At 68.8% G+C, this 57,671-nt stretch carries 49 protein-coding genes, 3 tRNA genes and 1 pseudogene (2 of these 53 only partly in view); 37 read left to right on the forward strand and 16 right to left on the reverse strand.

The window, feature by feature from the left end:
* Positions 1-114: the start of a Dps family protein gene (locus tag ACT53O_RS06615; protein ID WP_476151615.1), read on the reverse strand. 372 nt of this gene lie to the left of the window's left edge; the window shows 114 of its 486 coding nt (coding positions 1-114); it begins with the start codon at positions 112-114; its stop codon lies beyond the left edge, outside the window.
* Positions 115-246: 132 nt separating this feature from the next.
* On the opposite strand from ACT53O_RS06615, the gene ACT53O_RS06620 reads away from it, so the two are divergent.
* Entirely contained in the window at positions 247-786 is a 540-nt protein-coding gene (locus tag ACT53O_RS06620; RefSeq protein WP_476151616.1) for a gamma carbonic anhydrase family protein, read from the forward strand.
* Positions 787-1,452: 666 nt separating this feature from the next.
* Here ACT53O_RS06620 and ACT53O_RS06625 read toward each other — a convergent pair.
* Both ACT53O_RS06625 and ACT53O_RS06630 read right to left on the reverse strand, forming a co-directional pair.
* Positions 1,453-1,881 (reverse strand): hypothetical protein, encoded by a 429-nt coding sequence (locus ACT53O_RS06625; RefSeq protein ID WP_476151617.1) that lies wholly within the window; start codon positions 1,879-1,881, stop codon positions 1,453-1,455.
* Between the two features lies 1 nt (position 1,882).
* Positions 1,883-1,956, reverse strand: a tRNA-Gly gene (locus ACT53O_RS06630).
* Between the two features lie 106 nt (positions 1,957-2,062).
* Between ACT53O_RS06630 and ACT53O_RS06635 the strand changes: the two genes are divergently transcribed.
* The 6 genes from ACT53O_RS06635 (at position 2,063) to ACT53O_RS06660 (ending at position 7,132) form a co-directional block, all read left to right on the forward strand.
* Positions 2,063-2,136, forward strand: a tRNA-Pro gene (locus ACT53O_RS06635).
* A gap of 71 nt (positions 2,137-2,207) precedes the next feature.
* Positions 2,208-3,707, forward strand: coding sequence for a trigger factor (gene tig / locus ACT53O_RS06640; RefSeq protein WP_476151618.1), 1,500 nt, complete (start codon positions 2,208-2,210; stop codon positions 3,705-3,707).
* Between the two features lie 171 nt (positions 3,708-3,878).
* Positions 3,879-4,463 carry an ATP-dependent Clp protease proteolytic subunit gene (locus ACT53O_RS06645; protein WP_016465111.1) on the forward strand — a complete coding sequence of 195 codons (585 nt, stop codon included), beginning with the start codon at positions 3,879-3,881 and terminating at the stop codon, positions 4,461-4,463.
* An 11-nt stretch (positions 4,464-4,474) separates the two neighbouring features.
* Positions 4,475-5,140 (forward strand): ATP-dependent Clp protease proteolytic subunit, encoded by a 666-nt coding sequence (locus tag ACT53O_RS06650; protein ID WP_016465112.1) that lies wholly within the window; start codon positions 4,475-4,477, stop codon positions 5,138-5,140.
* A 155-nt stretch (positions 5,141-5,295) separates the two neighbouring features.
* A complete protein-coding gene (gene clpX / locus ACT53O_RS06655; RefSeq protein ID WP_039416804.1) occupies positions 5,296-6,564 on the forward strand; it encodes an ATP-dependent Clp protease ATP-binding subunit ClpX in 1,269 nt (422 codons plus the stop codon).
* A gap of 52 nt (positions 6,565-6,616) precedes the next feature.
* Complete coding sequence (locus ACT53O_RS06660; RefSeq protein WP_036315398.1) at positions 6,617-7,132, forward strand: hypothetical protein; 516 nt, start codon at positions 6,617-6,619, stop codon at positions 7,130-7,132.
* 49 nt (positions 7,133-7,181) lie between these two features.
* On the opposite strand, the gene ACT53O_RS06665 is transcribed toward ACT53O_RS06660, so the two are convergent.
* Complete coding sequence (locus ACT53O_RS06665) at positions 7,182-9,239, reverse strand: M3 family metallopeptidase (RefSeq protein WP_476151619.1); 2,058 nt, start codon at positions 9,237-9,239, stop codon at positions 7,182-7,184.
* A 71-nt stretch (positions 9,240-9,310) separates the two neighbouring features.
* Here ACT53O_RS06665 and ACT53O_RS06670 point away from each other — a divergent pair, with 71 nt between their 5' ends.
* Genes ACT53O_RS06670 through ACT53O_RS06680 form a run of 3 tightly spaced genes read left to right on the forward strand, consistent with a single transcriptional unit; the run spans position 9,311 to position 11,846 of the window.
* Positions 9,311-9,931, forward strand: a complete 621-nt coding sequence (locus tag ACT53O_RS06670; RefSeq protein ID WP_036316170.1) for a winged helix-turn-helix domain-containing protein — start codon at positions 9,311-9,313, stop codon at positions 9,929-9,931.
* Positions 9,928-11,226 (forward strand): MFS transporter, encoded by a 1,299-nt coding sequence (locus tag ACT53O_RS06675; RefSeq protein WP_036316174.1) that lies wholly within the window; start codon positions 9,928-9,930, stop codon positions 11,224-11,226. The genes ACT53O_RS06670 and ACT53O_RS06675 overlap by 4 nt, the downstream gene beginning before the upstream one ends.
* A 47-nt stretch (positions 11,227-11,273) precedes the next feature.
* The gene (locus ACT53O_RS06680; protein WP_476151620.1) at positions 11,274-11,846 is read left to right on the forward strand and encodes a dihydrofolate reductase family protein; all 573 of its coding nucleotides are present in this window, start codon (positions 11,274-11,276) and stop codon (positions 11,844-11,846) included.
* 12 nt (positions 11,847-11,858) lie between these two features.
* Here ACT53O_RS06680 and ACT53O_RS06685 read toward each other — a convergent pair whose 3' ends face one another.
* A complete protein-coding gene (locus ACT53O_RS06685; protein WP_036285474.1) occupies positions 11,859-12,107 on the reverse strand; it encodes a hypothetical protein in 249 nt (82 codons plus the stop codon).
* A gap of 1 nt (position 12,108) precedes the next feature.
* Positions 12,109-14,691: a valine--tRNA ligase gene (valS, locus tag ACT53O_RS06690; protein WP_476151621.1), complete on the reverse strand. Its 2,583-nt coding sequence runs from the start codon at positions 14,689-14,691 to the stop codon at positions 12,109-12,111.
* 264 nt (positions 14,692-14,955) lie between these two features.
* Between valS and ACT53O_RS06695 the strand changes: the two genes are divergently transcribed.
* Entirely contained in the window at positions 14,956-15,783 is an 828-nt protein-coding gene (locus ACT53O_RS06695) for an endonuclease domain-containing protein (RefSeq protein ID WP_244295656.1), read from the forward strand.
* Between the two features lie 102 nt (positions 15,784-15,885).
* On the opposite strand, the gene ACT53O_RS06700 is transcribed toward ACT53O_RS06695, so the two are convergent.
* Complete coding sequence (locus ACT53O_RS06700; protein ID WP_476151622.1) at positions 15,886-16,455, reverse strand: GNAT family N-acetyltransferase; 570 nt, start codon at positions 16,453-16,455, stop codon at positions 15,886-15,888.
* Positions 16,452-17,129, reverse strand: coding sequence for a pentapeptide repeat-containing protein (locus ACT53O_RS06705; RefSeq protein WP_476151623.1), 678 nt, complete (start codon positions 17,127-17,129; stop codon positions 16,452-16,454). The genes ACT53O_RS06700 and ACT53O_RS06705 overlap by 4 nt, the downstream gene beginning before the upstream one ends.
* A gap of 243 nt (positions 17,130-17,372) precedes the next feature.
* Between ACT53O_RS06705 and ileS the strand changes: the two genes are divergently transcribed.
* The 4 genes from ileS to ndk are packed head-to-tail and all read left to right on the forward strand — an operon-like array spanning position 17,373 to position 22,951.
* The gene (gene ileS / locus ACT53O_RS06710) at positions 17,373-20,792 is read left to right on the forward strand and encodes an isoleucine--tRNA ligase (protein WP_476151624.1); all 3,420 of its coding nucleotides are present in this window, start codon (positions 17,373-17,375) and stop codon (positions 20,790-20,792) included.
* Entirely contained in the window at positions 20,789-22,141 is a 1,353-nt protein-coding gene (locus tag ACT53O_RS06715; protein ID WP_476151625.1) for a bifunctional folylpolyglutamate synthase/dihydrofolate synthase, read from the forward strand. The genes ileS and ACT53O_RS06715 overlap by 4 nt, the downstream gene beginning before the upstream one ends.
* Positions 22,129-22,536, forward strand: coding sequence for a DUF4233 domain-containing protein (locus ACT53O_RS06720; protein WP_476151626.1), 408 nt, complete (start codon positions 22,129-22,131; stop codon positions 22,534-22,536). The genes ACT53O_RS06715 and ACT53O_RS06720 overlap by 13 nt, the downstream gene beginning before the upstream one ends.
* 1 nt (position 22,537) lies before the next feature.
* Positions 22,538-22,951 carry a nucleoside-diphosphate kinase gene (ndk, locus tag ACT53O_RS06725; protein ID WP_005053482.1) on the forward strand — a complete coding sequence of 138 codons (414 nt, stop codon included), beginning with the start codon at positions 22,538-22,540 and terminating at the stop codon, positions 22,949-22,951.
* Between the two features lie 87 nt (positions 22,952-23,038).
* Here ndk and ACT53O_RS06730 read toward each other — a convergent pair whose 3' ends face one another.
* The gene (locus tag ACT53O_RS06730) at positions 23,039-23,653 is read right to left on the reverse strand and encodes a vitamin K epoxide reductase family protein (protein ID WP_476151627.1); all 615 of its coding nucleotides are present in this window, start codon (positions 23,651-23,653) and stop codon (positions 23,039-23,041) included.
* Between the two features lie 306 nt (positions 23,654-23,959).
* On the opposite strand from ACT53O_RS06730, the gene ACT53O_RS06735 reads away from it, so the two are divergent.
* Positions 23,960-26,365 carry an Rne/Rng family ribonuclease gene (locus ACT53O_RS06735; protein WP_476151628.1) on the forward strand — a complete coding sequence of 802 codons (2,406 nt, stop codon included), beginning with the start codon at positions 23,960-23,962 and terminating at the stop codon, positions 26,363-26,365.
* Positions 26,366-26,389: 24 nt separating this feature from the next.
* Here ACT53O_RS06735 and ACT53O_RS06740 read toward each other — a convergent pair whose 3' ends face one another.
* Positions 26,390-26,662 (reverse strand): DUF4031 domain-containing protein, encoded by a 273-nt coding sequence (locus ACT53O_RS06740; protein WP_036318562.1) that lies wholly within the window; start codon positions 26,660-26,662, stop codon positions 26,390-26,392.
* Positions 26,663-26,854: 192 nt separating this feature from the next.
* Here ACT53O_RS06740 and rplU point away from each other — a divergent pair, with 192 nt between their 5' ends.
* The 11 genes from rplU (at position 26,855) to nagE (ending at position 35,670) form a co-directional block, all read left to right on the forward strand.
* Positions 26,855-27,163 carry a 50S ribosomal protein L21 gene (gene rplU, locus ACT53O_RS06745; RefSeq protein ID WP_005053490.1) on the forward strand — a complete coding sequence of 103 codons (309 nt, stop codon included), beginning with the start codon at positions 26,855-26,857 and terminating at the stop codon, positions 27,161-27,163.
* An 18-nt stretch (positions 27,164-27,181) separates the two neighbouring features.
* Positions 27,182-27,439 carry a 50S ribosomal protein L27 gene (rpmA, locus tag ACT53O_RS06750; RefSeq protein WP_023950785.1) on the forward strand — a complete coding sequence of 86 codons (258 nt, stop codon included), beginning with the start codon at positions 27,182-27,184 and terminating at the stop codon, positions 27,437-27,439.
* Between the two features lie 108 nt (positions 27,440-27,547).
* Positions 27,548-29,068: a GTPase ObgE gene (gene obgE / locus ACT53O_RS06755; protein ID WP_476151629.1), complete on the forward strand. Its 1,521-nt coding sequence runs from the start codon at positions 27,548-27,550 to the stop codon at positions 29,066-29,068.
* A complete protein-coding gene (proB, locus tag ACT53O_RS06760; RefSeq protein ID WP_036318567.1) occupies positions 29,065-29,898 on the forward strand; it encodes a glutamate 5-kinase in 834 nt (277 codons plus the stop codon). The genes obgE and proB overlap by 4 nt, the downstream gene beginning before the upstream one ends.
* Before the next feature lie 49 nt (positions 29,899-29,947).
* A complete protein-coding gene (locus tag ACT53O_RS06765) occupies positions 29,948-31,219 on the forward strand; it encodes a glutamate-5-semialdehyde dehydrogenase (protein ID WP_294978138.1) in 1,272 nt (423 codons plus the stop codon).
* Between the two features lie 40 nt (positions 31,220-31,259).
* Entirely contained in the window at positions 31,260-31,487 is a 228-nt protein-coding gene (locus ACT53O_RS06770; protein WP_039416779.1) for a hypothetical protein, read from the forward strand.
* A gap of 9 nt (positions 31,488-31,496) precedes the next feature.
* Positions 31,497-32,099: a nicotinate-nucleotide adenylyltransferase gene (gene nadD, locus ACT53O_RS06775; RefSeq protein ID WP_039416777.1), complete on the forward strand. Its 603-nt coding sequence runs from the start codon at positions 31,497-31,499 to the stop codon at positions 32,097-32,099.
* Positions 32,096-33,010 carry a hypothetical protein gene (locus ACT53O_RS06780; protein WP_476151630.1) on the forward strand — a complete coding sequence of 305 codons (915 nt, stop codon included), beginning with the start codon at positions 32,096-32,098 and terminating at the stop codon, positions 33,008-33,010. Before nadD ends, ACT53O_RS06780 begins: the two co-directional genes overlap by 4 nt.
* Entirely contained in the window at positions 33,007-33,384 is a 378-nt protein-coding gene (gene rsfS, locus ACT53O_RS06785; protein WP_135949191.1) for a ribosome silencing factor, read from the forward strand. Before ACT53O_RS06780 ends, rsfS begins: the two co-directional genes overlap by 4 nt.
* Before the next feature lie 72 nt (positions 33,385-33,456).
* Positions 33,457-33,532 (forward strand) — tRNA-Ala (locus tag ACT53O_RS06790).
* A 158-nt stretch (positions 33,533-33,690) separates the two neighbouring features.
* Complete coding sequence (gene nagE, locus ACT53O_RS06795) at positions 33,691-35,670, forward strand: N-acetylglucosamine-specific PTS transporter subunit IIBC (RefSeq protein ID WP_036320903.1); 1,980 nt, start codon at positions 33,691-33,693, stop codon at positions 35,668-35,670.
* A gap of 59 nt (positions 35,671-35,729) precedes the next feature.
* On the opposite strand, the gene ACT53O_RS06800 is transcribed toward nagE, so the two are convergent.
* From ACT53O_RS06800 to ACT53O_RS06810, 3 genes are read right to left on the reverse strand one after another with little or no spacing between them, the layout of a single operon-like run.
* Positions 35,730-36,440, reverse strand: a complete 711-nt coding sequence (locus ACT53O_RS06800; protein WP_476151631.1) for an SOS response-associated peptidase — start codon at positions 36,438-36,440, stop codon at positions 35,730-35,732.
* A 9-nt stretch (positions 36,441-36,449) separates the two neighbouring features.
* Positions 36,450-37,511: an App1 family protein gene (locus ACT53O_RS06805; RefSeq protein ID WP_039415894.1), complete on the reverse strand. Its 1,062-nt coding sequence runs from the start codon at positions 37,509-37,511 to the stop codon at positions 36,450-36,452.
* A gap of 4 nt (positions 37,512-37,515) precedes the next feature.
* Entirely contained in the window at positions 37,516-38,199 is a 684-nt protein-coding gene (locus ACT53O_RS06810) for a DedA family protein (protein ID WP_294978147.1), read from the reverse strand.
* Between the two features lie 82 nt (positions 38,200-38,281).
* Between ACT53O_RS06810 and ACT53O_RS06815 the strand changes: the two genes are divergently transcribed.
* From ACT53O_RS06815 to holA, 6 genes and pseudogenes are all read left to right on the forward strand, one after another.
* Positions 38,282-39,604 carry an anthranilate synthase component I family protein gene (locus tag ACT53O_RS06815; protein WP_476151632.1) on the forward strand — a complete coding sequence of 441 codons (1,323 nt, stop codon included), beginning with the start codon at positions 38,282-38,284 and terminating at the stop codon, positions 39,602-39,604.
* Between the two features lie 70 nt (positions 39,605-39,674).
* Positions 39,675-42,257 carry a leucine--tRNA ligase gene (leuS, locus tag ACT53O_RS06820; RefSeq protein ID WP_135949774.1) on the forward strand — a complete coding sequence of 861 codons (2,583 nt, stop codon included), beginning with the start codon at positions 39,675-39,677 and terminating at the stop codon, positions 42,255-42,257.
* 84 nt (positions 42,258-42,341) lie between these two features.
* Positions 42,342-42,956 (forward strand): ComEA family DNA-binding protein, encoded by a 615-nt coding sequence (locus ACT53O_RS06825; protein WP_476151966.1) that lies wholly within the window; start codon positions 42,342-42,344, stop codon positions 42,954-42,956.
* Positions 42,957-43,588: 632 nt separating this feature from the next.
* Positions 43,589-44,452 (forward strand): annotated as a pseudogene (locus tag ACT53O_RS06830) (ComEC/Rec2 family competence protein); the annotation flags it as partial.
* Positions 44,453-44,593: 141 nt separating this feature from the next.
* Positions 44,594-45,319, forward strand: coding sequence for a ComEC/Rec2 family competence protein (locus ACT53O_RS06835; RefSeq protein ID WP_476151968.1), 726 nt, complete (start codon positions 44,594-44,596; stop codon positions 45,317-45,319).
* 48 nt (positions 45,320-45,367) lie between these two features.
* The gene (gene holA / locus ACT53O_RS06840; RefSeq protein ID WP_036315495.1) at positions 45,368-46,414 is read left to right on the forward strand and encodes a DNA polymerase III subunit delta; all 1,047 of its coding nucleotides are present in this window, start codon (positions 45,368-45,370) and stop codon (positions 46,412-46,414) included.
* A 68-nt stretch (positions 46,415-46,482) separates the two neighbouring features.
* Here the strand turns inward: holA and rpsT are convergent, their stop codons facing one another.
* Entirely contained in the window at positions 46,483-46,743 is a 261-nt protein-coding gene (gene rpsT, locus ACT53O_RS06845; RefSeq protein ID WP_036285140.1) for a 30S ribosomal protein S20, read from the reverse strand.
* 238 nt (positions 46,744-46,981) lie between these two features.
* Between rpsT and ACT53O_RS06850 the strand changes: the two genes are divergently transcribed.
* Entirely contained in the window at positions 46,982-48,277 is a 1,296-nt protein-coding gene (locus tag ACT53O_RS06850; RefSeq protein WP_476151633.1) for an MFS transporter, read from the forward strand.
* Here ACT53O_RS06850 and ACT53O_RS06855 read toward each other — a convergent pair.
* Together ACT53O_RS06855 and ACT53O_RS06860 are read right to left on the reverse strand one after the other, a co-directional pair.
* Positions 48,207-48,950 carry an alpha/beta fold hydrolase gene (locus ACT53O_RS06855; protein WP_112931463.1) on the reverse strand — a complete coding sequence of 248 codons (744 nt, stop codon included), beginning with the start codon at positions 48,948-48,950 and terminating at the stop codon, positions 48,207-48,209. The two genes, ACT53O_RS06850 and ACT53O_RS06855, sit on opposite strands and share 71 nt — an antisense overlap.
* 121 nt (positions 48,951-49,071) lie before the next feature.
* On the reverse strand, positions 49,072-53,820 hold the full coding sequence (locus ACT53O_RS06860; RefSeq protein ID WP_476151634.1) for an ExeM/NucH family extracellular endonuclease: 4,749 nt from the start codon (positions 53,818-53,820) through the stop codon (positions 49,072-49,074).
* Positions 53,821-54,126: 306 nt separating this feature from the next.
* Between ACT53O_RS06860 and lepA the strand changes: the two genes are divergently transcribed.
* The 3 genes in view from lepA to hemW are tightly spaced (at most 28 nt apart) and all read left to right on the forward strand, a layout consistent with a single transcriptional unit that may run on beyond the window.
* Positions 54,127-55,977, forward strand: coding sequence for a translation elongation factor 4 (lepA, locus tag ACT53O_RS06865; RefSeq protein WP_135949780.1), 1,851 nt, complete (start codon positions 54,127-54,129; stop codon positions 55,975-55,977).
* A 28-nt stretch (positions 55,978-56,005) separates the two neighbouring features.
* Positions 56,006-56,656, forward strand: a complete 651-nt coding sequence (locus tag ACT53O_RS06870; RefSeq protein WP_135949781.1) for a DUF1990 family protein — start codon at positions 56,006-56,008, stop codon at positions 56,654-56,656.
* A protein-coding gene (gene hemW / locus ACT53O_RS06875) for a radical SAM family heme chaperone HemW (protein ID WP_476151635.1) crosses the window boundary here: on the forward strand, positions 56,656-57,671 show its 5' portion. Its footprint extends 202 nt past the window's final position; 1,016 of the gene's 1,218 nt are visible here — the first part of the coding sequence; it begins with the start codon at positions 56,656-56,658; the stop codon falls past the right edge of the window. The genes ACT53O_RS06870 and hemW overlap by 1 nt, the downstream gene beginning before the upstream one ends.

A 57,671-nucleotide genomic window follows, 5' to 3' on the forward strand; every position in this document is an offset into this window, starting at 1 on the left:
GCCGTTGACGGCGAGAGCCTGCAGTCCGAGAACCACGGGCGTCAGGAACTGGGCGGTGCCGGCGGCCGCCTCGGGGCCGGCAGCGGTCATGGAAATGTTCTGCGTCTTGGTCATGATCTCGTCTCCATTCGTCGTGGGTCTCCCACGTTGATGACAACGCTAGCGAGCGCCTCGCATTCCGCAAGGAAGAGAAGGCTGGGCTTACGGACGGGCCGTGAATTTGATACGGAGACTATCGTCGGCCTCATGACGATCGCCGAAGACGCCTCGATTCTGTCCATCCCTGCCGGTCGGCCGGTGCTGCACGAGACCGCGTTCGTCGCCTCGGGCGCGCGTGTCGTCGGTGACGTCACTCTCGAAGAGGGCGCGAGTGTCTGGTACAACGCCGTCGTGCGCGGCGACAGCGCGTCGATCGCTCTGGGAGCCGGAAGCAACCTGCAGGACAACGTCTCGGTGCACGTGGATGCCGATCACCCCGTGATCATCGGGCGGAACGTGTCGGTCGGTCACAATGCGGTCGTCCACGGATGCACGATCGGCGACGGCTCACTGATCGGGATGGGCAGCGTGGTTCTCTCTGGCGCGGTCATCGGTTCGGGATGCCTCATCGCCGGGGGAGCGGTGGTGCTGGAGGGGACCGTCATTCCGGATGGATCGCTGGTGGCCGGTGTCCCCGCCAAGGTGCGCCGCGAGCTCACCGCCGAAGAGAAGGCCGGTATCCTCCGCAACGCCCGGATCTATCGGGCGCACTCGACCGCGCACGCGACGGCATCCGACGGGCGCTGATCTTGCCGCATTCGAGTTTCGTCGAGGAGTTGGCGCGGTTGCTGCCGGCTCCGGCCCCAGGTACGGCGTGCACCTTCATCGCCATCGACGGTGTAGACGGCGCCGGCAAGACCACGCTCGCGGACAACCTCGCGGAGATCATGCGACCGGCGAGAGCGGTCGTAAGGATCTCCATCGATGGGTTCCATCGGCCACGCGCAGCGCGACATGCGCGTGGTCGCGACTCACCCGAAGGCTTCTGGCTCGATTCCTACGACTACGCTGCCTTTTGGCGTGAGGTCGTCGTGCCGTTCCGCTCGGGGACGGGCACCTATCTAGCCGCGGTCCACGACGTCGACAGCGACGCGCTTCTGTCCGCTCCTCGGCTTCCGGTGATCGCCGGCGCAACGGTGATCGTCGACGGTATCTTCCTCCACCGTGACGAGCTGCGCGACGTCTGGGATACGACTGTCTTTCTCGACGTCCCGGCCACGGAGTCAGTGCGGCGGCTCGCCCTCCGCGACGGCTCCTCGCCGGATCCCCTGGACACCAGTCAGCGACGGTATGTCGAGGGTCAACGTCTCTACCTCACGTCGTGCTCGCCTCGCGAGCGTGCATCCATCCTGGTCGACTACTCCGACATCGGTGCGGCGTCGATCGTTCGTGGATCCCGCGGTGCTGACCGGGTCAGGCCGCTGACGTCGAGAAGGGCCAGTGCTCCGGATAAGTCAGCGGAACGGCGACGATCTGCACATCGCCCGCGTAGGTGACACGTCCAGGTGACGTCGTCCGCAGCTCGACCCAGGCCACGTCATAGCGATCGAGGAGAGTCAGGTACTCGGCCGCGAAGTCGATGAGGTCGGTCGCGGAAGCGCTATACCACGAACGCGCACCTGGGTTGACGACGGGGTCGTAGCAGTCTGGAACAAGCGCTGTCGGGTCGGGGTAGAGCTCGTGGGCGCGACGATTCGACGCGCTCACCCACGCGGTGTCGCGCGGCGACAGCCGTCGCTGTTCGCGCAGCCCGTTCGCGAGCGCGAACAGACCCGGGAACCTGCCGTGGCGGTTCGGGACGGCACTTTGGAAACGCCGGAAAGCAGGCCCCTCGATGCTCATGTGGAGGGGATGACGGGAATCGAACCCGCACCATCAGTTTGGAAGACTGAGGCTCTACCATTGAGCTACATCCCCGAGGCCGCTTGCGAGCGGCATCCCGAAGAGTCTACAAGGTCTTGTCGGCTAGACTGACCAACGGCCGTTATTCGGCGCACGCGACCTGAAAAGGTGAGTGCGCGCCCGGGGCGTAGCTCAGCTTGGTAGAGCGCCCGCTTTGGGAGCGGGAGGCCGCAGGTTCAAATCCTGTCGCCCCGACACGAACGACCCCCAGACCTAAGAAACCACGGACGCGCACGTGTGCGTCCGGACACGAGGAGAACACAGGCATGGTCACCAGCACCGTCGAGAAGCTCAGCCCCACGCGGGTCAAGCTGCACATCACGGTCACCCCGGACGAGCTCAAGCCGAGCATCTCGCACGCGTACGAGCACATCGCCCAGGACATCCAGATCCCCGGTTTCCGCAAGGGCAAGGTTCCCGCCCCGATCATCGACCAGCGCGTCGGCCGTGGTGCCGTCATCGAGCACGCGGTCAGCGAGGGACTGGATGCCTTCTACCGCGAAGCCGTCACCGCCAACGAGGTGCGCATCGTCGGCCGTCCGTCGGCCGAGGTCATCGAATGGCCCAGCGACAAGGACTTCTCCGGTGACCTCAAGGTCGAGGTCGAGGTGGACGTGCGTCCCGAGTTCGATCTGCCGGCCCTCGACGATGTCACCGTCGAGATCGACGCCGTCGAGACCGACGCGGCCGCCGTCGATGCGGAGCTCGACCGCCTGCGCGGCCGTTTCGGCACGCTGGTGACCGTCGACCGTCCCGCAGCCAAGGGCGACTTCGTCGAGCTGAACCTCGTCGCAACGATCGACGGCGCGGAGATCGACCGCGCAGAGGGCGTGTCGTACGAGGTCGGCTCGGGCGAGCTGCTCGAGGGCATCGACGAGGCCGTCGAGTCGCTCACCGCCGGTGAGGACACGACGTTCCGCAGCTCCCTCGTCGGCGGCGACCACGCCGGCCAGGAGGCGGAGGTCTCGGTGACCGTCACCGCCGTCAAGGAGCGCGAGCTGCCCGAGGCCGATGACGACTTCGCGCAGATGGCCAGCGAGTTCGACACCATCGCAGAGCTGCGCGAGAGCCTCGCCGAGCGTGTCTCGGAGCAGTCGGTGTACCTCCAGGGCGCTGCGGCGCGCGACAAGCTCATCGAGGCGCTGCTCGCCAAGGTCGAGATCCCGGTGCCGGCGCAGCTGGTCGAGGACGAGGTGCACACGCACCTCGAGGGCGAGGGCCGCCTGGAGGACGACGAGCACCGTGCCGAGGTCACCGAGGCCAGCGAGAAGCAGTTCCGCACGCAGATGATCCTCGACAAGCTTGCCGAGGCTCACGACGTGCAGGTCTCGCAGGAGGAGCTGACGCAGTACCTCATCCAGTCGGCCGCGCAGTACGGTATGGCCCCCCAGGAGTTCGTCGACGCTCTTCAGCAGGGTGGGCAGCTGCCCGCCATGGTCGGCGAGGTCGCCCGCAACAAGGCCCTCGCGATCGCCCTCGGCAAGGTGTCGGTCGTCGACACCAACGGCAAGGCGGTCGACCTGACCGGCTTCGTCGTCGAGGATGAGGCAGAGGCCGAGGCCGAGGCCGAGGTCGTCGCGGAGGCGGAGGAGATCGCCGATGAGGCGGCCGCCGCAGAGGCGAAGCCGGCGAAGAAGGCGCCCGCGCGCAAGCCCGCGGCCAAGAAGGCCGACGCGGATGCCGCCGAGGAGCCGGCCGCGAAGAAGCCCGCCGGCAAGAAGCCCGCCGCCAAGAAGGCGCCGGCGAAGAAGGCCGACGCGGAGTAAGTCGCCCGGGATCGTTCCCCCTGAAGGGCCGGATGCTGCGGCATCCGGCCCTTCGGCGTCGTCCGGGCGGCGCACGCGACACGAGGCTCCGCCGACGGCGAACACGGGCGAGGCGGCCTGCCTGCGCAGATAGATTCAATGGCGTACGGAAACCCGGAATCAGGAGTATCCATGGCTGAACCACTTGTCGCTACGAGCGTCTTCGACAGACTGCTGAGAGACCGCATCATCTGGCTGGGGTCGGAGGTGCGCGACGAGAACGCGAACGAGATCTGCGCCAAGATCCTGCTTCTCGCGGCCGAAGACAGCGAGAAGGACATCTACCTCTACATCAACTCGCCCGGCGGCTCGATCACGGCGGGCATGGCGATCTACGACACGATGCAGTTCGTCCCGAACGACATCGTCACCGTCGGCATCGGCATGGCCGCCTCGATGGGACAGCTGCTGCTCACCGCCGGCACCAAGGGCAAGCGCTACATCACGCCGAACGCCCGCGTGCTGCTGCACCAGCCGCACGGCGGCTTCGGCGGCACGGCGAGCGACATCCAGACGCAGGCACAGCTCATCCTCGACATGAAGAAGCGTCTCGCCGAGATCACCGCCGCCCAGACCGGCAAGTCGGTCGAGCAGATCAACGCCGACGGTGACCGCGATCGGTGGTTCTCCGCCGAGGAGGCCCTGGCGTACGGCTTCGTCGACCACATCCGCGAGTCGGCCACCGATGTCATCGGCGGCGGCGGCACCAAGAACTGAAGGAACTGAGAATGAACATGCCCACCGCCGGCATCCCGCAGGGCTTCCAGATGCCCTCCAGCCGCTACATCCTGCCGCAGTTCGAGGAGCGCACCGCCTACGGCTACAAGCGTCAGGATCCGTACAACAAGCTGTTCGAGGATCGGATCATCTTCCTCGGCGTCCAGGTCGACGACGCGTCGGCCGACGATGTCATGGCGCAGCTGCTTGTGCTCGAGTCTCAGGACCCGGACCGCGACATCATCATGTACATCAACTCGCCGGGCGGCTCCTTCACCGCGATGACCGCCATCTACGACACGATGCAGTTCGTGTCTCCGGAGATCCAGACGGTCGTCCTGGGGCAGGCAGCCTCCGCCGCCTCCGTGCTGCTCGCTGCCGGGGCCCCGGGCAAGCGGCTGGCACTGCCCAATGCCCGAATCCTGATGCACCAGCCCGCCGTCGGCGAGTCGGGACACGGTCAGGCATCGGACATCGAGATCCAGGCCGCCGAGATCATGCGCATGCGCACATGGCTGGAGGAGACGATGGCGCGCCACACCAACCGCACGCAGGAGCAGGTGCACAAGGACATCGACCGCGACAAGATCCTGTCGGCCTCCGAAGCGCTCGAGTACGGCGTCGTCGACCAGGTGCTGACCTCGCGCAAGCGCGTTCCGGCTGCGCTCACCTCCTGACCGCGCACCACCCGACACAGGCCCCGCCGTCGCTTCGACCGCGGGGCCTCGTCAGGTGCGCAGAGTTTCACAACCGTGTCGCAATCCGGCGAGATGTCGGTCGCAGCGGTTAGGCTCGAATCGCATCCCTGAGAGTTTTCTGGAGGAGGAGCACCATGGCTCGCATCGGTGAGAGCGCCGACCTGTTCAAATGCTCCTTCTGCGGCAAGAGCCAGAAGCAGGTGCAGCAGTTGATCGCCGGTCCCGGCGTCTACATCTGCGACGAATGCGTCGAGCTGTGCAACGAGATCATCGAAGAACGCATGGCCGAGTCTTCGGACGGTGTCGTCAGCGACTTCGACCTCCCCAAGCCTCGCGAGATCTTCTCGTTCCTCGAGGAGTACGTCGTCGGTCAGGAACCGGCGAAGAGGGCTCTCGCCGTCGCCGTCTACAACCACTACAAGCGTGTGCGCGCCCACGGCACCCTGCAGTCGGCCGAGCAACGTGCCGACGAGGTGGAGATCGCGAAGAGCAACATCCTCCTGCTCGGTCCCACCGGCTGCGGAAAGACCTACCTCGCCCAGACGCTCGCAAAGCGCCTCAACGTGCCCTTCGCCGTTGCGGATGCGACCGCACTGACCGAGGCCGGCTACGTCGGCGAAGACGTCGAGAACATCCTGCTGAAGCTCCTGCAGGCCGCAGACTTCGATGTGAAGCGCGCCGAGACCGGCATCATCTACATCGATGAGGTCGACAAGATCGCGCGCAAGGCCGAGAACCCCTCGATCACCCGCGATGTGTCAGGCGAAGGCGTTCAGCAGGCGCTCCTGAAGATCCTGGAGGGGACGGTCGCGTCCGTGCCTCCGCAAGGCGGTCGTAAGCACCCGCACCAGGAGTTCATCCAGATCGACACCACCAACGTCCTGTTCATCGTCGCGGGGGCCTTCGCCGGTCTCGAGGACATCATCTCGGCGCGTGTCGGCAAGCACGGCATCGGGTTCGGGGCACCCCTGCACCGAAAGTCGGAAGATCTGAACCTCTTCGGCGAGGTGCAGCCCGAAGACCTTCACAAGTTCGGCCTGATCCCCGAGTTCATCGGTCGACTGCCCGTCGTGACCTCCGTGGCGCCGCTCGACCAGGCCGCGCTCATCGAGATCCTCACCGGGCCGAAGAACGCGTTCGTGAAGCAGTATCAGCGCATGTTCGAACTCGACGGTGCAGAGCTGGAGTTCGAGGACGATGCGCTTCGCGCGATCGCCGACCTCGCCGTGGCGCGCAAGACCGGCGCGCGCGGCCTACGCGCCATCCTCGAGGACGTCCTCGGTCCCATCATGTTCGACATTCCCTCCACCGACGACGTCGCCAAGGTCATCGTGACCCGCGCAGCCGTGACTGAAGGAGCTCCGCCGACCCTCGTGCTGGAGCACAAGCGCAAGAGCGCCTGACGCGGTGTCAGCGCCGAACACGTCACCCGAGCAGCCCTCCAAGGCCGTTCGCGTGCTCCGCGTCACCGTCGCGATCGTGATGGCCACCCTCATCCTCGTCGGTGTCGGAGCCGTCACCTTCATGCACGCCTTCGGCCCGCGCGACGGAGAATCGATCGCGCATGCGCGCGTCGACATGGCGGCACGCGAGCTGCAACGGCGGGTGAACCAGCCGGGCCCGGGTGTGGATGCACAGACGCTCGCCGCCGCCGAGTTCATCGGGACGGTCGGGGGAGCAGACGTCCACGCGTATTCGTGGCGCGGGTCGACGTCCGATCCCGACGGGGCACGCATCGACGTCCGCCTGCGCGTGAGCGTCCAACCGCAACCGTCCCGCGAACTCTTCCAGCCCGGTGTCGCCGCAGGAAGCGCCACGGAGTGCTTCCGGTTCCACGTGCGGCAGGGTCGCTCGTCCTATCGGCCGATCGAATGCCCCGCCTCGATTCCGTCCTCGACGCCGACCCTCCCCGCGTCCGCGGCCCCCTCGCCGTCAGCGACGCCCCTTCCGATTCCCTCGGCGACACCCTGAGCGAGGCAGCGGGCGGTGGCGCCATCGCACACCGCCTCCCGCCCGCTCGTCAGCTTCCGAGTCCTCGCCGCACCAGCAGAGGCGCGATGTCGGCATCCCGCCCGCGGAAGTCACGGTACGCCTCCAACGGGTCCTTCGAGCCGCCCACTCCGAGCACGCGGTCGCGGAAGCGATCGCCACCGGCGCGGGTCAGGCCCCCGTTCTCCGCGAACCACTCGACCGTGTCGGCGTCGAGCACTTCGCTCCAGATGTACGAGTAGTAGCCCGCGCTGTAGCCGCCCGAGAACACGTGAGCGAAGTAGGTGGACGAGTACCGCGTCGGCACGACCGGATTGTGCAGACCGATGTCCGCCAGCGCCGCTGCCTCGAACGCGGCGACGTCCGTCACCGCACCGGCCTCCTCGACGTTCACGCCGTGCCATGCCTGGTCGAGCCACGCCGCGGCCAGGTACTCACTCGTGGCGAACCCCTGGTTGAAGGCTTCGGAGGCGTGCAGGCGGGCGACGACGTCGGCGGGCAACGGCTCGCCGGTGTCGATGTGCCGAGCATACGAGGAGAGCACCTCCGGCCAGAGGATCCACATCTCGTTCACCTGACTCGGGAACTCCACGAAGTCGCGGAAGACCGCGGTGCCGGCGAAGTGCGGGAAGGTCACCGTCGCGAACAGACCGTGCAGCGCGTGCCCGAACTCGTGGAACATCGTCGTGACCTCGTCGAGCGTCAGGAGCGTCGGCTTGCCGGCCGCCGGCTTGGGCACGTTGAGGTTGTTCACGACGATCGAACGCGTACCGCGCAGGTGCGACTGCGTCACGATGGAGTTCATCCATGCCCCGCCGCGCTTGGTGTCGCGCGTGTAGAGGTCGAAGAGGAACAGGCCGAGCGCGGATCCGTCGGCGTTGTGCACTTCGAAGACGCGCACGTCGGGGTGGTAGGCGGGAAGATCGGGACGTTCGGTGAACGTGATGCCGTACAGCGAGGTCGCGGCGAAGAAGACCCCGTCGACGAGCACCCGCTCCGCCTCGAACCAGGGCCGCAGTGCCGTGCGATCCACGGCATACTCCGCTTCGCGCACACGCTCGGTATAGAACGCCCAGTCGTGCGCTTCGAGCGGAAACGACTCGGGCTCAGCGTCCACCATCGCCTGCAGCGCCGCCTGCTCCGCACGCGCGTTGGCCGCCGCCGGTGCAGCGAGCTGCCGCAACAGCGCACGGACGGCCTCGGGAGAGCCGGCCGTCTCGTCGCTGGTCACATAGGCGGCGTGGTTCTCGTATCCGAGGAGCGCAGCCCGCTGCGCACGCAGGCGCACGATCTGACGCAGCACGTCGCGATTGTCGTTCGCGTTGCCGCGCGAGCCACGCGATCGCGAGGCCGCGAGCAGACGTCGGCGGCTCTCGCGGCGCGTGAGGCTCGACAGGTACGGATGCCCGGTGAAGAGCGTGAGCGTCACGACGTAGCGCCCCTCGAGTCCGCGGTCCGCGGCATTCTGCGCGGCGGCCGACAACTCACCGTCCGTCAGGCCGTCGAGCTCGTCCGCGGAGTCGAAGACGACGGCGAGGTCGTTCGTGTCCGCGAGCAGATTCTTCTCGAACGTCGTCGTGAGCACCGACAGCCGCTGGTTGAGATCCGTGAGCTGCTGCTTCTCGGCATCGTCGAGCCCCGCGCCGGCATGAGCCATCTCGCGGAATCGACGTTCGACCAGATAGCGCTCCTCTGCGCTCAGCGCATGTTCGTCGCGACTGTCGAAAACGGCCCGTACTCTCGCGAAGAGCGCGCCGTCCAATTGCACGGCATCGTGATGGGCGGCCATCAGCGGCGCGAGCGTCTCTTCGATCTCCTGGATCTCGGGCGTCGCGTCGGCGGAGGAGACCGTGTAGAAGGTGCGCGCCACCTGGCCCAAGAGCTCTCCGGCGCGCTCCAACGCGACGATCGTGTTCTCGAAGGTGGGGGCGGACTCGTCAGCGACGATGGCATCGATCTCGCTGCGGTGCCGCGCGAACCCCTCCATGAACGCGGGGAGATAGTGCGCCGGGTCGATCGACGAGTAGTCGGGGAGGCCGTAGGGCAGTGAAGAGGGTGCCAGCAGAGGATTGGAGTCGACGTCGATCATCCCTCCAGCGTAGGCCGGAAATCTCCAAAGATCTGGTTGCAAAGGATTCTTTGCAAGAGTAGCTTTGCATCATGACCCCCGATGATGCACCCGACGGATCCGTAACGGGACGCGCCGAAGAGCGCCGACTCGACGCCGGAGCGCTGCGCGCCCTCGCCCACCCGCTGCGGATCGAGATCTTCGACATCCTCAACCAGTACGGCCCGCAGACGGCCAGTTCCTTGGCGGCGATGACGGGGGAGTCGTCCGGGGCAACCAGCTACCACCTGCGCGCACTCGCGAAGCACGACCTCATCCGAGAGATCAGTGACCGCGGCACGGGACGCGAGCGCTGGTGGGAGCGGCCCCGCGGCGGCATCTCCTTCACCAACCCCGAGGCGATGAAGACGCCCGCAGGCAAGGCGGCCACGCAACTCGTCATGAGCGAGTTCCTCACGCGGCGTCACCAGCAGTTGATGCGCTACGTGACCGAGAGCTTGGCCTCTCCCGACGGCCTCGACGAAGCCAACGCGATGGTCGCCACCTCGACGTTGCGACTCACGCCGGCACAGACGGAGGCGCTCATCACCGAGATGCACGAGCTCGTGCTGCGCTACGGCGACCTCTACCGCGATCAGACCGGCGAGGACCTCCATCCCATCAGCATCCGCACCGACGTTTTCCCGCTCCCCGAAGACGGACTCAGCTCATGACGACTCCCGCCACTCACGAGGATGCCGGGGCACCGGCGTCCTCGCCGCTGCCAGCCGCCCACCGGGCCCCGCTCGGGCGGGGTTTTCGCACGCTGTGGTCGGCGGCGGTCTTCAGCAACCTCGCCGACGGTGTCGGACGCACCGCGGTGCCCCTGATCGCCATCACGCTGAGCTCCGACCCGCTGGTGATCTCGGTGCTGTCGGCACTGGCGTTCGTGCCGTGGTTGATTTTCGGCTTGCCCGCGGGGATGATCGTCGACCGCCTGGATCGGCGCTACGTCATGGCGTTGGCGAACGTGATCCGGGGAAGCGTGGCGCTGTGGCTCGCCGTCCTCGGTGCCTCCGGCAGCCTGAGCCTCTGGGCGCTGTTCGTCGGCACGCTGGTGTTCGGCCTGGGCGAGACGCTGTTCGACAACGCCACGAATGCGGTCATCCCCGGCGTGGTCGAGCGTGATCAGCTCGATCGCGCGAACGGGTGGATCCAGGCTGCTCAGGTGACCGTCGACAGTTTCATCGCCACCCCGATCTCCGGCATCCTGTTCGCCGTCTCCCTCGCCCTGCCGCTCTGGATCGGTTCGGCGGGGTACCTTGTCCCGGTCGTCCTCGCTCTGCTGCTTCCCCTTTCGGCGGCTCGGCCGCTTCGCGCGCCGGCCGATCCCGACGACGCCGCTCTGCCTGCTGCGCGGCGCTCGGGGGCGCGGGAGGCGCTCTCCTACCTGTGGCATCACCGCTATCTGCGCACGATGGTCGTGTTCACCTCGTTCACCGGAAGCGCGCTGGCTTTTGCGCAGGCGGTCATCGTCCTCTTCTTCGTCGACGCGCTGGCCGTCCCGGCCGCTGCCATCGGGTTCGTCACCGCCGGTCTCGGGGTAGGCGCCCTGTGCGGATCGCTGCTCGCGCCGCGTCTGGTGGCTCGATGGGGGCGGGGCCCGGTGATGTTCGCAGCAATCCTCAGCGGAGGTGTCGCGATGCTTCTCACCGGCATCGCACCGTCGGTCTGGACGGCCATCCTCGCCTTCGCAACCGCCGCGTGCGCGGTGTCGATCTGGAACGTGCCGTGGGGCAGCCTGCGTCAGCAGATCATCCCGCCCGACATGTTCGGCCGCGTGCTCGGCATCACGCGCACCCTCACCTGGGGGCTGTTCCCGATCGCCACGATCCTCGGCGGCCTCGTCGCGCGGATCGATCTGCGCCTGCCCTTCCTCATCGGTGGCGCCGCGACGGCGATCGTCGCTCTCCTCGGCATGCGACTGCTCATCGCGGGGACGCGAGAGGCGGGAGCGGAGATCGCTTGACGGCGCTCGAGGCGGCGATGTCGGAGCAGACCCCTACTGTCGTCGGCATGGGGCGAATCATCTTCGACACCGCCGTTTCGCTCGACGGCTTCATCGCCGATACGGACGGCTCACTCGAGTGGCTCTTCGCTGCGGCCGGCGGGACCGACCCCGATCCAGACCTGCTTCCCTCGAACGCCGGCGCTCTGGTGGAGGGGGCGACGACGTACGAGTGGGTACTCGCGGCGGAGGATCTGCTCGTGCGCCCCGAGCGCTGGCGAGAGCTCTATGGCGACACGCCCACGTTCGTCTTCACCACGCGCGCGCTGCCGATTCCCGCGGGCGCCGATGTCACCTTCGTCTCCGGTGCGGTCGCTGCGGCGCTGCCGCGGATCCGCGCGTCGGCAGGAGACCGTGACATCTGGGTCGTGGGGGGCGGAGACCTGGCGGGTCAGTTCTTCGACGCGGGTGCCCTCGACGAGATCGCCGTGTCGGTCGCGCCCGTCACGCTCGGCGCAGGGGCGCCGCTGCTGGCCCGGCGCATCGAAGCAGAGCGCCTCTCCTTGCGCTCTGCTCACGCGGCTGGGCCCTTCGCCCGGCTCGTCTACGACGTCGTGCCGCCGACGCCGTCCTTCACCTAGGAGCGCCCGTTCTCAGCCGAACTCATCCTCGTCGTCGTGCCGCACGAGCACCTCACCGGATGCCGTGGCCTCCACGATCACGCCGGTGTCCAACTCGGCGATCGGGCGCCCCTCCAAGAAGGTCAGCGTCCAGCGAGGGCGCGGCTGGCCGAGGTCGTCGCCGGGAAGCGCGCGATCGACAGCGTGGATCTGCGGTCGCAGGACGGCAGGAACGGCCGCCGGCGGCTCGTCGCCGCTGGTCCAGCGTGTCCCGAGTTGCATCTCACGCCTCCGGAGCGAGCTCGACGGCCTGGACGACCAGGCCTTCCACGCCACCGACCAGCTCCAGCTCGGCGATGCGCCCGACAGCCTTGAGGTCGCCCTCTGCGAGACGGAGGGCGGCGATGGTCACGTCGTCACCCCCGAGCACGAGGCGCGCCACCGGCGTCTTCTGAGACGCCTTGGCCTCGGTCTTGGCACGGCGGATGCCGATGAGCGCAGCGCTGGCCGCCGCGAGCACGCCCGGGTCACCGGGTGCGCCGCCGTCGACAGGCTCAGGCCAGGACGCGGTGTGCACCGAGCCGTCCTCGAACCATGACCAGGCTTCCTCCGTCGCGAACGCGAGCACGGGGGCGAGGAGACGCAGCAACGTCGACAGCGCCGTGCGCAGCGCCAGGGCGGCAGAAGCCTGACCGACGTCGGTCTGGTTGTAGGCGCGCTCCTTGACCAGTTCGAGATAGTCGTCGCAGAAGGTCCAGAAGAACGCCTCGGTGATCTCCAGGGCGCGTGCGTGGTCGTACGCCTCGAAGGCGGCCGTCGCGTCGCGCACGACGCGGTCCAGGGTCGCGAGCATCGCGGCGTCCAAGGCGTGCGTCACCTCGGCACCCGCGGGAACCGGGAACGACAGCACGAACTTGGCGGCGTTGAGCACCTTGATCGCCAGTCGTCGCCCGATCTTCACCTGGGTCGGGTTCTGGGGATCGAAGGCCGCGTCGGCGCCCAGACGGCTGGAGGCGGCCCAATAGCGCACCGCGTCGGTGCCGTGCTGGTCGAGGATGTCGGCAGGCGTGACCACGTTGCCCTTGGACTTCGACATCTTCTTGCGATCGGGATCGACGATGAAGCCGCTGATGGCGGCATCCGACCACGGAGCCCGATCGTCCTCGAGAGCCGAACGCACCATCGTCGAGAACAGCCACGTGCGGATGATGTCCTGTCCCTGCGGACGCAGGTCGAACGGTGCGACGACATTCCAGAGCTCGTCGTCGCGCTGCCACCCGCCGGCCAGCTGGGGAGTCAGCGAAGACGTCGCCCACGTGTCGAAGATGTCCTTCTCTCCCTCGAAGCCGCCGGGCACGCCCCGCTGCGACTCGTCATACCCGGGGGCCGCGTCGGTCGTCGGATCCACCGGCAGCGACGCGGCATCCGCCGCGATCACAGCGCCGTCGATCCTCTCGCCGTTCTCGTCGAGCGGGTACCAGACGGGGATGGGCACACCGAAGAAGCGCTGACGGCTGATGAGCCAGTCACCGGTGAGGCCGTTGGTCCAGTTCTCGTAGCGCACGCGCATGAAGTCCGGATGCCACTGCATGCCCTGACCGAGTGCGATGAGCTTCTCGCGGAACGCCTCGTCGCGGGCGCCGTTGCGCAGGTACCACTGGCGCGTCGAGACGATCTCCAGCGCACGGTCGCCCTTCTCGTAGAACTTCACCGGGTGGCTGAACGGCTTCGACACCTGCAGCAGCTCACCCGATGCCTCGAGCAGTTCGACCATCTTCTTCTTGGCACTGAAGACCGTGAGCCCGGCCAACTCGGCATAGGCGGCCTTCGCGGACGCAGTCGTCAGAGCTTCGGGGGCGTCGGGCAGGATGCGACCGTCCTGACCGAGGATCGTGCGGTTGGGCAGGTCGAGCTCACGCCACCAGACGATGTCGGTGACATCGCCGAACGTACACACCATCGCGATGCCCGACCCCTTGTCCTGCTGGGCGAGGGGATGCGCGAGAACGGGCACCTCCACGCCGAAGACCGGAGTACGCACCGTCTGGCCGAAGTACGGCTGGTACCGCTCATCGCCGGGATTGGCCACGAGAGCCACGCAGGCCGCGAGCAGCTCGGGACGGGTCGTCTCGATGTGGATGTCGCCCGAGCCGTCGCTCTTGTGGAAGGCGAGACGGTGGTACGAGGCCTGTTGCTCGCGATCCTCGAGCTCGGCCTGGGCGATGGCGGAGCGGAAGTCGATGTCCCACAGCGTCGGGGCGAGCGCTTGGTAGGCCTCGCCCCGCTGGAGGTTGCGCAGGAAGGCGAGCTGGCTCGTTCGGATGGTGTCGTCGGAGATCGTGCGGTACGTCTGCGTCCAGTCGACCGAAAGTCCGAGCTGACGGAAGACAGCCTCGAACGCCTTCTCGTCTTCGAGCGTCAGCTCCTCGCACAACTCGATGAAGTTGCGGCGGCTGATGGGCACCTGATCGGCGGGCTTCAAGCTCTTCGCGTCGCCGCGGAACGGGGGAGTGAAAGAGGGGTCGTACGACAACGACGTGTCGCAGCGCACTCCGTAGAAGTTCTGCACGCGACGCTCGGTGGGCAACCCGTTGTCGTCCCATCCCATGGGGTAGAACACCGTCTTGCCACGCATCCGCTCGAAGCGCACCTTCACGTCGGTGTGGGTGTAGCTGAAGACGTGGCCGATGTGCAGCGAACCCGACGCGGTGGGCGGGGGCGTGTCGACCGAGAACACACCCGCGCGTCCCTTCGCCTTCGCGGCGTCGCGATCGAACAAGTAGGTTCCGGCCGCACTCCACGCGGCATCCCACTTCTGCTCGAGGCCTTCCAGGGCGGGCTTGTCGGGAATCTGCGCGTCGGACATGGGTCTCCTCGAGCGATATGTGCGGCACTGTGTGAGCGTGCCTGAGTGTGGAATGTGCCCCACAGTCTACCCGGCTCGCGCCGCTGAGTTCCGAGGAGCTGGCGAATGCCGAGGAGCCGCCGGCCGCACTCGCTCCTCAGTTCGCGACATCTCCTCGGCATCCGGCGCACCGCCTCTTCCTCCCCAGCCCGCGCGGATCGCCCGCGACATCCACAGGACGGAGATCTCCGACCACGGCACCGGCAGAACAGCGACCCTGATCCCGTGTCGATCGAAGACGAGGTGCGCGGTGCCGGCGGGATCGTGCGCGTGCGCCGACTGCGCGAGCGCGGATGGAGCGAGCGCAGTGTGCGGGCAGCGGTCGACCTGCAACGGTTGCAGCGACCGCGAAAGGGCTGGGTGGCCGTCCCCGACGCCGATCCGCACCTCGTGGCTGCGGCCCGCGCGGGAGTCGTCGTTTCGTGTGTGACCCAGGCCGAGAGGCTCGGTCTCTGGGTGCTCGACCGCAGCCAGCGACCCCACGTCGCCGCACCACCGCGCTCGGGTGGGGTCCGCGCCGCGCGGGCGCACGTGCACTGGGCGGAGCCGATCGTTCCGCGGCATCCCGACGCCCTCGTCGACGAGATCGAGAACGTGCTGGCGCTGGTCGCTCAGTGCCTCGCCTTCGAGGAGGCACTGATCGTGTGGGAGTCCGCCCTCGACAAGAAGCTCGTCCGCCTGGAAGAGCTGCACCGCCTGCCGTTCCACGGCGCAGCCCGCCGGCTTCGGGAGCGTGCGAGCCCCTATTCGGGTTCGGGGTTGGAGACGATCTTCGTGTCGCGTCTGGGCTGGCTCGGTGTGCCGATCGTGCCGCAGGTGTGGATCGCGGGCCACCGTGTCGACTTCTTGATCGGAGCGCGCCTGGTCATCCAGATCGACGGCGCCACGCACGTCGGCGCGCAACGCACGAGCGACATCGCGCATGACGCCGAACTCATGCTTCTCGGCTATCACGTCATCCGCGTCGGCTACAGCCAGGTCGTCCACCGCTGGCACGAAGTGCAGGCCCTGATCATGCGCGCCGTCGCGCAGGGGCTGCACCTCGAGCGGTGAGAGGCATCACGACCGGGGGCCAGGCCACGCGGCGGATGCCGAGGAGACGGCGGATGCCGAGGAGATGGCGGATGCCGAGGAGATGGCGACCGCATCCGCTCCTCAGCTCGCGGCCTCTCCTCGCGAACCGATCGACGGCGAGCCGGCGCGGCGGGCCCACGCGTCACGGTCGACGGCGAAGGCGAGGTGTGGCGTGTCGACGCCGCGGTAGTGGGTGGTGAAGGTGCGGCGCACCGTCATGCCGAGTCGGATCGCGACGTTCATCGAGGCCACGTTCGTCGAGCGGATCTTCGCGTACAGCTCGTCGATCCCCAGCGTCGAGAACGCCCAGTCACGACACCCGGCGGCGGCCTCCACGGCGTACCCGTGACCCCAGTGAGCGCGCTGGAACAGGTAGCCGACCTCGACGATCTCGTCGTCATCGATCTGCTGCCGCGTGATGCCGCACTGCCCGATCATCCTGCCCGTCCCGCTGTGCACGACCGCCCACAGCCCGAAACCGTCGTCCTGGTACCGCTGCTGCATGCGACGCAGCCACGCCGACGATTCCGCATCGCTGAACGCGCCGTTGTACGCCGTCATCGCCTCCGGGTCGTGGAGGATCGCGCGCAGGTCCGGCAGATCCTCGTCGGTCATCTCGCGCAGCCGCAGCCGCGCCGTCGCGATGTTCACGCGACGATCCGGATGCCGAGAGCCTGCGCGAACGCGGGGGCGTGAAGCTCAGCCTGTCGGGGCTGGAGCCAGGCACCGGTGAGCGCACGAACATCGGTGAATGCCAGCGCTTCGAGCCCGCGCAGATCCACATCGTCGCCTCGCATTCCACGCGTGTCGACCTCGTCGACGCGGCATCCTTCGAAGGCGACCCGCGCGAGTCGCGCCTCAGGCAGATCGATCGAGCCGAAGCTGCAGTCGACGAAGAGCACGTCGGTGAGCTCGGCGGACGGCAGCGAGAGGTAGTCGATGTGCGCCCCGCGCACCACGACGCTGTCCCACCGCACCCGCAGCCCGTCGAGCGTCGCGATGCGCCCGCCGGTCAGCTCGACATTGCGCCAGCTTCCGTCACGCGCGACCAGCGCCATCGCGCGGAGCTGGTCGACCGCGACGTCGACGAACGTGGCGCCCGTGGCGTCGACGTGACCGGCGGCCGGTCCGGAAGCCGCATCCACCCGAGACTCGACGAGACGGCAGTGCGCGGCATCCACCTCGCCGCCCACGCCGTCGACGAGAACGCCGAGCAGATCGGCCCGGCTGCGCAGCGCGCTGACCGCGTCGAGGTCGGGGGGAACGTCGGGGGCGCTGATTCGCGGAGGCCGGGGACCGAGAGAACCGGAGGAGCGGGCAGCCATCCCTCGAGCCTACGCGCCCGGTATGATGGTCTGATCAGCACCGATCCGGCCATCACCGGGGAGCTCGCGGAAGAACGCCCAGGGAACCCCCGGGGTCACTAGAACCGCGCGGGGCAGGCCCGTCACAGCCGTCGCATGAGTGGCCGACGATGGGTGTCGGCAAGCGGGGTGGTACCGCGGTCGCACGATCGTCCTCGCAGGAAGACTGCACGAATCCGATGCACGAGCACCTGCTGGAGTGACATGAGCTACCCCCGTCCCTCGACGAACCCCGCCGCCGGCGTCACGAGCGCTTTCGGTCCCGCCGCCGACGTGTCTCCGAGCCCCCGCTTTCCCGCCATCGAGCGCGACGTGCTCGACTTCTGGACGCGCGACGACACGTTCCGCGCCTCGATCGCGCAGCGCGACGGCGCCGAGGAGTGGGTCTTCTACGACGGCCCGCCGTTCGCCAACGGTCTGCCGCACTACGGACACCTGCTGACCGGCTACGCGAAGGACCTCTTCCCGCGCTTCCAGACGATGCGGGGCAAGAAAGTCGACCGCGTCTTCGGCTGGGACACGCACGGACTTCCGGCGGAGCTGGAGGCCATGAAACAGCTCGGCATCACCGAGAAGAGCGAGATCGAGCAGATGGGGATCGCTTCCTTCAACGCGAAGGCCCGCGAGTCGGTGCTCGAGTACACCCAGCAGTGGGAGGACTACGTCACTCGACAGGCCCGGTGGGTCGACTTCGAACGCGGGTACAAGACCCTCGACACCGGCTACATGGAGTCGGTGCTGTGGGCGTTCAAGGAGCTCTGGGACAAGGGCCTCGCCTACGAGGGGCACCGCGTGCTGCCCTACTGCTGGCGGGATGAGACTCCTTTGTCGAACCACGAACTGCGCATGGACGACGACGTCTACAAGATGCGGCAGGACCCCTCGGTCACCGTCACGTTCCCGCTCGTCGGCGTGAAGGCGGAGAGCCTGGGGCTCACCGGTGTCCGTGCCCTCGCGTGGACGACCACGCCCTGGACGCTGCCGACCAACCTCGCCCTCGCGGTCGGTCCCGACATCGAGTACGTCGTCGTGCCCGGTGGGCCGAACGGAGCGGCGGATGTCCCGGCATCCGGCGACGACGAGGGCGCGGCGGCACATCGCTACCTGCTCGCTTCCGATCTGCTCGGCGGTTATGCGAAGGATCTCGGATACGAGAACGCGGCCGAGGCGGCCGAAGCCGTGGAACGGACCATTCTCGGCAGCGAGCTCGCGGACGTGCATTACGACCGGCTCTTCGACTATTACGCGGATGCCGAGGTGTGGGGAACCTCGTCGGCCTGGCGCATCCTCGTCGACGATTACGTCAGCACGACCGACGGCACCGGCATCGTGCACCAGGCACCGGCGTTCGGTGAGGACGACCAGCGGATCACCGAGGCGGCCGGCATCCCGCTGATCATGAGCCTCGACGACGGCGGGCGCTTTCTCCCGCAGGTCGGCGATGTCGCGGGCGAACTGTGGATGGACGCCAACCGCCCGCTCATCCGCCTGCTGCGCGCCGAGGGCCGCCTGCTGCGCGAGGCGTCTTACGAGCACTCGTATCCGCACTGCTGGCGCTGCCGCAACCCTCTGATCTACAAGGCCGTCTCCAGCTGGTTCGTCCGCGTCACGGCGATCAAGGACCGTCTGATCGAACTGAACGAACAGATCACCTGGGCGCCGGAGAACGTCAAGCACGGCCAGTTCGGCAAGTGGCTCGAAGGCGCCCGCGACTGGTCCATCAGCCGCAACCGCTTCTGGGGCTCGCCGATCCCGGTCTGGCGCAGTGACAACCCGGAGTACCCGCGCGTGGACGTGTACGGGTCGCTCGCCGACCTGGAGCGCGACTTCGGCCGGCTCCCGCGCAATGCCGCCGGCGACATCGATCTGCACCGTCCCTTCATCGACGAGCTGACGCGCCCGAACCCGGACGATCCGACGGGGGCGAGCACGATGCGGCGCATCGAGGACGTCTTCGACGTCTGGTTCGACTCGGGGTCGATGCCCTATGCCCAGGTGCACTACCCGTTCGAGAACCGGGAGTGGTTCGACGAGCACGCACCGGCCGACTTCATCGTGGAGTACATCGGCCAGACGCGCGGCTGGTTCTACGTCATGCACGTCCTGTCCGGTGCCCTGTTCGACCGGCCCGCCTTCACGGGCGTCGCCTGCCACGGCATCGTGCTCGGAAGCGACGGGCAGAAGATGAGCAAGTCGCTGCGCAACTATCCGGATGTCAGCGAGGTGTTCGACCGCGACGGCTCCGATGCCATGCGCTGGTTCCTCATGGCGTCCTCGGTGCTGCGCGGCGGCAACCTCATCGTCACCGAGGAGGGGATCCGCGCCGGAGTGCGCGAGTTCCTGCTGCCGTTGTGGAACACGTGGTACTTCTTCGCGACGTACGCCAACGCCGCCGCCCCCGGGGGCTACCAGGCGACGTGGCGCACCGACTCGACGAACGTGCTCGACCGCTACATCCTCGCGCTGACCGGAGACCTCGTGCGCGGCGTCGCCGCCGACCTGGAGCAGCTGGATTCGACGACCGCCGCGGCCACGCTCCGCGACTTCGCCGAGGCGCTGACCAACTGGTACGTCCGCCGATCGCGCGACCGCTTCTGGGTGGGGGTGACCGACGACCCGGCAACCACCGACGCGTTCGACACGCTCTACACGGTGCTCGAGACGTTGACGCGCGTCGCCGCGCCGCTGATCCCGCTGATCTCCGAGCGCGTGTGGCAGGGCCTGACCGGTGGTCGCAGCGTGCACCTGGAGGACTGGCCCGACGCCGACGCGTTCCCGACGGCATCCGACATCCGCACCGCGATGGACGCCGTCCGTGAGGTCTCGAGCGTCGCGAACGCCCTCCGCAAGAAGGAGGGCAAGCGCGTGCGCCTGCCCCTGCCGCGGCTCACGGTCGTGGTGCCGGATGCCGAGGCGCTCGCACAGTTCGAGGACATTCTGCGCGACGAGCTCAACGTGAAGGCCGTCGAGCTCGTCGAGCTCGAGGCGAGCACGGCGGTCGATTACGGCATCACGCACCGCCTGTCGGTCAATGCCCGCGCCGCCGGTCCCCGCCTGGGCAAGCAGGTGCAGCAGGTGATCGCCGCCGCCCGCGCAGGGGAGTGGACGGACGCCGACGGCTCTGTCGTCGTCGGCGGGATCGCCCTGGAGCCGGGGGAGTACGACCTCGTGCTCGAGACCGCCGGACGCCCCGACGGCGAGGCGCTCGCGGTGCTGACGGGTGCGGGAGACCGCCAGGGCGGCTTCGTCCTGCTCGACACCACCACGACGCCCGAGCTCGAAGCCGAGGGGCTCGCGCGCGACATCATCCGCGCCGTGCAGGACACCCGCAAGGCCGCCGGCTTCGACGTGAGCGACCGCATCCGCCTGCAGCTGCTGTTCTCCGCATCGGAGGATGCCGCGGCCGTCGCGGCCGCCTTCGCCACCGCGGACGTCGCGGGCGAGACACTCGCCCTCGACTACGCGGTCGTCTCACCCGAAGGCACCGCGCTCGTCGGAGAGGGATCGGTGTTGGCTGCCGCCGAGACGATCGACGCCGATCACACGGCGGTGGTCGCCGCCGGCGCGTACGCCAACACCGGCGACGTCACCGTTGCCGTGACCCGGATCGGAGCGTCCTCGTGAACGACCGCCAGCGCGCCGACGCCGTCTACCGCGCCCTGTTGACCCGCCAGGGCGAGCAATGGGTGCAGCCCCGCGTCGAACGCACCCGCCGCGTGCTGGAACTGCTCGACGACCCGCAGCGGACGTATCGCGTCGTGCATGTGACCGGGACGAACGGGAAGACCTCGACCAGCCGCATCATCGAATCGATCGTGCGCGCCCACGGGTTGCGCACGGGGCTGTTCACGAGTCCTCACCTCGAACGCTTCACCGAGCGGATCATGATCGACGGGGAACCGATCGACGACGGCCTCATCGCCGACGCCTGGGACGAGATCGCCCCGATCGTCGACCTCGTCGATGCCGAGCTCGCGGCATCCGGCGATGCAGCTCTCACCTTCTTCGAGCTGCTCACGATGCTCGCCTTCGTGGCATTCGCCGACGCCCCGGTGGACGTCGCGGTCATCGAGGTCGGGATGGGCGGAAGCTGGGACTCGACGAATACGGCCGACGGGGACGTCGCAGTGATCGCACCGATCGATCTCGACCACGCCGACAAGCTCGGCCACACGATCGCCGAGATCGCCGCCGTCAAGGCCGGAATCATCAAGACCGGTGCCTCCGCGGTGTCGGCGCAGCAGCAGCCATCGGCCCTGAGCGTCCTCACCGCGGCCGCGGCTGCACGGGGCGCGTCCCTCGCCGTGGAGGGAACCGCCTTCGGTCTGACGAGCCAGGCCCTCGCCGTCGGGGGCCAGCAGCTGAGCGTGCGTGGCCTCGCGGCGACATACGACGATCTCTACCTGCCCCTCTATGGCGCCCACCAGGGTCACAACGCCGCCCTGGCGATCGCGGCCGTCGAGTCGCTCATCGGCGCCGGAACGCAGCCCATCGCACCCGACGTGCTCGCCGACGGCCTCGCACAGGTGACCTCGCCCGGACGCCTCCAGCTGATCGGGGTCGCGCCCACCGTGCTCATCGACAGCGCGCACAACCCGCACGGCGCACGCGCCCTCGTGGCCGCACTGGGCGACTCGTTCGACTTCGACGAATGGGGCGTCGTTCTGGGTGCCTTCGCCGACAAGGACACGGCGGGGATCGTGGCCGCTCTCGCCCCGGCGGCGACCCAGGTGTTCGTGACGGCGCCGGACTCCGATCGGGCAGCCGACCCCGACGCGCTGGCCGACCTGGTCGAAGCTGCGGGAGTTCCCGTCACCGTGCACCGCGACCTCTCCGACGCGGCCGAAGCCGCGCGCGAGTGGGCGGCGGGCTCGAACCGACGCGCGGTCGTCATCGCGGGCAGCGTCGTGCTGGCGGGCGAGGCCCTGCAACTCGCTGCCGACGGTGACTGGAAGTCGGGGTGGAGCGCGTGAGCGGGCGCGTGCGACGCGCGCGCGGCGCGGAAGAGTCGCTCGCGCAGGTCGTGCTCGGATTCGAGTCGATCATCGTCTTCCTCGGCGGCCTGGCGATCTATGGCTTGAACGCGCTTCCCGACGGCATCCCCTCATGGTGGGGGATCGTCGCCGGCTCCGTCCTCGCGGCACTCATGGTCGTCACCACCGGCCTGACCCGCTCACGTGTGGGCATCCTGCTCGGCTGGCTCTGGCAGGTCGTCGTCGTGCTCGGCGGACTGATCGTGCCCGCACTCGTCCTCGTCGGAGTGATTTTCGGGGGCATGTACGCGTATGCGACCATCAAGGGCAGAGCGCTCGACCGCCGCAACGCGGTGCGCGCAGGCGCTTCCCCGCACGTCACGAACGGAGACTGAAATGCCCACCGAAGAGACCCTCGTCCTCGTCAAGCCTGACGGCGTGGCGCGCGGCCTGACCGGAGCGATCCTCGCGCGCATCGAGGCCAAAGGCTACGCCCTGGTCGACATCAAGCTGGTCGAGCCCGACCGTGACGTCCTCGAGCAGCACTACGCCGAGCACGCGGGGAAGCCCTTCTACGAGCCGCTTCTCGAGTTCATGCTCTCAGGGCCGTCTGTTGCGATCCGTCTCGCCGGCAACCGCGTTATCGAGGGCTTCCGTTCACTCGCCGGCACGACCGATCCCACGACCGCGGCACCCGGCACGATCCGAGGAGACTTCGGCCGAGACTGGGGCCTGAAGGTTCAGCAGAACCTCGTCCACGGCAGCGACAGCCCCGAGTCGGCCGCACGTGAACTGGCGATCTGGTTCTGATCCCACCCTGCGCGATCCGGTGCCCTTCCGTCCCTGAGACGGGAGGGCACCGGCCGTTCGAGCGCCGGGCGCCGGCGACGCGGAGTCTCAGAAGATGACGTCGAGCAGCTGCGGGACGGCGTCCAGACGCAGCTGCGCCAGGAGGAGGACGACCCCGTACGACACGAATGCCATGAGCGGAACCCATGCGGCCAGCGCCGCACCGACGGCGCGCACGCGCGGCTGCGAGGAGACCACGCCCGAGCGCAACAGATGGACGGCCACGGCGTAGAAGGTCGGGATCGTGACGATCCACGTGACCATGCACCACGGGCAGAGAGTTCCGAGGAAGAAGATGCTCTGCGTGATCAGCCAGATCACGAAGCCGAAGGCGAAGGTGATGCCGGCGAAGAAGGTGATCCAGAACCACCGAGCAAAACGCGCTCCGGCGAGAACAGCCATCCCCACCACGATCGGCGCCATCCACCCGGTGAGGCCCAGGATGGGATTGGGGAAGCCGAAGACGCTCCCCTGGGCGGAGTCGAGGTTCGCACTGCACTGCACGACGACACTGAAGTCGCACGAGGCCGCTGCGGTCGATCCGGCGGCTTTGTCGAACTTCTCCAACGTCAGGGCGAACGCCGCGATCCAGCCGATCACCCCGGCGATCACGAGCCAGATGGCGAGGATCTTGGGGCGTGCATCGACGGTCTGCGCGGACATGCTGGCGATTATCGCATCCACACGCATGGTCCTCGCTGAGAGGTCGGGCGAGGGCCGGATGATGCTCCGAGCGTCGCTCTGCTCAATCTTCGCCGGATGATGCGATAATGGACGCCGATGCATTGCGGCCGCGCCGCACTCCGCATCACCGAAGACTTCGGGCGATGAATGCCCTTGGCAGCACGAGTCCCGCCGACGAGCGGGTGAGGCTGCAGACCGAGTGAGTATGCGGTTCCCCAGCATCGGGTGACGCCGCCAGAGTTCACCCGACGGCACGCGGAGCCGGCGGCGAGGAGTAAGCCAGAGATGGCCGATGAGAACAACGATCAGTCCACAGCCCCTGCCGACGAGGTCCTGACCCCGCCGCTTCTCGTCTCCGAAGGCGACGTCGCGTCGACGGACGCAGACACGCCTGACGCCGAGACCGGCGCCGAGGCGGAGCCCGAGTCGACGGCGCCGGTGACGCCCGAGCAGGCTGCGGATGTGCAGCCGGTCGCGGAGGCCCCGCGCGTCGAGACCGCCACCGCGGACAGCACCGCCACCGACACCGCCGAGCCCGAGACGGAAGAGGCCGGCGCGGCCGACACCGCCGAGCCCGAGACGGAAGAGGCCGTCACGGCCGTGAGCCTCGGACTTCTGCCCGCGGACTTCGTCTCCGCCGTCTCCACGAAGCTGGTCTTCTACGCTCCGACCATCGTGCCGCTTCCCGCGCGTCCCGGCGTCCGCCTGGATCCCCGAGACGATCGCGACGAGGGCGCGTCCGATTCGGGCACGAGCGCGCGCCGGCGCAACCGTCGACGTGGCGGCGGATCGTCGGCCAACGATGATGACGCCCCGCGAGAGCAGAGCCAGCCTCGCCGGCGCGCCGTGGAGTTGATCACCGAGCCGCAGCGGATCAAGGGATCGACGCGCCTCGAGGCCAAGAAGCAGCGTCGCCGCGACGGCCGCGAGGCCGGACGCCGCCGCACCGTCGTCACGGAGGCCGAGTTCCTCGCCCGCCGCGAGGCCGTGGACCGCGACATGATCGTGCGCTCGAAGAACGGTCGCATCCAGATCGCGGTTCTCGAAGACAACGTGCTGGTCGAGCATTACGTCGCTCGCAGCCAGGAGTCCTCGCTCATCGGCAACGTCTATCTCGGCCGCGTGCAGAACGTCCTGCCGAGCATGGAGGCGGCCTTCGTCGACATCGGCCGGGGCCGCAACGCCGTGCTCTACTCCGGAGAGGTCGACTGGGATGCCGTGGAGACGGGCAACCAGCCGCGGCGAATCGAGCTGGCGCTCAAGAGCGGCGACCGCGTTCTCGTCCAGGTCACGAAGGACCCCGTCGGCCACAAGGGCGCGCGCCTGACGAGTCAGATCTCGCTGCCGGGCCGTTACCTCGTGTACGTGCCGGGCGGCGCCATGAACGGCATCTCGCGAAAGCTCCCCGACACCGAGCGCGCGCGCCTCAAGCGCATCCTCAAGGAGGTGCTGCCGGAATCCAGCGGCGTCATCGTGCGCACGGCCGCTGAGGGCGCTACGGAAGAGCAGCTCACGCGCGATGTGCAGCGGCTCACCGCACAGTGGGAGCACATCTCGTCGCAGGTCGAGAAGATCGGCGCCCCTGCGCTCCTTCACTCCGAGCCCGACCTGCTCGTGAAGATCGTCCGCGATGTCTTCAACGAAGACTTCTCCAAGATGCTCATCCAGGGCGAGGACGCTTACCAGACGATCACGGCCTATCTGGCCGGCGTCGCGCCGGACCTTCTCGAGCGCGTGGAGAAGTACGAAGACGACCAGGACCCGTTCGACCGCTTCCGCGTGACGGAGCAGATCGAGAAGGCGCTGGACCGGAAGGTCTGGCTGCCGTCGGGCGGCTCGCTCGTCATCGATCGCACGGAGGCCATGACGGTGGTCGACGTCAACACCGGCAAGTTCGTCGGCTCCGGAGGCAACCTGGAGGAGACGGTCACCAAGAACAACCTCGAGGCCGCCGAGGAGATCGTCCGCCAGCTCCGACTGCGCGACATCGGCGGCATCATCGTCGTCGACTTCATCGACATGGTGCTCGAGTCCAACCGCGATCTCGTGCTGCGACGCCTCGTCGAGTGCCTCAGCCGCGATCGCACCAAGCATCAGGTCGCCGAGGTGACCTCGCTCGGCCTCGTGCAGATGACCCGCAAGAAGCTGGGACTGGGACTGCTCGAGACCTTCAGCGAGGCGTGCGAAGTCTGCGCGGGCCGTGGCGTGATCGTGCACCACGACCCGGTCGTCAAGCACCGCGGTGCGCCGGCGCCCGCATCCAACGGCGGACGTCGGTCGCGCCAGAACTCCTCGCCCGCCACCTCCGCCGGCAACGGCTCCGTGAGTGGGGGGACGCACGTGATCACCGAGAGCGCGAAGTCGGCGCTCGCCCAGATCGCGGCGTCCACCATCCACACCGCAACCGAGGATGCACAGGAAGCCTCCGAGGTCGCCGAGGTGACGCTGCCCGACGTCCAGCCGGAGGTCGCGCCCGAGCGCGCGAAGCGCCCGCGCAAGAAGCGCGAGTCGGCTCCTCGCTCGTCGTCCACCGAGCGGAGTGAGAAGGAGATCCTTCTCGACTCGGTTCTGAGCGCTCTGCCGGAGCCGAAGGCGCCCGGCCAGGGGCGGGGACGTCGTCGCGTGACCACCGCGGCGCTGACCGGCACCCCGGTCGCGGCGACGCCGAGCGCCGAATCCGCTGCGGAGTGACGTTCGCGCGTCGCGGGGGCGCTCTCAGCCCTCGCGACGCTCGCGCGCGGTGATGCGCAGACCCGAGGCGATCAGGCGTTTGACGAGTTCGCGGCCGCTGACGTGCTCGGCTCCGGCAGCGATCAGACGCGGCAGCGCGTCTTCCGGGACGTCGTAGTGGTCGCGATCGAATCCGCGCCGAGGGATGCCGTTCGCGGCGGCGAAGGCGTGCAGCTCATCGAGGTCGCTGTCGCTGACCAGATGCGCCCACATCCGCCCGTGGGCGGGCCAGCGCGGGTCATCGATGAGGATCGCCATCCCCGCAGTCTAGGTCGACGCGCGACACGCCTCGCTTCGCTTTTGCCGATGGCCTCGGCATCCGGTAAGGTAGACCCTTGGTGCGTCGAGTTTCGCCTCCGCACTGGATATTTGGGTACACCCTCAGGGGACGTACTCGTCCCATGAAGACAGCCGGGGCCGTTGGCTCCGCAGAAGAAAAACAGGTGTGAAGTGGTTTACGCAGTTGTGCGCGCCGGTGGCCGTCAGGAGAAGGTGGAGGTCGGCACGATCGTCGTCCTCGACCGTCAGCAGGCCAAGATCGGCGACAAGCTCGAGCTGCCCGCGGTGCTGCTCGTCGATGGTGACGCCGTGACGACCGACGCCGACAAGCTCGCGAAGGTGACCGTGACCGCCGAGGTCCTCGGCGAGGAGCGCGGCCCGAAGATCGTGATCCAGAAGTTCAAGAACAAGACCGGCTACAAGAAGCGCCAGGGCCACCGTCAGGACCTCACGCGCGTCAAGATCACCGGCATCAAGTAAGCGGAAGAGGCACACGAGATGGCACACAAGAAGGGCGCAAGCTCTACCCGTAACGGTCGTGACTCCAACGCCCAGCGACTGGGCGTGAAGCGTTTCGGCGGCCAGGCCGTCAACGCGGGCGAGATCCTCGTTCGCCAGCGCGGAACGCACTTCCACCCGGGCGCCAACGTCGGTCGCGGCGGAGACGACACGCTGTTCGCCCTCGCCGCCGGTGCGGTCGAGTTCGGCACCAAGGGCGGCCGGAAGGTCGTCAACATCGTCGCCGCCGCGGAGTGACCGCGCGTTCGACCACGAACATCATGAGGTGAGGGGCGGGCTTCGGCTCGCCCCTCCTTCGTTAGATCCCCTTTTCCCCTTTCCCACCTTCCCCGTCAGGAGACCGACATGGTGACCTTCGTCGATCGAGTGACGCTCCATCTGCGCGCCGGCAAGGGCGGCAACGGCTGTGTGTCCGTGCGCCGCGAGAAGTTCAAGCCGCTCGCCGGTCCCGATGGTGGCAACGGGGGACACGGCGGCGATATCGTCCTCGTCGCCGACCCGCAGGTGACGACGTTGCTGTCGTACCACCACTCGCCGCACCGCGCTGCCGGAAACGGCGGTTTCGGCATGGGCGACAACCGCTCCGGCGCCGCGGGGGAGAGTCTCGAGCTCGCCGTTCCGGTCGGCACGGTGGTGAAGGATGCCGAGGGGGAGACGCTCGCGGATCTCGTCGTCCCCGGCACCCGCTTCGTGGTCGCCCCCGGCGGTCAGGGCGGGCTCGGCAATGCCGCTCTTGCGAACCCCAAGCGCAAAGCGCCCGGCTTCGCACTGCTCGGTACGCCCGGGTGGGAGGGTGACGTCCTCCTCGAGTTGAAGACGGTCGCCGATGTCGCCCTCGTCGGCTTCCCCTCCGCCGGCAAGTCCAGCCTCATCGCGGCGATCTCCGCGGCACGCCCCAAGATCGCCGACTACCCGTTCACGACGCTGCATCCGAACCTGGGCGTCGTGCAGGCCGGCGACACGCGCTTCACCGTGGCCGACGTACCCGGACTCATCGAGGGCGCGAGCGAGGGCAAGGGGCTGGGACTCGAGTTCCTGCGCCATGTCGAGCGCTGCACCGCACTCGTGCACGTCCTCGACTGCGCGACCCTGGAACCCGGTCGTGACCCGCTGAGCGATCTCGACGTGATCCGCGAGGAACTCGCGAACTACTCGGTTCCCGAAGGACAGACGCCGCTGCTCGATCGCCCGCAGCTCGTGGCTCTGAACAAGGTCGACGTGCCCGAGGCCAAGGATCTCGCCGACTTGGTGCGCCCCGATCTGGAAGAGCGCGGCTACCGGGTGTTCGAGATCTCGACGGTCAGCCACGAAGGTCTGCGACAGCTGACGTTCGCGCTGGGCGACATCATCGCGCAGCATCGGGTGCAGGTGGCCGAGTCTCCCGCAGCGGAGCGCATCGTGATCCGCCCCAAGGGCGCGCAGAAGGACTTCGAGATCCGCGTCGAGGGCGGGACCTACGGAAACGTCTATCGCATCCTCGGCGACAAGCCGCTGCGTTGGGTACAGCAGACAGATTTCCAGAACGAAGAAGCGGTCGGCTTCCTCGCAGATCGCCTCGAAAAGCTGGGCGTCGAAGACGAGCTGTTCCGCGTGGGAGCGGTCGCGGGCTCGACGGTCGTGATCGGCCCGGGCGACGGCATCGTGTTCGACTGGCATCCGTCGCTCTCGTCGGCCGCCGAACTGATGACGGCTCCGCGCGGCACCGACCCCCGCCTCGACCTGAACCCGCGCCGCACCACATCACAGCGACGCGAGCGATACCACGAGCGCATGGACGCCAAGGCGGAAGCCCGGGCGGAACTCGAGGCCGAGCGCCTCGGGGTGCCGGACTTCTCCTTCGACGGAGAGGATGACGAGCAAGCGTGAGCGTGCACGATCGGTCCGGCATCGCGGGGGCGCGTCGCGTCGTCGTGAAGGTGGGCTCCTCTTCCATCAGCGGCGACAACCATCACCGCATCGAATCGATCGTCGACGCACTCGCGGCCGCACACGCCCGCGGCACGCAGGTCGTGCTGGTCTCCTCCGGCGCGATCGCCACGGCGCTGCCCCTGCTCAACCTCGACGGCCGGCCCTCCGATCTCGCGACCCAGCAGGCGGCGGCCGCGGTCGGCCAGAACGTGCTCATGTGGCGCTATCAGACCACGCTGGAGCGATACGGGCTTCTCGCCGGCCAAGTGCTGCTGACGGCCGGTGACCTCGAGAACGCCGCACACCGCGCCAATGCCCGCCGCGCAGTGGATCGGCTGCTGGGTCTGGGCGTTCTGCCCATCGTCAACGAGAACGACACCGTCGCGACGCACGAGATCCGCTTCGGCGACAACGATCGCCTCGCCGCCCTCGTGGCCGAGCTGATCGGGGCCGATGCGCTCATCCTTCTCAGCGACATCGCATCGCTGTACACCCGTCCGCCGTCCGAACCCGGCGCCGAAGCCATCCACACGGTGCCCTACGGCGACGACCTGAGTCGCTTCGAGTTCGGATCGGTCGTCGTCAACAGCGTGGGCACCGGGGGAGCGGCCACCAAGGCATCCGCGGCACGCCTGGCCGCGGCATCCGGCATCGGCGTGCTCGTCACCAGTGCCGACCTCGTCGAGCAGGCACTGTCGGGCGACGACATCGGCACCTGGTTTGCTCCGAACCCCGAAACGCCGCCGCGCGTGGGCACCACGCCGTTGCCCACGGTGAGCTCGGTCTGACCCCGCCGCCCACGTCGGAGGCCGGGGCACCGCTCGGTAGAATGAGCGGATGACCACCGTCTCCGTCGACGCGCCCACCGCCGCACGCCACCGCATCGAACGTGCGCACGAGGCGGCACGCGGCGTGGGACTGCTGACCGATGCGCAGAAGGCCGAGGCGCTGCGCGCGATCGCGGACGCGATCGAGGCAGCCACCGACGACATCGTCTCGGCGAACACCGTCGATCTCGAGCGCGGACAGCGCGACGGCCTGTCCGACGGCCTCCTCGACCGCCTTCGCCTCGATCGCGTGCGGGTCGCGGCCCTCGCCGCTGCCGTGCGCGACGTCGCCGAGCTGCCCGACCCGGTCGGCCGCGTGCTGGACGAGCGCACGCTGAGCAACGGTGTGCGCCTGCAGAAGGTCTCGGTGCCGTTCGGCGTCGTCGGGTCGATCTACGAGGCCCGCCCGAACGTCACCGTGGACATCGCGGCGTTGGCGCTGCGTTCCGGCAACGCCGTCGTCCTGCGCGGTGGCACGGCGGCGCAGGCGACGAACGCCGCACTCGTTTCCGCCATGCGCGATGCCTTGGCGGGCCAGGGGATCGACCCCGAAGCGATTCAGACCGTCGACGACTTCGGCCGCGAGGGCGCGCACGCGCTGATGCAGGCACGCGGCCTCGTGGACGTGCTGGTCCCGCGCGGCAGCGCGCAGCTCATCGAGACCGTCGTCACGCAGTCAGCCGTCCCGGTGATCGAGACCGGTGCCGGTGTGGTCCACATCGTCCTGGACTCGTCGGCTCCGCTCGAATGGGCCGAGCAGATCGTCGTGAACGCCAAGGCACAGCGGCCGAGCGTCTGCAACGCAGTGGAGACGGTTCTCGTCCTGCGTGACGCTGCCGAGCGGCTGGTGCCTCCGGTGGCCGCCGCGCTGCAGGATGCCGGCGTCACCATCCACGGCGACGAGACCGTGCGCAAGCTCGTCGTGGACGCCGTGGCAGCAACGGACGCCGATTGGTCGACCGAGCACATGAGCCTCGACCTCTCGATGCGCGTCGTGGACGACCTCGACGAGGCACTGGCCCATATCCGTCGCTACTCGACCCATCACACGGAATCGATCGTGACGACGGATGAGGCCCGAGCAGAGCGGTTCCTCGCCGAAGTCGACTCCGCCGTGGTGATGGCGAACGCGTCGACGCGCTTCACCGACGGCGGCGAGTTCGGCTTCGGCGCCGAAGTCGGGATTTCGACACAGAAGCTGCACGCCCGAGGGCCGATGGGCCTTCCCGAGCTCACCAGCACCAAGTGGCTGGCGCGTGGGTCCGGGCAGATCCGTATCTGACGGCCTAAACTGAACAGACCCGACTTTCGAAGGAGTCCGAATGACCCTCGCCACGACCCTCGCCCTCGCTGCGGCGCAGGCAGAGCCTCACGGCAACGTCCAGGCCCAGACGTTCATCTTCGGCCTGATCGCGTTCATCGTGTTCCTGGCGCTGGGACTGGTCACGGTGTCCTACCGCAACGTGGCGAACCGTCACTCGCACAAGGCCGAGGCCTACGCCAAGGCGCACCCCGTCGACCAGGCGCAGGTGGGACACGGCCACCACTAGGACGTCGGCATGACCTCGGTACGCGCCCCCCGCATCGGGGTCATGGGTGGGACCTTCGACCCGATCCACCACGGACACCTCGTGGCGGCGAGCGAGGTCGCGCAGTCGTTCGATCTCGACGAGGTGATCTTCGTCCCGACAGGCATGCCGTGGCAGAAGGACAAGGAGAAAGTCACCGCCGGTGAACATCGGTATCTGATGACCGTCATCGCGACGGCATCCAATCCGCAGTTCACCGTCAGCCGCGTGGACATCGACCGCGGCGGCCCCACCTACACCATCGACACCTTGCGCGATCTGAAGAGCACACGTCCCGACGCGGAGCTCTTCTTCATCACGGGAGCCGATGCGATCGCCCAGATCCTCGGATGGCGCGATCACGATGACCTCTGGGACCTGGCCCACTTCGTGGCGGTGTCCCGGCCGGGACATGTCCTGTCCACCGAGGGACTGCCCGAGGACGTCGTGAGCAGACTCGAGATCCCCGCCCTGGCGATCTCATCCACCGACTGCCGTGAGCGGGTGAACCGAGGCCACCCGGTGTGGTACCTCGTGCCCGACGGCGTCGTCCAATACATTGCGAAGCACCACCTTTACCGGAGCGAGGCATGAGCACACCCGACCAGCCCGATACTCCCCAGCTGACCCGCCGTCAGTTGCGCGAGATGCGCAACACCGCCTCGACGCCGGTGATCACCCCCGCGGATGCCGAGAAGGCGAGTCAGCCCGCCGAACCGACACCGCCCGTCGTCGCGCCGCTGCCGCGCGCGGCCGAACCCGTCGAGGTGGCCGAGGCACCGCCCGCGGCGGCAGATGTCGACGTCGAAGCGCCGTCGTTCACGCGCCGCGCCGCGCGCCGCCAAGAGCGGCTGCGGACGGCCTCGGTGCCGGTCGCCGACGAGACACCAGCCCCCACCGCGACCAGTTCCGAGACAGGTTCCGAGGCCCGCCCAGAAGACGTCGCCCCGGCGGATGCCATGGCGGAGAACGCCCCCGAGCCCGCACAGGACGAGGAACGTCCCGTGGTCGCGCCGACGTTCGGTTCAGGTCTCCTTGCCGGCGAGAGCGTGGAGATCGACCTCCCGGCATCCTTCGATCAGCTCTTGACGCGCGGCAGCACCGCCACGGGGGCACTGTCGGCGCCGAATGCGCTGATCCTGTCGCAGACACCGGAGACCGGTGCGCTCGTCTCGCCGATCACGGGCACAGGAGAAGTCCTCATCACCGGGACGTTCTCGCTTCCCGAGTCGTTCGGGTCGACCGGCACCATGCCGGGTCGCACCGACAACAAGGAGACGGACGCCGTCCTCGTCGACGGCGAGCTGCCCGCCTCCTCTTCACCCACCCCGATCGCGGCCAGTTCCGCGATCAGCACGATCAAGAGTGCCGAAGACATCATCAAACCGCCCGCGCCCGAGAAGGGGAGCCGGCTGATGCTGGCCCTCGTCATCACCGCGGGGGCGCTGGCGCTGGCCTTGACCGGCGTGCTGATCGTGGCCCTCGTGACAGGAGCATTCCGATGACCGCCGCCGACACCACCCGCACCCTCGTGAACGTCGCCGCGGCGGCCGCCGAGGGCAAGGGCGCCGAGGACCTGCTCGCCTTCGACGTCTCCGAGCCTCTGCCGCTGGTGGACGCCTTCCTCCTCGCCACCGGATCCAGCGAGCGCAACGTGGCCGCCATCGCTGACGCGATCGAGGAGGCGATGCTCGAGAACGGTGTCAAGCGTCTTCGCCGCGAAGGCCGCCAGGAGTCGCGGTGGGTGCTCCTCGACTTCGGCGACCTCGTCGTCCACGTCTTCCACGAGCAGGAGCGCGTCTTCTACGGACTCGAGCGGCTGTGGAAGGACTGCCCGATCATCCCGATCGAGGTGCCCGCACCCGCCGTCGCGGACTGAGTCGTGTTCGTCGCACCCCTCGGCATGTAGTAAGCTTGAGGGGTTGCCGCGGAGCGGTGACAAACTGAAAATGGGCCTGTGGCGCAGCTGGTAGCGCACCTGCATGGCATGCAGGGGGTCAGGGGTTCGAGTCCCCTCAGGTCCACCATGAACCCCCGGGTAGCTCCCCGGGGGTTTCGCGTTTTCGTCGGAGATTTCGCCGATTCCTGAGTGAATGCTGTGCGTTTGGCCTGATCGGGGGTAGCGTCCCATGCGTGGCTCGCGCGCTCGCGAGAGCCAGTGCCCCACCAGGACGGAGTTTCATCGATGAAGTTCTTGCAACGCTTGGGTCGGTCGATCATGCTGCCGGTGGCCGTGCTGCCGGTGGCCGCGATCCTCTCCGGCATCTCGTACTGGATCAGCTCCGCTGCGGGCGGTGCCAACACCGCCTCCGCCTTCCTCGGCGCGGCCGGCGGGGCACTCCTGGACAACATGCCTCTCCTGTTCGCCGTCGGCGTGTCGATCGGTATGGCCAACAAGACCGACGGCACGTCGGCTTTGGCGGGCCTCGTATCGTGGCTCACGATCACCACCCTCCTTGCGCCCGCCACGATGCAGAAGCTCCTGGGGCTGGGGGAGTTGGGCGATGTGAACCCCGCCTTCGGCAAAGTCCAGAACGTCTTCGTCGGCATCGTCGCCGGCCTCATCGGCGCGTGGTGCTACAACCGGTTCAAGGACACGAAGCTGCCCGACGCGCTCTCGTTCTTCTCGGGCAAGCGCTCCGTCGCCATCGTGACGGCCGGCCTGTCGCTCGTCGTCGCCGTCGTGCTGATGTTCGTGTGGCCCGTCGTCTTCGGCGCGCTGGTAACTTTCGGCGAGTGGATCTCCACGATGGGCCCGGTGGGAGCCGGAATCTACGGCTTCCTGAACCGTCTGCTGATTCCGACAGGTCTGCACCACGCGCTCAACTCGGTGTTCTGGTTCGATGTGGCCGGCATCAACGACCTGGTCAACTTCCTCAACGGCACCGGAACCTACGGCGTCACGGGCCAGTACATGGCCGGGTTCTTCCCGATCATGATGTTCGGCCTGCCGGGCGCGGCCCTCGCGATGTATCTCACGGCCGACACGCGTCGCAAGAAGATCACCTACGGAATCATGCTCTCGGGCGCGATCTCCTCGTTCTTCGTCGGCGTCACCGAGCCGCTGGAGTTCTCCTTCATGTTCGTCGCGCCGTGGTTGTACCTCATCCACGCTGTCTTCACGGGCATCTCGGTGATGATCACCGCGATGCTGCCCACGCGCCTGGGCTTCGGCTTCTCGGCGGGCTTCATCGACATGGTGCTGCAGTGGACGAACCCGATGGCCGAGAACCCGTGGATGCTGCTGCTGCTCGGCGTCGCCTGGTTCTTCATCTACTTCTTCACGTTCTACTTCGTGATCAAGCGCTTCAAGCTCAAGACGCCCGGCCGTGGCGACGAGCTCGACGAGCAGGACGCCGACAACGCCGGCACGAGCCTTTCCGGGTATCACGGCACGGCGGAGAAGTTCATCGCGGCTCTCGGCGGCAGGGACAACATCATCGAGGTCGACAACTGCGCCACACGTCTACGGATGGAGATCGCCGACCCCTCTCAGGTCGATGAGCACGCCCTCAAGCGCGCCGGAGCCGCGGGGACCATCAAACCGGGAGGCCACTCCGTGCAGGTGGTCTACGGCCTGAACGTCCAGTTCGTCAAGGACGCGATGGAGGACATCCTCAACGATCGCACCATCGAGGCTTTCCGCGGGGCCGATGCCGGCCAGACCGGCGCACTGGCAGGCTTCGTCGGGGGTGTCGGCGGCGCCGCGATCGCCGCGGGTGCTGCTGCCGAGCAGCGGCTGGATTCGTCGGTTCCGCCGGCGGTCCTGCAGCTTCGTCAACCGGTGGCGGGCCGCGTGCTCGCACTTTCCGAGGTTCCGGATGCGATGTTCGCCCAAGGAACGATGGGCCCGGGCCTCGCGATCGACCCGACCGGAGACACGATCGTCGCGCCGGCCGGCGGCACGGTCGCATCGGTCTTCCCGACCGGGCATGCGATCGGCCTCGCTCTCGCGGACGGCACGGAGCTTCTGATCCACGTCGGCATCGACACGGTCGACATGAAGGGCGACGGCTTCGAGACGCTCGTGACAGCCGGAGACACGGTCGAGCCCGGCACGCCGCTCCTTCGCTTCGACCCGGAGAAGATCCGCCGCGCGGGGCACTCCGCGATCACTCCGGTCATCGTGCTCAACAACGAGGATGCGACGATCGAGTTCGCGTAGGGATCGAACGATCCTGCCGACTACGGCGGGACGGGCCTTCGGGTCCGTCCCGCCGTTCGTCACGACAGGGGTGCGATCAGCTGCGGACCGTTGTTGCGCACGTTGCCCACGGCGCGGTCGACTTCTCGCATGAGCATGCCGTCCACCAGGGCGGGGGCAGCGTCGATCGTCGCGTCCAGCAGATCGCCCACGTTCTCCGTGGTGGGGTCGAGCCACACATCGGCGTAGTCCGCGTCGATGAACAGCGGCATGCGGTCGTGAATCGAGCCGAGCTGACCCACGGCATCCCTGGTCATGATCGTGAAGCTCAGCACCCACCGCGAGGGGTCGTCCGCGGCCTTCGCGGGGTCTTTCCACCACTCGTAGAGACCGGCGAAGAACAGCGGCTCGTCGTCAGACGGGTGGATGTAGTACGGCGTCTTCACGCCGTCTTCGGTCTTCCACTCGTAATAGCCGGATGCCGGGATGACGGCTCGCCGCGCGATCAGCGCCTGCCGGAACATCGGCTTGTTCTCGACCTCTTCGGCGCGTGCGTTGATCGCCTTCGCACGGATACCCATGTCCTTTGCCCACCCGGGGATCAGACCCCAGCGCGCCGCCTCCAGGCGACGCGTCGGGGGCTCGGTCTTCGCGGAGTCGAGCACGATCGCCACGCGGTCGGTCGGCGCCACGTTGAACGAGGGCTGGGGAAGATCGTCTCCGACGACATCCACTCGCAGCACACCGACGAGCTCGGAGCCGGAACTGCCCACGACGAATCGACCGCACATACGGCCAGCCTACGCGGGGCCTCCGACGCCGTCGGCCGGGCCGCCCACGACACCGATCTCGGCGAGACGATCGAGAAGGGCGGCTCCATCGTCACCGGCTACCCACGGGACCGTCGCGGCCGTGTGATCGTCCACGGCCGTACGTCCTCCGGCGAGCACCGCCTCTGCCGGCGACAGCCGTCGGATCGCAACGGCCGTGACGTGCTCGGGGTGCGCGCCCGTGAACGCCGTGTACAGAGCATCGTCGTGCTGCCCGTCGTCGCCGATGAGCACCCATCTGACGTGGGGGAACTCACGCGCGAGGCGCCGGAGATTCTCCTCCTTGTGGGCGCGGCCACTGCGGAACCACCGGTCGTGCGTGGGGCCCCAGTCGGTCAGCAGCAGGGCGCCGGGAGGGAACAGATGACGACGGAGAAAACGCTGCAGCGTCGGCGCGACGTTCCAGGCGCCCGTCGAGAGGTAGATCATGGGTGCGCCCGGATGCTCCCGCACGAGACGCTCGAGCAGCACGGCCATGCCGGGCACCGGTTGGCGAGCGTGCTCGTTGACGACGAAGGAGTTCCAGGCCGCGATGAGCGGCCGGGGCAGGGCCGTCACCATGACCGTGTCATCGACGTCGGAGACGATGCCGAAACGAACGTTTGAGCCCACGACGAACACACGCGTCGAGAACGGTTCGGAGCCCTCGACGGTCATCGACAGGGGCTGCCACCCCGGCTGCAGCCGGGCCGGCAGCACGGCGTCGATGACGCCGCCACGGTCGGCGATCACCTCGTGGGTGGCTCCGTCCACGGTCACGGTCACGGTCGCATAACCGACGGGAACGGCGGCGAAGCTGCGCCAACCACGGACACCGCCGTCGTCGCCGCGCCGACGACGGACGCGGACGGGAGGGACGATCAGCACACGGCCGAGGACGCGCACCCAATCCTCGCCGCCGTAGCCTGGATACGCCGACACACTGGCGCGCAGGCCGCGGGCGCGCGCCCGACGCTCTCGCCACGCATGGAACCGGTACTCCAGTCGGGCGATCCAGAGCACCTTCAGGCGCGGTGCGGGTTCGGCGGCCATCGATTCAGTCTCCCATGCCGTCCGAGCGCTGCGTGCCGGTCGCCTCGTCGTCCGGTCGCATGTGGCGCGCTTCGCGTGCCACGATCACGCGCTTGGCGACGTAGGCGAGAAGAAGGAAGACGACGATCGCGCCGACGAAGAAGTACCCCGCCGTATGCAGACGGTCGGCCAGCTCGCGATAGGTGCCCGCCGCCGCTGCCGCCACGCTGACGTAAGCCGCCGCCCACACCGTGCAGGCGGGTGCCGTCCACGCGAGGAAGCGCCGATAGGAGAACCCGCTCATCCCCACTGTCAAGGGCACGAGCGAATGCAGAACCGGCAGGAAGCGGGAGAGGAAGATCGCCGGTCCACCGCGCCGTCGCAGATAGAGCTCGGCGCGCGTCCAATTGTCTTCGCCGATCCGACGTCCGAGCCGCGAGAACCGGATGCGGGGGCCCAGCCATCGACCGAGCCAGAATCCCACGCTCTCGCCGATCAGAGCGCCCACGACGACCACGACCATGAGCACGACGGCCTCGCCGACCGAACCGACGGCGGTGGAAGCGACGATGACGACGGTGTCTCCGGGCACGATCAGGCCGACGAGAACACTGGTCTCGAGCATGATGGCGATACCCGCGAGAACCGTGCGCAGGACGGGGTCCACACTCTGCACGGCATCGAGCAGCCATGAGAGGAACTCGTTCACCTCTCCAGCCTATGGCGGGTGAGGGTGTGTGCATGCTGAACATTGCCGGACGGCCGCCGAGCGTCCCGACTAGCCTGGAGCGATGACCACGCGCCTCGTCGCCCGTCGGCACGACTGGGTCGACCCGGCCGTCGTCTTCGAGGCGATCCTCAGCGGCGAGGAGCACGCGTTCTGGCTGGATGCCGGACCGGGCGCCACGACAGGATTCAGCTGGCTGGGAACGGGCGCTCCCGGCGTCGGTCCCCGAGATGTTGCGCTGGTGCCGGACGTGCGCCCGGCGGCGGTCGTGCCCGGTCCGTTCCAGGGCGGGTGGGTGGGGTGGTCGGGCTTCGATGACGCCGCGGCGGCTGCCGGCGCCCCCGGGCGAGCCGACCCCGCCGACGGACCACAGGAGCTGTGGCTGCGAATCGAGTGGTTCGTCGTCTTCGACCACGCCGCCCACGAGGTGTGGATCGCCGCGCCGGCCGACCGCGGCGAAGCACTCGCCTCCGCGGTGAACGGCGCCGCGACGGCCGCGCCGCGGACGGCGACGCCCCGCGGTTCCGCCGCACACCGTCCGCCGCCGGTGGCATCGGCACGCCAGACGCCCGAGGAATATCGCGCACTCATCGCCCGGTGCCGCGACGCGATCCGCGCCGGGGACGCCTACCAGCTCTGCCTGACGACGCGGTTCACGGTCGCGGCATCCGCACCGTTCGATCCCACCTCGACGTATCTGACGCTGCGGGAGGCGCTGCCCGCGCACCACGGCGGGATCATCCGCAGTGGCACGACAGCGCTGCTCAGTGCGAGCCCGGAGCGTTTTCTCGACGTCGCCGACGGCCTGGTGCGCACGCGCCCGATCAAAGGCACCCGGCCGCGCGGCCGCGACGCCGACGAGGACGCCGCGCTGCGTCGCGAGCTCGTCGACAGCGTGAAGGAACGGGCCGAGAACGTCATGATCGTCGACCTGATGCGCAACGACGTGCAGCGGGTGTGCCGGCCGGGAACGGTGCGCGCCGAACGCCTGCTCGAGGTCGAGTCCTACGCGGCCGTCCACCAGCTGGTCAGCACGGTAGCGGGCAGGCTCCGACCGGACGCCACCCTCGGGCAGCTGCTGGACGCCGCCTTTCCGGCGGGGAGCATGACCGGAGCGCCGAAGCTGTCAGCGATGACGATCCTGTCGGGGCTGGAAGGGCGAGGTCGCGGCATCTATGCCGGATGCTTCGGCTGGGTCGGCACCGACGGCCACGCGGACCTGGCGATGACGATCAGGTCCATCGTGCTTCGTCCGGACAGAGCGTACGTCGGCGCCGGCGGCGGCATCACCTGGCTCTCCGATCCCGACGAGGAGGTCGCCGAGGTGGGACTCAAAGCCCGCGGCCCCCTCGGGGCGCTGGGTGCGGATCTGCCGCCGGGATGGTAAGGCGGGTCCGCTAACCTGGAAGCACGCCTCTCGCGCGTTCCCGAGCTTTCAGATTGGTCTTCCCCTTCCCATGAGCAGCCCCACAGACATCGCCACCGCCGCCGAGAACGGACCGTACGACGTGCACGCCGTGCAGGAGAAGTGGCAGCGCATCTGGGCCGAGAAGGACCCGTTCCGTGCCGGTGGCGAGGACGACACCCGCCCGCGGAAGTACGTGCTGGCGATGTTCCCCTACCCGTCGGGCGATCTGCACATGGGTCACGCGGAGAACTACCTCTACTCCGACATCGTCGCGCGCTTCTGGCGTCACCGCGGGTACAACGTTCTCAACCCGATCGGCTGGGACAGCTTCGGCCTGCCGGCCGAGAACGCCGCGATCAAGCGCGGCGTCGAGCCGCGCGGGTGGACCTACGGCAACATCGCACAGCAGCGCTCCAGCATGCAGCAGTACGGCGTCTCGTTCGACTGGTCGCGCGTGCTGCACACCTCCGACCCCGAGTACTACCGCTGGAACCAGTGGCTCTTCCAGCGGCTGTACGAGAAGGGGCTCGCGTACCGCAAGGACGCGCTGGTCAACTGGGACCCGGTCGACCAGACCGTGCTCGCCAACGAGCAGGTGCTGCCCGACGGGACGTCGGAGCGCAGCGGCGCCGTCGTGGTCAAGAAGAAGCTCACCCAGTGGTTCTTCCGCATCACCGAGTACGCCGACCGCCTGCTCGACGACCTGAACCAGCTCGAGGGATTCTGGCCGCACAAGGTGCTGCAGATGCAGCGCAACTGGATCGGACGTTCCGTGGGCGCCGACATCGACTTCGAGATCGAGGGTCGCGCCGACAAGATCACGGTGTTCTCGACGCGCCCTGACACGCTCTACGGTGCGACGTTCATGGTCGTGGCGCCGGACTCCGACCTCGCCGCCGAGCTCGTGTCCTCGGCATCCCCGGAGGCGCGCATGCGCTTTCAGGACTACCTCGACACCGTGCAGAAGACGAGCGAGATCGACCGGCAGACCGCCGACCGCCCGAAGACCGGTGTCTTCCTCGAGCGCTACGCGATCAATCCGGTGACGGGGGAGCGGCTGCCGATCTGGGCCGCCGACTACGTCCTCGCCGGGTACGGCCACGGCGCCGTCATGGCGGTGCCCGCGCACGATCAGCGCGACCTCGACTTCGCCCGCGCGTTCGACCTGCCCATCAAGGTCGTCGTCGACACCACGGCGCCGGTCACCGGCGCGATCCCCGTCATCGAGCTGGATGCCGAGGGCGTCCCGATCGATCCGGGCGCTCCCGGCATCGACGAGATCGACCCGGCGAAGACCGGCGTCGCGCTCACGGGCGACGGCCGCATGATGAACTCGGGCCCGCTCGACGGGCTCAGCAAGCGCAACGCCATCGCCCGCGCCATCGAGCAGCTGGAGGCCGCCGGCACCGGTCGCGCCGCCAAGACCTACCGCCTGCGCGACTGGCTCATCTCGCGTCAGCGGTACTGGGGGACGCCGATCCCGATGGTGCACACCGCCGATGGGCGCATCGTGCCCGTGCCCGACGAGCAGCTGCCCGTCGAGCTGCCGGCCATGGAAGGGCTGGATCTGACGCCGAAGGGCTCGTCACCGCTGGGCGCGGCGACCGGCTGGGTCGAGACGGTCGACCCCACCACCGGGGAGCCTGCGCTTCGCGACCCCGACACGATGGACACGTTCGTCGACAGCTCGTGGTACTTCCTTCGTTTCCTGACGCCGGGCGACACGACGCAGGCGTTCTCGTCGAAGGATGCCGACCGGTGGGGCCCGGTCGACTTCTACATCGGCGGCGTCGAGCATGCGATCCTGCACCTGCTGTACGCGCGCTTCATCACGAAGGCGCTGTTCGATATGGGCCTCGTCGAGTTCACCGAGCCGTTCTCGAACCTCATCAATCAGGGCATGGTCATCCTCGACGGCGCCAAGATGAGCAAGAGCAAGGGCAACCTCGTGCTCTTCCAGGACGAGCTGAACGCCCACGGTGCCGATGCGTTGCGGGTCGCGCTCGCTTTCGCCGGGCCGGTGGAGGACGACAAGGACTGGAGCGATGTCTCCACCACGGGCGCCGCGAAGTTCCTGGCGCGCGCCTGGCGCATCGCACACGAGGTCACCAGCGCGCCGGATGTCGTGTGGGCGGAGGGGGACCAGGCCCTTCGCCGTGTCACCCATCGCCTCTGGGCCGACGCCCCGGCGCTGATCGAGCAGACCAAGTTCAACGTGGTCGTCGCCCGCCTGATGGAGCTCGTCAACGCCACCCGCAAGACCATCGACGGTCCCGCCGGCGCGGGCGACCCCGCCGTCCGCGAAGCCGCTGAGGCGATCGCGATGATCCTCGACCTGTTCGCCCCGCACACCGCCGAGGAGATGTGGGAGCAGCTCGGTCACGAGCCGTTCGTCGGCCTTGCGACGTGGCGGCAGGCCGACCCGACCCTGCTGGTCGAGGAGTCGGTCACCGCGGTCGTGCAGATCGACGGCAAGGTGCGCGGCACCCTGACCGTGCCCGCGCGCATCTCGGCCGACGAACTCGAGGCGCTGGCGCGCGCCGACGAGAAGGTCGTGCGCTCGCTCGCCGGTCGCGAAATCGCCCGCGTCGTCGTGCGCGCCCCCAAGGTGGTCAGCTTCACGACCGCGTAGTCTCCTCCCCACGGCGGGGATCCGCTCCGCTCGTCCACGGATACCGAGCGCGCACTGACCTCGGTGGCACGCCGATGGCACGGTGTGGAGGTGAGTTCGCCCGACATCGACCACGCGCCGCGCACCGCCGCGGACGCGCGTCGCACGCGGCGTCGGCGCGTCGGGGTCGGTGCGTCCGTCGTGCTGGTGCTCGTCGCCGCGGCGATCGCGGTGGCCGTCGGAGTTGTGCGGTCGGTGACGACCGCCGACGGCGGCGTCCCGCTGGCACCGGTGGAGATCTCGGCCGCGGCGCTCTACGTTCATGTGTCGGGCGCGGTGGGACGCCCCGGGCTCTACCGCCTCGACGGCGGGGCGCGCGTCGTCGACGCGGTTGCCGCCGCCGGGGGCTTCACGGAGGCCGCCGACCGCACCGTGCTCAACCTCGCGCGACCGCTCGTCGACGGCGAACAGGTGCACGTGCCGGAGGCGGGGGAGGCGTCGACGCCCGGTGCGCCCGTCAGCGCTGACGGACGCGTCAACCTCAACACCGCCGATGTCGCAGCCCTCGACACGCTTCCCCGCGTCGGGCCCGCGATCGCCGAGCGCATCATCGCGTGGCGCGAGGAGAACGGGCGGTTCACGAGCGTCGACGACCTTCTGTCGGTTCCCGGCATCGGTGAAAAGATGCTCGCCGGCCTCCGTGACCTGGTGACGGTGTGAGCGGCGCCGCACCGGCGACACCGCGCGCGAAGGGAGCCCGCCGGGGCGGGCGATCCGCGCGACGACGGGATGCGCGCCTCGTGCCCGTCGCCGCCGGAGCGTGGTTGACGGCAGGCGTCGTCACCGGTGCGCCGGATGCCGCGGCATCCGCGGCCGTCCTGCTCTGGGCGATCGCTTTCGTCGTCCTCGTCGCGCTCGTGCGCCCTCGGCGCTGGGGTGGGTCCGGCGTGGGACGCGTCGCGCATGTGCTCGCCCACGCCGCCATCGTCGTGGGTGTCGCGGCGGGGGTCGCCTCGCATGTCGCCGCCGCGCTTCCCGCTCGCGCCGCGGTTGCGGCGGCCGAGGTTTCCGGCGGCCGCTCGCTGACGGTCGACGTCGTCGCCGTCGGGAAGATCGAACGCGGTGCTGCCGGCTGGCGATTCGATGCCGTACTGGGGCGGCTCGCGTACGGGGACACCGCGATCACGACGCCGGTGCCGGTGCTCGTGCGCACCGGCGATGTTCCACCGGGACTCGATCTCGGCGCTCGCGTAACGGTGACGGGTACGGCGTGGACCCCGGAGCCGGGCGAACGGGCCGTCCTCGTCATCGACGCATCCACGACACCGACCCTGACCTCCACGCCCACCGGCGTGCTCGCGCTGGCATCGCTGCTCCGCCACGGGCTCATCGCCGTCACAGCGGGGCTGCCCGAGCCCGGTGGCGGTCTGATCGCCGGCCTTGCGGTCGGCGACACCTCCCAGGTCTCTGACGGGCTGGATGCCGCGATGAAGTCATCGTCGCTGTCGCACCTCACCGCCGTGAGCGGGGCGAACTGCGCCCTTGTCGTCGGCATCGCCTTCGCTGTGGCGGCCGTGTGCAGAGCGGGGAGAGCCGTGCGCGTCGCCGCCGGGCTCGGAGCTCTCGTCGCGTTCGTGATCCTCGTCTCACCCGAGCCGAGCGTCGTCCGCGCGGCGACGATGGCCGCGATCGCCATGCTGGGCCTGCTGCTCGGCCGTATCGGGGCCGGGCTGTCGCTGCTGACGGCCTCCGTCGTGCTCCTGCTCCTTCTCGACCCGTGGCTGTCGCGCTCGATCGGGTTCGCTCTCTCCGTGGCCGCCACCGCCGCTCTTCTCGTGCTCGCCGGACCCCTCGCGGACGGCCTGTCGCGCTGGATGCCACGGCCCCTTGCCTTGGCCGTATCCGTGCCGCTGGCCGCACAGCTCGCCTGCGGCCCGATCATCGCGCTGATCTCGCCGCAGGTCTCGGTCGTCGGCGTCGCCGCCAACATGCTGGCTGCGCCGGCCGCGCCCGTCGGCACGGTGCTGGGGCTCATCGCCTGTCTGTGCGCCGGCATCCCGCTGCTGGGAACCGGGGTGGCGGCGCTCGCCTGGGTGCCCGCGGCGTGGATCGCGGCGACCGCGACGACCCTCAGCGCCCTCCCGGGCAGCGCGATCTGGTGGCCCGACGGTGTCGGCGGGTTCGCCGCACTGGGTCTGATCAGCGTGGCGGTGGTCATCCTGCTCGTGCGCTCACCGCGACCGGCACGGGTCGCTGCCAGTGCCGTGATCGCCGTCACGATCGTCATCGCCGCCGGCGCCGTCCCCGCCGCGCAGATCGGACTTCGTGCCCGCCTGCCCGAGGCCTGGGCGATCGCCGTGTGCGACGTCGGCCAGGGCGATGCGATCGCGATCCGCGCCGCCGGTCACATCGCCCTCGTGGACACCGGCCCCGATCCGCGGGCGCTCACGGCATGTTTGGAGACGCTCGGCGTGGAACGGGTGGATCTTCTCGTCCTCACTCACTTCGATCACGATCACGACGGAGGAACGAGCGCAGTCGCGGGGAGGGTCGACACCGTTCTGCACGGGCCGACAGCAGCACCCGACGACGAGCGCACCCTGACCCGATTGCGCGACGCGGGAGCGCGCCTCGTGCGTGCCGATGCGGGGATGACCGGCACGCTGGGAGACGCTCGCTGGCGCGTGCTGTGGCCGCAGCCGCGCACCGAAGCGGGAAACGACGGCAGCGTCGTGCTCGACATCGCCGGCCCGAGTGTGCCCCCCATGCTGATGCTCGGTGACCTGTCGGCCGAGGGCCAGCGACGCCTGATGGCGACGGCATCCCTGCGCCCCACCTACGCCGTCGTGAAGGTCTCGCACCACGGCAGCGCCGACCAGGAGCCCCGACTGTATCGGCGCGTGCGTGCGACGGTGGCGCTGATCTCTGTGGGAGCGAACACGTACGGGCATCCACGCAGCGAGACGCTTGCGATGCTCGCATCCGTCGGGGCACGGCTGGCCCGCACAGATCTCGAAGGGCTGATCATGCTGTGGACCGAGGCCTCGACCGTGCGGCTGTGGCACGAGAGGGAGCCTCCCTGAGCCCCGCGGGCGGCATCGGTGTCGCACGCCGTCGGTAGGCTGGTGCTCATGCCGTCCGCGCCCCGCCGTCCCCCCTCGCGTGGGGGTGCGCGCGCCGCGTCGGCGATCCCGCAGATCTCCTGGCGGTCGCCGCAGCCCGCTCCCGTCGTTCTCGTGTCGGGACCGGAGGACGTCTGCGCAGAGCGCGCGACCGCCGGCATCCGCGAGTTCCTGCGCGCGGAGGACGCGAGCTTGGAGGTCTCCGACCTGCGGGCCGATGACTACGCCTCGGGAAGCCTTCTGACGCTCACGTCTCCGTCACTGTTCGGCGAGCCGAGGCTCGTGCGCGTCGGAGGCGTGGAGAAGTGCTCCGACGCCTTCCTGACGGAGGCCCTCGCCTACATCGAGGCTCCGCAGGACGGCGCCACCGTCGTTCTCCGCCACACGGGTTCGAGCGTGCGCGGCAAGAAGCTGCTCGACGCCATCCGCTCCGGCATCGGAGGCGGCATCGAGATCGCCTGCCCAGCGGTCAAGCGCGATTCCGACCGCTTCGACTTTGCGGCCGGCGAGTTCCAGGCCGCGCGCAAGAAGATCGCTCCGGTCGCCCTCCGTGCCCTCGTCGGCGCCTTCTCGGACGACCTCACCGAACTCGCGGCGGCCTGCCAGCAGCTCATCTCCGATGTGCCGGGCGACATCACCGAGCAGGTCGTCGAGCGGTACTACGGCGGCCGTGTGGAGACCTCGGCCTTCACCGTCGCCGATACCGCCATCGCCGGCCGCTACGGCGACGCCCTCGTCGCCCTTCGCCATGCCCTGGCCAGCGGAGCGGATCCCGTGCCGCTGGTCGCGGCGATCGCCTCGAAGCTGCGCACGATGGCCCGCGTCGCCGGCATCCGCGAGTCGTCCGCGTCGCTCGCGGCTCGACTCGGCATGAAGGACTGGCAGGTCGACCGCGCCCGGCGTGACCTGACCGGGTGGAACGAGGCCAGCCTCGGCCTGGCGATCCAGGCGGCGGCGCGAGCGGATGCCGAGGTCAAGGGCGCCTCGCGCGATCCCGTGTTCGCCGTGGAGCGACTCATCACGATCATCGCCACCCGGGCTCCCTACGGCGCCTGAGGCCGCACCGACGACGAAGGCCCGCCGCCGCAGATGCGGGGACGGGCCTTCGTCGATGTGGATGCGGCTCAGAGAGCGGCGACCTGCTTCGCGATCGACGACTTGCGGTTCGCGGCCTGGTTCTCGTGGATGACGCCCTTGCTCACGGCCTTGTCGAGCTTCTTGGACGCCTTCGCGAGCGCCTTCTCCGCGGCAGCCTTGTCACCGGCGGCGATGGCCTCGCGGGTGCGACGCACCTCGGTCTTCAGCTCGCTCTTGACGGCCTTGTTGCGCTCGCGCGCCTTCTCGTTGGTCTTGTTGCGCTTGATCTGCGACTTGATGTTCGCCACGTTCGACGGCTCTTTCGTTCGGTTTTCGATGGATGTGCCGGGGTAGCGGTAGAGGGACGCCTCCGGCGGCGTGCGGGGTGGGACCCACACGCAAGCCAATCACCGAGTCTATCAGGTCACCGCGCGCCGCCCCCGCAATGCGCCCGTTGCCGCACGGCATGCGGCATGATCGGATCGATCGGGCTCCGTTCCCGCTCGCCCCGTCCCCTCGACGACGCGCACCGACGAAGGAGTCGCCGTGACCGCAGCAACCCCGGGCCCGCACACCTCGGCGACGACGAGGCGCGCCGGGGCCGCATGGTTCACGTTCTTCACGCTCGCGTGGCTGGCGATCTGGACGGCCCAGCTGACGCCGCTGCAGCTGCTCATCCCCCTGCAGCTGAACACCCCCGGCGACGCGGACCGATGGATCTCGGGCGTCGTGTCGTCGGGACTGGTGCTGGCCGCGGGCGGCCTGGCGGGTGTCATCGCCGGCCCGCTCGCCGGCGGCATGAGCGATCGCACCCGCGGCGCCTTCGGCAGGCGTCGCCCGTGGGCACTCGGGGGAGTGCTGCTGGGTTCCGGTTCGCTTCTGGCCCTCGCCTTCGCCACGGATGCGTGGGGTGTGGCCGTCTCGTGGATCGGTGTGTCCGTCGGCGTCGCCGTGGCCTCCGCCGCCTTCACGGCGATGATCGCCGACCAGCTCACCGACCAGCGCGGTACCGCCTCCGCCGCGATCTCGTCGTCGCAGGCCCTCGGCATCGTCGTGGGCGTCGGGGTGATCGTCCTTCTCGGTCTCGGGGTGATCGCGGGCTACCTCGTGCTCGGCAGCATTCTGCTGGTCGCCGGTGGCCTCGGCGCGCTGATGCTGCCCGACCCGCCCGCACCGGCGGCCTCCGACACCGCGCGCACGCGTCTGAGCGCCGCGGAGCGTTTCGCCGTCTTCAGGGACAGAGATTTCGCCTGGATGCTGTGGGGGCGGCTCGTGGTCAACATCGGCAACGCGCTCGGCACGGGGCTTCTGTTGTTCTTCCTTCTCTACGGACTGCACCGCGATCCGACGGGCGCCCAGGACGAACTGCTCCTGCTCATCGTCGTCTACACCGTCTTCGTCGTCGTGGCATCCATCGTGGCGGGGGCGGTCTCGGATCGCACCGGACGCCGACGCGGCCTGACGGCCGCCGCTGCGCTCGTGCAGGGCGGTGCCGCCGTGTTGCTGGCGGAGTTCCCCTCGTTCGAGCTCGCCCTGGTCGCGGCCGCACTGCTGGGCGTCGGGTACGGCGCATACATGGCCGTCGGACTCGCGCTCGGCACCGACCTCCTGCCGTTTCCGGAGGACAGCGCTCGCGACTTGGGCTTCGTCACCGTCGCGGCGAGCCTGGGGCAGTTGCTCGGGCCGCTGGTCGGCGCCGGACTGGTCGCCGCCGTCGGGGGATTCTGGCTGCTGTTCCTGGGCAGCGCCGTGCTGTCGGTGGTCGGCGGACTCATGACCCTGATGGTGCGGGCGGAGCCGCGGCATCCATCGTCGCCAGCGCCACGTCGATCACGGCGTTGAAGACTCGTGGGCGCATCGCGGTGACCAGGTGCGAGGTCCGTGGCACCACGATGAGCTCCGCGCCCGGGACGCGAGACGTGAACAGCCGCTCGTTGATGCGCAATTGGTCGAACTGCCCGTTCACGAACCATGTCGGTATCCGGATGCGACCGAGTGCGCCGAGCAGATCGAGCACCGACAGACTGCGCAGCGCCGTGTCCTGCGCGTCATACGCGTAGCCACCGGCGCCGAAGTCGGCGCGCGTCTCGGCGGGCAGTGTGCGATCGAGCACCCACTCCGCGATCGGGGCACCACGACCGGGAAGCCGATCGAACCCGCGGGCGAGCGAGCGGTAGGTCTGCAGCGCCACGCCGCGCGGGATGGCGGTGCAGGATGCCGCGATGAAGGCGTCGACCGGCGGGCGGTCCGCACCGCCGACGTACTCGATGGACACGAGACCACCCATCGAATGGCCGACGAGCAGCACGCGACCTCGTTCAGCGGCGTCGCGCACGGCTCGGTCGATCGTCCCGAATGCGCCCTCGAGCGTGAACTGCTCGGCCATCCGCGCACCGTGGCCAGGGAGGTCGAGCGCGACCGCGTCGATACCGCGGCGCTGCAGATGTTCGACCTGGGCACGCCACATCGTCGCCGAGGTACGGATGCCGTGCACCATCACCACCGTCGTCGCCACACCCGCCAGCTTACGGAGCGACGGCACCGCCGGGGCCGAGCACGGCGCAGGCCCCGGACACCCGCCGAAGCGGGGCCGGGGCCTGTGGGGGAGCGGACTGCCGAGGCAGCCGCCCGCTGCGTCAGCCGATGGTCACACGGCGGCGGCGCGTCATCGCCAGCAGAAGCCCGGCGACAAGCAGGAGCGCGCCCCCGAAGGCGAGCCCCCACGGAAGCTCCGCACCGGTGGTGGCCAGTGTGCCCTCACCGATGACCTGCAACGGCAGGTTCAGGACCACCCGGCCGTCGGCACCCAACACGATGAGGTGGTGGGTTCCGAGCGGCAGCGACTGCGGAACGTTCACCGTGAAGGTGACGCGACCGTTCGCATCGGCGGCGGGGATGCCCGTGATCACGATCGGGTCGCTGTTCAGCGTGGCCACGACCTGCTCGAAGGCGCCGAGGCCGGTCAGGGTCACGGTGAACGAAGACCCGCGCTCGATCCGCCCGTCCGCAGACAGGCCCGTGCTCGACGCACCCACCGTCACCCCGCCGGTTGCCGGCAGCGTGCTCGTCGGAGAGGGCGACGGCGCGCCGGTCGGCGACGCGCTCGGCGTTGCCGTCGGAGTCGCGGTCGGAGTCGGCGACGGGGTGGTGTCGCTGACCAGGACGGCGCGCCCCACCGACGACGGGGCGATCGGCTTGATCGCCTTCGCGTACGCAAGGGTTGCGTCGAGGTCGACCTGACCGGTGTCGGTGCGGTTCGTCCCCTGGGCGAACGGCGTGAAGCCGTCTCCGCCGTTGGCGAGGAACGAGTTCGTCACCACCGTGAACGTGTCGGCGTCGGTGATCTTCTTTCCGTCCAGCGACATCGACACGATGTGTCCCGACCGCGAGGCCGTCTGACCGGCGGGCGGGGCATCCTCGGTGTACTCGTAGGTGAACCCCTTCGAGACACCCAGGTGCAGCTTGGGACGGTCGCCCGTCGCCTGCCACTGGCGCGTCAGGATGTCCTTCAGCTGGGCACCCGTGAGCGTCACCGTGACGAGCGTGTTGGCGAAGGGCTGCACGTCGGCGAGCTGCTTGTAGGTGACGGTGCCGTCACCCGTGTATCGCAGGTCGGCGCGCAAACCGCCCGGGTTCATCAGCGCGATCTGCGCCTTCGTGCCCGCGTAGGCCGGGTTGGTGCTGGTGGCCCAGAAATAGATGTCGGCGACGGTGTTGCCCATGGTCGACTCGACTCCACGGTCCGACCCGCTCGTGCCGCCACGCAGGATGTTGGCCGTGATGGCACCGACCGGCTGGGCGCCGATCGTGTTCGCCTGGGCCGTGAAGCCGGCGACCATCGAGGCGACCGACGCGTCGGCCGGGTAGGCCTTCGCGAGCGTCTGCGTGGATCCGGTCGCCGACACCAGCTCGTGAGCGTCGGTGTCGTACGTCAGCGAGAGCTGGCCGAGCGCCTTGCCGTACTCGGACGCCTGGATGACGGGACGCAGCTTCCCACTGGAGCCCACCTGCATGTTGCACGCGTAGGTCTGGTGGGTGTGGGCCGACACGATGGCGTCGATGTGGGCCGACGCTCCGCGGATGAGGGTGCCGAAGTCCGACGGGTCGGTGGCGACCGCATCGCACTGGTTCGACACCGACGACCCGGAGTGCGTGAGCAGCACGGTCACATCGGCGAGGTCGCCTGCGGCGATCTTGTCGGCGACGCGGTTGGCCGCTTCGAGCTGGTCGCCGAAGTCGATGTCCTTGATGCCCTGCGGATCGACCATGCGTGCCGTGTCGGTGGTGACGGTGCCGATGAAGGCGACGCGCACGCCGTCGAGTGTCTTCACGGTGTACTCCGGCAGCGCCGGCGTCTTCGTGCCCTTCTGGTAGACGTTGGCACCGAGCGCGTAGGGCGAGCCCGCCGCGATCTGCTCCGGTGTCGCCTTCGACGGGTCGGTGTTGCCACCGAAGCGCGGAAGCACCCGGTTCTTCAGGTCGGCGAAACCACGGTCGAACTCGTGGTTGCCCACCGCCGACACCTCCAGGCCGGATGCCTTCAGGGCATCGATGGTCGGGGTGTCCTGTTGGATGAGCGACGTGAACGTCGAGGCCCCGATGTTGTCGCCGGCCGAGACCAGGAGCGTGTTCGGGTTCTGCGCCTTCTTGGCCGCGACGGCGCCGGCGAGGACGGCAGCGCCCGCCTCACCCTGCGATCCGGCCTCGATGCGACCGTGGAAGTCGTTGATCGTCAGGATGTCGATCGTCGTCGGTGCGCTCTTACGGGTCGACAGACCGACTTTCAGCGGATCGTGGTCGCTCGAGCGGTACGGGCCGTCCTGCCAGAACAGCGTGCCGTGGTTGTTGTAGCGGCTGTACTCCAGCGCCACCGACTCCCCGGAGTTGATGTTCCAGACGTCGCCGCCCGTGACGCGCTTCCAGGCCGCGGCGTTCAGCAGCACGTGGTCGAGCGAGCCGGAGAGGCCGTCGAACGAGTACGTGGAACGCCCCACCTTCAGCGCCGACTCGGCATCCGTGTAACCCGCGTCGTAGAGGACCTTCAGCGGGTCCTCCTGGGTGTAGGAGTTGAAGTCGCCGACGAGCACCGCCGCTTCTCCGTTCGCGGTGAGGGAAGAGACCCAGTCGCGCAACGCGCTCGCCTGCGCGACCCGGGCCGGGTTCCACGCCCCCTGTCCGTCCTTCTGGTCGGCCTGCGCGCCGCTGGCGCCGCTGGAACCCTTGGACTTGAAGTGGTTCACGACGAAGAGGAACGGCTCGCCGCCACCGGCGGGCGCGAACTTCTGCGCGATCGGCTCGCGCGCGTTGTCGAAGGCCTGTCCGGATCCCGACTGCGTCCCGAGCGCCAGAGCCTCACCGACGGGTGCGACGCGGGCGGGCTGGTAGATGATCGCGTTGCGGATGACGTCCTGCTCGGATGCATCGGGCAGCTGCGCGGATGCCGGGACGTACGCCCACTTCTCACTTCCGGCAGCGGCGTTCAGCGCCGCGACCAGGGTCGCGACAGCCTTGTCGGGCGTCGACGGCGTCGACTTCGCCGAGTTCTCGATCTCCATGAGCCCGACCACCGAGGCGTCCAGTGTGTTGATCGCCGAGACGATCTTCGACTGCTGACGCGCGAGGTCTGCGGCACCCCAGGCTCCGCGGAGGTCGCAGCCTCCCCGGACGTTCGTGCCGACGCCGGCACGGTCGGTGTACGGCTGGCAGGCCGCGTCGGACGAGCCGAGCGTCGTGAAGTAGTTCAGCACGTTGAACGAGCCCACGCTCAGGTCGCCGCCGACGGGGGCAGGAGCTGCGGTACGCGGGTTGGTGAAGCTCGCCTGACCCTGCGTCTTGCCGTCGCCGGCGAGGAAGGTCACCGGGTTCAGCTTCCACGCGTTGTTGCGGTAGTCCAGCACGAACGAGCCGCTCAGGGACGCGGTGGCGCCCACGACGACCGGCTTGTCGAGCGAAACGTACGCCGGCGTCAGGTCTCCGTTCAGGAGCGCACCGGTGCCGTTGTTGGCGCGCGCGGCATAGTCGAGCGAACCGCCGTCGTCGAGGACGACGCCGCGGGCTAGGTTGTCCGCCGCGGCCGCGGCGGCCTCGGCGCTGCCGGGGCGGGCGACGTCCGTCGGCTGACGGAGCACGCCGCTGCCGGCGGCGAGACCCACTTCGCCATAGCGGTTGGTGTTGTTGGTGTTGGTCACCGTGAAGGTGCCGGTGACGCTCACGAGCATCGACTCGAGGCTCTCGCGCTGGGCGATCGAGGCCGGCCACGTCGTGAGCACGACGGGCTTCGGGGCCGCAGCCGCGTCGATCTTGCGAGCCGCGCCCGTGTCGACCGCGAGCTGGGTGAGGCCGTTGAACTCGGACGCCTTGCCGGTGACGCGGACAGTGTCTCCGAGCGCGACCTCGTTGGCGACGGCCGGGGTCTTCGCGTAGACGAAGATGGCGTCGGATGCCGTGTGGGCGCTCAGATCGATCGCGCCGCCGGTCCCGGGCGTCTGGATGACGTAGCCGTTGTAGCCGCCGGTCGCATACTGAGCGGTGACGACGCCTTCGGTCGTGACGGTCTGGCCGTTCAGCGGGGTGCTGTCGCCGGAGCCTTGGATCGCCGCGATCGGTGTGATCGTCTCGGTCCCGGGGGTTCCCGTCGAGGTCGGCTGCGGCGTCGGGGTGGACGTCGTCGTGGGCTCGGGAGAGGGAGACGCGGTGCCGGTCGGCGCGGGCGTCGGCTCCGTGCCCGCACCGGAGTTCTGCGGAGTGGGGGCGCCCACGGCGAAGTCCGCGCTGTTGACGGCGGTGTTGGTGTGCGACGCGTCGCGCGAGATGCTCGTCGGGTTCTCGGTACCGGGTGCGGGCGAGCCGGCCGCGGGGGTCGCGGACGAACCCCAGGCCACGTAGTCGACGACGTCGGCGTCGCTCGGTCCGGTCACGATGGTCTCATTCGAGACGAGGGCCACCTTGCCGGTCGTCCCGCTCAGCGCGAGCGAGCCGACGGCATCCGGTGTCGGAAGGGGCGTCGTCCCGCCTTGCCCCTTCGCCTCCTGGACGAGGAAGGTGTGTCCGGCGGCGATGGTGCCGCTGAGGGGCTGCGCCGAGAACTTCTTGTCGCCGCCTGCTGCGGCGTACTGCAGCGTCCAGCCGTCGAGGCTGACCGGCGCCGACGAGACGTTCACGAGCTCGACGAAGTCGTGGGTGTAGGTGGCGCCGGAGTTGCCGCCCCCGCCGTACACCTCGTTGATCAGCACGGCGGCGTTCGGCGAGACGGCCGCCTGAGCCGGAATGGTCGCGAATCCCGCGCCGCTGAGGGCGAGGGCTCCGGCGGTGATGGCGGCGACGATCGCGCGCCTGTTCCGCCTCTCGGCGGTGGGACGCGTGGCGTCCCGTGTCGGATCTGACACGTGTTCTCCCTGGTTTCGCATGCAACAGCGGACAGCCGCATACACGGCGGTCCTCTTCGGTGATTGAGTGCCGATGATGAGGTGGCTGTGAGACGAAAAGGTTTCACCGAAGTGAACGCCGCACGACATCCGGTCCCATCGAACGTGAGATCGAGCTTCCGTGGCGCGGATCGCGGCGGCAAGAGAAGGGGCGGTTAACTCTTTCTCATCCGGCGCAGCCCTGGCGCGTCGCGTGAGGGAGAGGCTAAAGTCCCGCGCGCGGTCGCGCGGGGCCCGCCCTGCAGACGCCGGTAGACTGCACGGGACATGTCACCCCGCGCCCTGAAGCCTCTCGAGCCGTCTGCGACCCCTCCAGAGCTGATCCGCAATTTCTGCATCATCGCCCACATCGACCACGGCAAGTCCACGCTGGCCGACCGCATGCTGCAGATCACCGGTGTGGTCTCGGACCGCGACATGCGTGCGCAGTACCTCGATCGCATGGACATCGAGCGCGAGCGCGGCATCACCATCAAGTCGCAGGCCGTCCGCATGCCCTGGGCCACCGCCGAGGGCACCTTCGCACTGAACATGATCGACACCCCCGGCCACGTGGACTTCACATACGAGGTCTCGCGCTCGCTCGCCGCCTGCGAAGGCGCCATCCTCCTGGTCGACGCCGCGCAGGGAATCGAAGCGCAGACCCTTGCGAACCTCTACCTGGCGCTGGAGAACGACCTCCAGATCATCCCGGTTCTCAACAAGATCGATCTGCCCGCCGCCGATCCCGAGAAGTACGCCGCAGAGCTTGCGAACCTCATCGGCGGCGACCCCGCCGACGTGCTGCGGGTGTCCGGCAAGACGGGCATGGGGGTGGAGGAGCTGCTCGATCGCATCGTCGAGCGCATCCCCGCCCCGGTCGGAGACGCCGCGGCCCCGGCGCGCGCCATGATCTTCGACTCGGTCTACGATGCCTACCGCGGCGTGGTGACGTACGTCCGCATGGTCGACGGCAAGCTCGAGCCGCGCGAGCGCATTCAGATGATGTCCACGCGCGCGACGCACGACCTGCTCGAGATCGGTGTCTCCAGCCCCGAGCCGGTTCCGACCCGGGGCCTCGGCGTCGGCGAAGTGGGCTACCTGATCACCGGCGTGAAGGACGTGCGCCAGTCGAAGGTCGGCGACACGATCACCAACCAGCGCAAGCCCGCGAGCGAAGCACTGGCCGGCTACACCGACCCCAAGCCGATGGTGTTCAGCGGGATCTACCCGATCGACGGCAGCGACTACGCCGACCTGCGTGAGGCGTTGGACAAGTTGAAGCTGTCGGACGCCTCGCTGCAGTACGAGCCGGAGACCTCCGTCGCCCTGGGCTTCGGATTCCGCTGCGGGTTCCTGGGCCTGCTGCACCTGGAGATCATCACGGAGCGCCTGTCGCGCGAGTTCGGCCTCGACCTCATCACCACGGCACCCTCGGTGACGTACGAGGTCACGACCGACACGGGCGAGTCGGTCACGGTCACCAACCCGAGCGAGTACCCCGACGGGCGCGTCGCGAGTGTCTCCGAGCCGGTCGTCAAGGTCGGCATCCTGTTGCCCAAGGATTACGTGGGCACGGTGATGGAGCTCTGCCAGCAGCGCCGCGGAACGCTCCTCGGCATGGAATACCTCAGTGAGGACCGGGTCGAGCTGCGCTACAACATGCCGCTCGGCGAGATCGTCTTCGACTTCTTCGATCAACTGAAGTCGAAGACACAGGGCTACGCGAGCCTCGATTACGAGCCCGCCGGATCCCAGGAGGCCGATCTGGTCAAGGTCGACATCCTGCTGCAGGGTGAGAAGGTCGACGCGTTCAGCTCGATCGTCCACCGCGAGAAGGCGTACGCGTACGGCACTCTGATGACCGAACGCCTCCGCAAGCTCATTCCGCGCCAGCAGTTCGAGGTGCCCATCCAGGCCGCCATCGGCGCACGCATCATCGCGCGCGAGAACATCCGAGCCATCCGCAAGGACGTGCTCGCCAAGTGCTACGGCGGCGACATCACCCGTAAGCGCAAGCTGCTGGAGAAGCAGAAGGAGGGCAAGAAGCGCATGAAGATGGTTGGTCGTGTCGAGGTGCCCCAGGAAGCCTTCATCGCCGCGCTCTCCGGCGATGTCGAGGGCAAGGACAAGAAGTAGGCAGGACGCCCCGGTTAGGCTGGACATCATGCGTCGCGGAAGCTTTCAGGACGACACGGTCGACTATGCCGCCGTCGGCGCCACGCAGGCGCACGACCTCATGAGCTATCCGCCCGAGAACAGCGTTCCGGCGGAGGACTCCTGGCTGCTCGGCAGCGGGAAGGCGCGCTTCGAGTCATCGGCCGACGCGCTGCTGTCGTGGACGGCGCTGCGCGGTGCGGGGCTGGAGATCTCGGACGTGCGTCCGGCTGCCGGCCCGATGTACACGGGAGTCGGCTACGACGTCGACGGCAATCCGACGGTGGCGAGCCGCATGGACGCCGATCAGCGCTTCGACGCCGACGGCACGCCCTACGTCGCGGCGGGAACGACCGTACGGGTGCGGGGACATGTCAAGGGCATGAACGCGGACGGTGAGCTGCGCGTCATCTACGCGATCGAAGAGCCGCGACGCGTGGGGTTTGCACTCGGAACCGTCGGGGACTCCGTCGTCAGTGGCGAGGAATCGTTCGTCGTGACCTGGGCGGACAACGACGAAGTCCGGTTCACGGTGCGCGCTTTCGACCGTCCCGTCGCCACGCTCTACCGCGTCGTTCCGGCTCTGGTGAAGCGTCGCCGGCGCGAGCTCTTCCGCGGGTACCTGCGCGCCCTCTCACCGCTGTACACGACGCCGGCCTGATGGGCTCCGCCCTTCCCCTCGGCGATCCCGCTCCGCTCGACGGCGCGCTGCCGCCGGACATCACGATCGAGGCCGCCCGCGACTTCGGCGTCTACCTGCATGTGCCGTTCTGCCGCGTGCGCTGCGGCTACTGCGACTTCAACACCTACACGGCCACAGAGCTGCGTGGCGCTCGCCAGGACGCGTACGCCGACGAGGTTCTCCGCGAGATCGCGCTCTCCCGCGACGTACTGTCGGCGCGGGGACCGCTGCGCGCGGCATCCACGGTGTTCTTCGGTGGCGGCACACCCACCCTGCTGCCGGCGGGGGATCTGGCCCGGATGCTCGACGGCATACGCTCGGCCTTCGCGCTGACGACCGATGCCGAGGTCACCGTCGAGGCCAATCCCGATACCGTGACCGTCGCGATGGCTCACGAGCTCGCCGAGGCCGGCGTGACCCGCATGTCGATCGGCATGCAGTCGGCCGTGCCGCACGTGCTCGCCGCCCTCGACCGCACCCACGATCCGGCGGCCGTGCAGACGGCGGTCGACGCGGCACGCGCGGCGGGCCTCGACGTGAGCGTCGATCTGATCTACGGTGCACCGGGGGAGTCGCTGGACGACTGGCGCCGCTCGATCGAGGCAGCCGTGGCGCTGCGACCGGATCACATCTCCGCGTACGCGCTCATCATCGAGGAGGGCACCAAGCTCGAGCGCCAGATCCGCCGCGGCGAGGTCTCCGCACCGGATGACGACCTCCAGGCCGACATGTACGAGCTGGCCGACGCGACGTTCGCCGCGAACGGATTCGGCTGGTACGAGGTGTCGAACTGGGCGACGGACACCGCCCACCGCTCTCGCCACAACCTCGCATACTGGCGCGGCACGGACTGGTGGGGCTACGGGCCGGGGGCGCACAGTCATGTCGACGGACTGCGATGGTGGAACGTCAAGCACCCCGCGGCATACGCACAGCGCCTCGCCGCCGGCACCTCTCCTGCGGCTGCTCGCGAGCGCCCGGATGCCGCCGCACG

The sequence above is a fragment of the Microbacterium sp. DMC48 genome, from assembly GCF_056313825.1.

Coding starts and splice junctions, on each gene's coding strand:
- ACT53O_RS06620 (WP_476151616.1), top strand. CDS start 247: ATGACGATCGCCGAAGACGCCTCGATTCTGTCCATCCCTGCCGGTCGG.
- ACT53O_RS06625 (WP_476151617.1), bottom strand. CDS start 1,881: ATGAGCATCGAGGGGCCTGCTTTCCGGCGTTTCCAAAGTGCCGTCCCG.
- tig (WP_476151618.1), top strand. CDS start 2,208: ATGGTCACCAGCACCGTCGAGAAGCTCAGCCCCACGCGGGTCAAGCTG.
- ACT53O_RS06645 (WP_016465111.1), top strand. CDS start 3,879: ATGGCTGAACCACTTGTCGCTACGAGCGTCTTCGACAGACTGCTGAGA.
- ACT53O_RS06650 (WP_016465112.1), top strand. CDS start 4,475: ATGAACATGCCCACCGCCGGCATCCCGCAGGGCTTCCAGATGCCCTCC.
- clpX (WP_039416804.1), top strand. CDS start 5,296: ATGGCTCGCATCGGTGAGAGCGCCGACCTGTTCAAATGCTCCTTCTGC.
- ACT53O_RS06665 (WP_476151619.1), bottom strand. CDS start 9,239: ATGATCGACGTCGACTCCAATCCTCTGCTGGCACCCTCTTCACTGCCC.
- ACT53O_RS06670 (WP_036316170.1), top strand. CDS start 9,311: ATGACCCCCGATGATGCACCCGACGGATCCGTAACGGGACGCGCCGAA.
- ACT53O_RS06675 (WP_036316174.1), top strand. CDS start 9,928: ATGACGACTCCCGCCACTCACGAGGATGCCGGGGCACCGGCGTCCTCG.
- ACT53O_RS06680 (WP_476151620.1), top strand. CDS start 11,274: ATGGGGCGAATCATCTTCGACACCGCCGTTTCGCTCGACGGCTTCATC.
- ACT53O_RS06685 (WP_036285474.1), bottom strand. CDS start 12,107: ATGCAACTCGGGACACGCTGGACCAGCGGCGACGAGCCGCCGGCGGCC.
- valS (WP_476151621.1), bottom strand. CDS start 14,691: ATGTCCGACGCGCAGATTCCCGACAAGCCCGCCCTGGAAGGCCTCGAG.
- ACT53O_RS06705 (WP_476151623.1), bottom strand. CDS start 17,129: ATGGCTGCCCGCTCCTCCGGTTCTCTCGGTCCCCGGCCTCCGCGAATC.
- ileS (WP_476151624.1), top strand. CDS start 17,373: ATGAGCTACCCCCGTCCCTCGACGAACCCCGCCGCCGGCGTCACGAGC.
- ndk (WP_005053482.1), top strand. CDS start 22,538: ATGCCCACCGAAGAGACCCTCGTCCTCGTCAAGCCTGACGGCGTGGCG.
- ACT53O_RS06730 (WP_476151627.1), bottom strand. CDS start 23,653: ATGTCCGCGCAGACCGTCGATGCACGCCCCAAGATCCTCGCCATCTGG.
- ACT53O_RS06735 (WP_476151628.1), top strand. CDS start 23,960: ATGGCCGATGAGAACAACGATCAGTCCACAGCCCCTGCCGACGAGGTC.
- ACT53O_RS06740 (WP_036318562.1), bottom strand. CDS start 26,662: ATGGCGATCCTCATCGATGACCCGCGCTGGCCCGCCCACGGGCGGATG.
- rpmA (WP_023950785.1), top strand. CDS start 27,182: ATGGCACACAAGAAGGGCGCAAGCTCTACCCGTAACGGTCGTGACTCC.
- obgE (WP_476151629.1), top strand. CDS start 27,548: ATGGTGACCTTCGTCGATCGAGTGACGCTCCATCTGCGCGCCGGCAAG.
- ACT53O_RS06765 (WP_294978138.1), top strand. CDS start 29,948: ATGACCACCGTCTCCGTCGACGCGCCCACCGCCGCACGCCACCGCATC.
- ACT53O_RS06770 (WP_039416779.1), top strand. CDS start 31,260: ATGACCCTCGCCACGACCCTCGCCCTCGCTGCGGCGCAGGCAGAGCCT.
- nadD (WP_039416777.1), top strand. CDS start 31,497: ATGACCTCGGTACGCGCCCCCCGCATCGGGGTCATGGGTGGGACCTTC.
- ACT53O_RS06780 (WP_476151630.1), top strand. CDS start 32,096: ATGAGCACACCCGACCAGCCCGATACTCCCCAGCTGACCCGCCGTCAG.
- rsfS (WP_135949191.1), top strand. CDS start 33,007: ATGACCGCCGCCGACACCACCCGCACCCTCGTGAACGTCGCCGCGGCG.
- nagE (WP_036320903.1), top strand. CDS start 33,691: ATGAAGTTCTTGCAACGCTTGGGTCGGTCGATCATGCTGCCGGTGGCC.
- ACT53O_RS06800 (WP_476151631.1), bottom strand. CDS start 36,440: ATGTGCGGTCGATTCGTCGTGGGCAGTTCCGGCTCCGAGCTCGTCGGT.
- ACT53O_RS06805 (WP_039415894.1), bottom strand. CDS start 37,511: ATGGCCGCCGAACCCGCACCGCGCCTGAAGGTGCTCTGGATCGCCCGA.
- ACT53O_RS06815 (WP_476151632.1), top strand. CDS start 38,282: ATGACCACGCGCCTCGTCGCCCGTCGGCACGACTGGGTCGACCCGGCC.
- leuS (WP_135949774.1), top strand. CDS start 39,675: ATGAGCAGCCCCACAGACATCGCCACCGCCGCCGAGAACGGACCGTAC.
- holA (WP_036315495.1), top strand. CDS start 45,368: ATGCCGTCCGCGCCCCGCCGTCCCCCCTCGCGTGGGGGTGCGCGCGCC.
- lepA (WP_135949780.1), top strand. CDS start 54,127: ATGTCACCCCGCGCCCTGAAGCCTCTCGAGCCGTCTGCGACCCCTCCA.
- ACT53O_RS06870 (WP_135949781.1), top strand. CDS start 56,006: ATGCGTCGCGGAAGCTTTCAGGACGACACGGTCGACTATGCCGCCGTC.